The 56,070-nt window shown below is 69.4% G+C and carries 57 protein-coding genes (2 of these 57 running past the window's edge); 31 read left to right on the top strand and 26 right to left on the bottom strand.

Features of this window, described 5'->3' with window-relative positions; all coding sequences use genetic code 11:
- Window positions 1-291, bottom strand: the 5' end (the start) of a protein-coding gene (locus tag IGS69_RS23725; RefSeq protein WP_190902541.1) for a DUF4097 family beta strand repeat-containing protein. The gene continues 678 nt to the left of window position 1, outside the view; only the first 291 of its 969 coding nucleotides appear in the window; the start codon lies at window positions 289-291; the stop codon falls past the left edge of the window.
- Between the two features lie 148 nt (window positions 292-439).
- On the opposite strand from IGS69_RS23725, the gene IGS69_RS23730 reads away from it, so the two are divergent.
- Window positions 440-1,270, top strand: coding sequence for a hypothetical protein (locus tag IGS69_RS23730; RefSeq protein ID WP_190902542.1), 831 nt, complete (start codon window positions 440-442; stop codon window positions 1,268-1,270).
- A 449-nt stretch (window positions 1,271-1,719) separates the two neighbouring features.
- Here IGS69_RS23730 and IGS69_RS23735 read toward each other — a convergent pair whose 3' ends face one another.
- The 5 genes from IGS69_RS23735 to IGS69_RS23755 form a co-directional block, all read right to left on the bottom strand.
- A complete protein-coding gene (locus tag IGS69_RS23735) occupies window positions 1,720-1,899 on the bottom strand; it encodes a DUF6104 family protein (protein WP_003992906.1) in 180 nt (59 codons plus the stop codon).
- A gap of 86 nt (window positions 1,900-1,985) precedes the next feature.
- Window positions 1,986-5,801 carry a multifunctional oxoglutarate decarboxylase/oxoglutarate dehydrogenase thiamine pyrophosphate-binding subunit/dihydrolipoyllysine-residue succinyltransferase subunit gene (locus IGS69_RS23740; protein ID WP_190902543.1) on the bottom strand — a complete coding sequence of 1,272 codons (3,816 nt, stop codon included), beginning with the start codon at window positions 5,799-5,801 and terminating at the stop codon, window positions 1,986-1,988.
- Between the two features lie 281 nt (window positions 5,802-6,082).
- Complete coding sequence (locus IGS69_RS23745; protein ID WP_190902544.1) at window positions 6,083-7,195, bottom strand: sensor histidine kinase; 1,113 nt, start codon at window positions 7,193-7,195, stop codon at window positions 6,083-6,085.
- Window positions 7,192-7,932, bottom strand: a complete 741-nt coding sequence (locus tag IGS69_RS23750; protein WP_030851757.1) for a response regulator transcription factor — start codon at window positions 7,930-7,932, stop codon at window positions 7,192-7,194. Before IGS69_RS23750 ends, IGS69_RS23745 begins: the two co-directional genes overlap by 4 nt.
- A gap of 135 nt (window positions 7,933-8,067) precedes the next feature.
- Window positions 8,068-8,745, bottom strand: a complete 678-nt coding sequence (locus tag IGS69_RS23755) for a spermidine synthase family protein (protein WP_190902545.1) — start codon at window positions 8,743-8,745, stop codon at window positions 8,068-8,070.
- A 172-nt stretch (window positions 8,746-8,917) separates the two neighbouring features.
- Here IGS69_RS23755 and IGS69_RS23760 point away from each other — a divergent pair, with 172 nt between their 5' ends.
- The gene (locus IGS69_RS23760) at window positions 8,918-9,718 is read left to right on the top strand and encodes a rhomboid-like protein (RefSeq protein ID WP_190904617.1); all 801 of its coding nucleotides are present in this window, start codon (window positions 8,918-8,920) and stop codon (window positions 9,716-9,718) included.
- A gap of 8 nt (window positions 9,719-9,726) precedes the next feature.
- On the opposite strand, the gene IGS69_RS35080 is transcribed toward IGS69_RS23760, so the two are convergent.
- Window positions 9,727-10,011: a GNAT family N-acetyltransferase gene (locus IGS69_RS35080; protein WP_332836579.1), complete on the bottom strand. Its 285-nt coding sequence runs from the start codon at window positions 10,009-10,011 to the stop codon at window positions 9,727-9,729.
- Between the two features lie 8 nt (window positions 10,012-10,019).
- Window positions 10,020-10,409 (bottom strand): hypothetical protein, encoded by a 390-nt coding sequence (locus IGS69_RS35085; RefSeq protein WP_332836565.1) that lies wholly within the window; start codon window positions 10,407-10,409, stop codon window positions 10,020-10,022.
- Between IGS69_RS35085 and lon the strand changes: the two genes are divergently transcribed.
- Both lon and IGS69_RS23775 read left to right on the top strand, forming a co-directional pair.
- Entirely contained in the window at window positions 10,393-12,807 is a 2,415-nt protein-coding gene (gene lon / locus IGS69_RS23770; RefSeq protein ID WP_190902546.1) for an endopeptidase La, read from the top strand. The two genes, IGS69_RS35085 and lon, sit on opposite strands and share 17 nt — an antisense overlap.
- A gap of 191 nt (window positions 12,808-12,998) precedes the next feature.
- On the top strand, window positions 12,999-13,490 hold the full coding sequence (locus IGS69_RS23775; RefSeq protein WP_190902547.1) for a MarR family winged helix-turn-helix transcriptional regulator: 492 nt from the start codon (window positions 12,999-13,001) through the stop codon (window positions 13,488-13,490).
- 66 nt (window positions 13,491-13,556) lie between these two features.
- On the opposite strand, the gene IGS69_RS23780 is transcribed toward IGS69_RS23775, so the two are convergent.
- Window positions 13,557-14,342, bottom strand: coding sequence for a protein phosphatase 2C domain-containing protein (locus IGS69_RS23780; protein ID WP_190902548.1), 786 nt, complete (start codon window positions 14,340-14,342; stop codon window positions 13,557-13,559).
- A gap of 368 nt (window positions 14,343-14,710) precedes the next feature.
- Between IGS69_RS23780 and IGS69_RS23785 the strand changes: the two genes are divergently transcribed.
- The 5 genes from IGS69_RS23785 to IGS69_RS23805 are packed head-to-tail and all read left to right on the top strand — an operon-like array spanning window position 14,711 to window position 20,763.
- Entirely contained in the window at window positions 14,711-17,920 is a 3,210-nt protein-coding gene (locus IGS69_RS23785) for a nitrate- and nitrite sensing domain-containing protein (RefSeq protein WP_190902549.1), read from the top strand.
- Window positions 17,917-18,441 (top strand): roadblock/LC7 domain-containing protein, encoded by a 525-nt coding sequence (locus IGS69_RS23790; RefSeq protein ID WP_190902550.1) that lies wholly within the window; start codon window positions 17,917-17,919, stop codon window positions 18,439-18,441. Before IGS69_RS23785 ends, IGS69_RS23790 begins: the two co-directional genes overlap by 4 nt.
- Window positions 18,438-18,860 carry a DUF742 domain-containing protein gene (locus IGS69_RS23795; RefSeq protein ID WP_190902551.1) on the top strand — a complete coding sequence of 141 codons (423 nt, stop codon included), beginning with the start codon at window positions 18,438-18,440 and terminating at the stop codon, window positions 18,858-18,860. Before IGS69_RS23790 ends, IGS69_RS23795 begins: the two co-directional genes overlap by 4 nt.
- Window positions 18,841-19,488, top strand: coding sequence for a GTP-binding protein (locus tag IGS69_RS23800; RefSeq protein ID WP_190902552.1), 648 nt, complete (start codon window positions 18,841-18,843; stop codon window positions 19,486-19,488). The genes IGS69_RS23795 and IGS69_RS23800 overlap by 20 nt, the downstream gene beginning before the upstream one ends.
- 12 nt (window positions 19,489-19,500) lie before the next feature.
- Window positions 19,501-20,763 (top strand): styrene monooxygenase/indole monooxygenase family protein, encoded by a 1,263-nt coding sequence (locus IGS69_RS23805; protein WP_190902553.1) that lies wholly within the window; start codon window positions 19,501-19,503, stop codon window positions 20,761-20,763.
- 22 nt (window positions 20,764-20,785) lie between these two features.
- Here the strand turns inward: IGS69_RS23805 and IGS69_RS23810 are convergent, their stop codons facing one another.
- From IGS69_RS23810 to IGS69_RS23865, 12 genes are all read right to left on the bottom strand, one after another.
- Window positions 20,786-22,078, bottom strand: a complete 1,293-nt coding sequence (locus tag IGS69_RS23810) for a C40 family peptidase (protein ID WP_190902554.1) — start codon at window positions 22,076-22,078, stop codon at window positions 20,786-20,788.
- Between the two features lie 106 nt (window positions 22,079-22,184).
- Window positions 22,185-22,484: a hypothetical protein gene (locus tag IGS69_RS23815; RefSeq protein WP_190902555.1), complete on the bottom strand. Its 300-nt coding sequence runs from the start codon at window positions 22,482-22,484 to the stop codon at window positions 22,185-22,187.
- Between the two features lie 10 nt (window positions 22,485-22,494).
- Complete coding sequence (locus IGS69_RS23820) at window positions 22,495-23,148, bottom strand: TetR/AcrR family transcriptional regulator (RefSeq protein ID WP_190902556.1); 654 nt, start codon at window positions 23,146-23,148, stop codon at window positions 22,495-22,497.
- Between the two features lie 109 nt (window positions 23,149-23,257).
- On the bottom strand, window positions 23,258-24,253 hold the full coding sequence (locus tag IGS69_RS23825; protein WP_190902557.1) for a hypothetical protein: 996 nt from the start codon (window positions 24,251-24,253) through the stop codon (window positions 23,258-23,260).
- Window positions 24,254-24,342: 89 nt separating this feature from the next.
- Window positions 24,343-25,281, bottom strand: a complete 939-nt coding sequence (locus tag IGS69_RS23830; protein WP_190902558.1) for an AurF N-oxygenase family protein — start codon at window positions 25,279-25,281, stop codon at window positions 24,343-24,345.
- Window positions 25,282-25,444: 163 nt separating this feature from the next.
- Window positions 25,445-25,948, bottom strand: coding sequence for a DUF3291 domain-containing protein (locus tag IGS69_RS23835; RefSeq protein ID WP_190902559.1), 504 nt, complete (start codon window positions 25,946-25,948; stop codon window positions 25,445-25,447).
- A 72-nt stretch (window positions 25,949-26,020) separates the two neighbouring features.
- Window positions 26,021-27,496 carry a penicillin-binding transpeptidase domain-containing protein gene (locus IGS69_RS23840; protein WP_190902560.1) on the bottom strand — a complete coding sequence of 492 codons (1,476 nt, stop codon included), beginning with the start codon at window positions 27,494-27,496 and terminating at the stop codon, window positions 26,021-26,023.
- Window positions 27,493-28,857, bottom strand: a complete 1,365-nt coding sequence (locus IGS69_RS23845) for an FtsW/RodA/SpoVE family cell cycle protein (RefSeq protein WP_190902561.1) — start codon at window positions 28,855-28,857, stop codon at window positions 27,493-27,495. The genes IGS69_RS23840 and IGS69_RS23845 overlap by 4 nt, the downstream gene beginning before the upstream one ends.
- A gap of 52 nt (window positions 28,858-28,909) precedes the next feature.
- Window positions 28,910-29,512 (bottom strand): SH3 domain-containing protein, encoded by a 603-nt coding sequence (locus IGS69_RS23850; protein ID WP_190902562.1) that lies wholly within the window; start codon window positions 29,510-29,512, stop codon window positions 28,910-28,912.
- A gap of 113 nt (window positions 29,513-29,625) precedes the next feature.
- Window positions 29,626-30,873: a sensor histidine kinase gene (locus tag IGS69_RS23855; RefSeq protein WP_190902563.1), complete on the bottom strand. Its 1,248-nt coding sequence runs from the start codon at window positions 30,871-30,873 to the stop codon at window positions 29,626-29,628.
- Window positions 30,870-31,652 carry a hypothetical protein gene (locus tag IGS69_RS23860; RefSeq protein WP_190902564.1) on the bottom strand — a complete coding sequence of 261 codons (783 nt, stop codon included), beginning with the start codon at window positions 31,650-31,652 and terminating at the stop codon, window positions 30,870-30,872. Before IGS69_RS23860 ends, IGS69_RS23855 begins: the two co-directional genes overlap by 4 nt.
- 154 nt (window positions 31,653-31,806) lie before the next feature.
- Entirely contained in the window at window positions 31,807-32,310 is a 504-nt protein-coding gene (locus IGS69_RS23865; RefSeq protein ID WP_190902565.1) for a protein-tyrosine phosphatase family protein, read from the bottom strand.
- Between the two features lie 118 nt (window positions 32,311-32,428).
- On the opposite strand from IGS69_RS23865, the gene IGS69_RS23870 reads away from it, so the two are divergent.
- Complete coding sequence (locus tag IGS69_RS23870) at window positions 32,429-33,232, top strand: nuclease-related domain-containing protein (protein WP_190902566.1); 804 nt, start codon at window positions 32,429-32,431, stop codon at window positions 33,230-33,232.
- Between the two features lie 98 nt (window positions 33,233-33,330).
- On the opposite strand, the gene ligD is transcribed toward IGS69_RS23870, so the two are convergent.
- Complete coding sequence (ligD, locus tag IGS69_RS23875; RefSeq protein WP_190902567.1) at window positions 33,331-34,212, bottom strand: non-homologous end-joining DNA ligase; 882 nt, start codon at window positions 34,210-34,212, stop codon at window positions 33,331-33,333.
- Between the two features lie 63 nt (window positions 34,213-34,275).
- Here ligD and ku point away from each other — a divergent pair, with 63 nt between their 5' ends.
- Together ku and IGS69_RS23885 are read left to right on the top strand one after the other, a co-directional pair.
- Window positions 34,276-35,301, top strand: coding sequence for a non-homologous end joining protein Ku (ku, locus tag IGS69_RS23880; protein ID WP_446696990.1), 1,026 nt, complete (start codon window positions 34,276-34,278; stop codon window positions 35,299-35,301).
- Between the two features lie 131 nt (window positions 35,302-35,432).
- Window positions 35,433-36,290 (top strand): MBL fold metallo-hydrolase, encoded by an 858-nt coding sequence (locus tag IGS69_RS23885; RefSeq protein ID WP_190902568.1) that lies wholly within the window; start codon window positions 35,433-35,435, stop codon window positions 36,288-36,290.
- 177 nt (window positions 36,291-36,467) lie between these two features.
- Here the strand turns inward: IGS69_RS23885 and IGS69_RS23890 are convergent, their stop codons facing one another.
- Window positions 36,468-36,941, bottom strand: a complete 474-nt coding sequence (locus tag IGS69_RS23890; protein WP_190902569.1) for an Asp23/Gls24 family envelope stress response protein — start codon at window positions 36,939-36,941, stop codon at window positions 36,468-36,470.
- A 278-nt stretch (window positions 36,942-37,219) separates the two neighbouring features.
- On the opposite strand from IGS69_RS23890, the gene IGS69_RS23895 reads away from it, so the two are divergent.
- From IGS69_RS23895 to IGS69_RS34735, 9 genes are all read left to right on the top strand, one after another.
- Window positions 37,220-37,663 carry a DUF7144 family membrane protein gene (locus IGS69_RS23895; RefSeq protein WP_190902570.1) on the top strand — a complete coding sequence of 148 codons (444 nt, stop codon included), beginning with the start codon at window positions 37,220-37,222 and terminating at the stop codon, window positions 37,661-37,663.
- Between the two features lie 64 nt (window positions 37,664-37,727).
- Window positions 37,728-38,252: a hypothetical protein gene (locus tag IGS69_RS23900; RefSeq protein ID WP_190902571.1), complete on the top strand. Its 525-nt coding sequence runs from the start codon at window positions 37,728-37,730 to the stop codon at window positions 38,250-38,252.
- Entirely contained in the window at window positions 38,249-39,895 is a 1,647-nt protein-coding gene (locus IGS69_RS23905) for a carbamoyltransferase N-terminal domain-containing protein (protein ID WP_190902572.1), read from the top strand. Before IGS69_RS23900 ends, IGS69_RS23905 begins: the two co-directional genes overlap by 4 nt.
- A 234-nt stretch (window positions 39,896-40,129) precedes the next feature.
- Window positions 40,130-41,110 carry a hypothetical protein gene (locus tag IGS69_RS23910; protein WP_190902573.1) on the top strand — a complete coding sequence of 327 codons (981 nt, stop codon included), beginning with the start codon at window positions 40,130-40,132 and terminating at the stop codon, window positions 41,108-41,110.
- A gap of 432 nt (window positions 41,111-41,542) precedes the next feature.
- The gene (locus IGS69_RS23915; RefSeq protein ID WP_385863413.1) at window positions 41,543-41,890 is read left to right on the top strand and encodes a site-specific integrase; all 348 of its coding nucleotides are present in this window, start codon (window positions 41,543-41,545) and stop codon (window positions 41,888-41,890) included.
- A gap of 161 nt (window positions 41,891-42,051) precedes the next feature.
- On the top strand, window positions 42,052-42,906 hold the full coding sequence (locus IGS69_RS23920) for a nuclease-related domain-containing protein (protein ID WP_232543625.1): 855 nt from the start codon (window positions 42,052-42,054) through the stop codon (window positions 42,904-42,906).
- Between the two features lie 269 nt (window positions 42,907-43,175).
- Complete coding sequence (locus tag IGS69_RS23925) at window positions 43,176-43,478, top strand: hypothetical protein (RefSeq protein WP_232543626.1); 303 nt, start codon at window positions 43,176-43,178, stop codon at window positions 43,476-43,478.
- A 256-nt stretch (window positions 43,479-43,734) separates the two neighbouring features.
- On the top strand, window positions 43,735-43,887 hold the full coding sequence (locus IGS69_RS34730) for a DUF6083 domain-containing protein (protein ID WP_269783205.1): 153 nt from the start codon (window positions 43,735-43,737) through the stop codon (window positions 43,885-43,887).
- A gap of 1,208 nt (window positions 43,888-45,095) precedes the next feature.
- Window positions 45,096-45,590, top strand: a complete 495-nt coding sequence (locus tag IGS69_RS34735) for a DUF4231 domain-containing protein (protein WP_232543628.1) — start codon at window positions 45,096-45,098, stop codon at window positions 45,588-45,590.
- A gap of 47 nt (window positions 45,591-45,637) precedes the next feature.
- Here the strand turns inward: IGS69_RS34735 and IGS69_RS23935 are convergent, their stop codons facing one another.
- Window positions 45,638-47,623 (bottom strand): AAA family ATPase, encoded by a 1,986-nt coding sequence (locus tag IGS69_RS23935; RefSeq protein WP_190902575.1) that lies wholly within the window; start codon window positions 47,621-47,623, stop codon window positions 45,638-45,640.
- Window positions 47,624-47,779: 156 nt separating this feature from the next.
- Between IGS69_RS23935 and IGS69_RS23940 the strand changes: the two genes are divergently transcribed.
- Window positions 47,780-48,241: a GntR family transcriptional regulator gene (locus IGS69_RS23940; RefSeq protein WP_190902576.1), complete on the top strand. Its 462-nt coding sequence runs from the start codon at window positions 47,780-47,782 to the stop codon at window positions 48,239-48,241.
- Between the two features lies 1 nt (window position 48,242).
- Window positions 48,243-48,809 (top strand): HD domain-containing protein, encoded by a 567-nt coding sequence (locus IGS69_RS23945; protein ID WP_190902577.1) that lies wholly within the window; start codon window positions 48,243-48,245, stop codon window positions 48,807-48,809.
- On the opposite strand, the gene IGS69_RS23950 is transcribed toward IGS69_RS23945, so the two are convergent.
- Complete coding sequence (locus IGS69_RS23950; protein ID WP_190902578.1) at window positions 48,797-49,270, bottom strand: NUDIX domain-containing protein; 474 nt, start codon at window positions 49,268-49,270, stop codon at window positions 48,797-48,799. The genes IGS69_RS23945 and IGS69_RS23950 overlap by 13 nt on opposite strands.
- Before the next feature lie 4 nt (window positions 49,271-49,274).
- Complete coding sequence (locus IGS69_RS23955) at window positions 49,275-50,033, bottom strand: XRE family transcriptional regulator (protein WP_190902579.1); 759 nt, start codon at window positions 50,031-50,033, stop codon at window positions 49,275-49,277.
- Between the two features lie 678 nt (window positions 50,034-50,711).
- Between IGS69_RS23955 and IGS69_RS23960 the strand changes: the two genes are divergently transcribed.
- The 8 genes from IGS69_RS23960 to IGS69_RS23995 form a co-directional block, all read left to right on the top strand.
- Window positions 50,712-51,008 carry a hypothetical protein gene (locus tag IGS69_RS23960; protein WP_332836566.1) on the top strand — a complete coding sequence of 99 codons (297 nt, stop codon included), beginning with the start codon at window positions 50,712-50,714 and terminating at the stop codon, window positions 51,006-51,008.
- Complete coding sequence (locus tag IGS69_RS23965; protein ID WP_190902580.1) at window positions 51,005-51,337, top strand: hypothetical protein; 333 nt, start codon at window positions 51,005-51,007, stop codon at window positions 51,335-51,337. The genes IGS69_RS23960 and IGS69_RS23965 overlap by 4 nt, the downstream gene beginning before the upstream one ends.
- The gene (locus IGS69_RS23970) at window positions 51,334-52,224 is read left to right on the top strand and encodes a DUF2637 domain-containing protein (RefSeq protein ID WP_190902581.1); all 891 of its coding nucleotides are present in this window, start codon (window positions 51,334-51,336) and stop codon (window positions 52,222-52,224) included. Before IGS69_RS23965 ends, IGS69_RS23970 begins: the two co-directional genes overlap by 4 nt.
- A gap of 16 nt (window positions 52,225-52,240) precedes the next feature.
- Window positions 52,241-52,624, top strand: coding sequence for an RRQRL motif-containing zinc-binding protein (locus IGS69_RS23975; RefSeq protein WP_190902582.1), 384 nt, complete (start codon window positions 52,241-52,243; stop codon window positions 52,622-52,624).
- A 27-nt stretch (window positions 52,625-52,651) separates the two neighbouring features.
- On the top strand, window positions 52,652-53,149 hold the full coding sequence (locus IGS69_RS23980; protein WP_190902583.1) for a hypothetical protein: 498 nt from the start codon (window positions 52,652-52,654) through the stop codon (window positions 53,147-53,149).
- Window positions 53,150-53,168: 19 nt separating this feature from the next.
- Window positions 53,169-53,732: a plasmid transfer protein TraA gene (traA, locus tag IGS69_RS23985; protein WP_190902584.1), complete on the top strand. Its 564-nt coding sequence runs from the start codon at window positions 53,169-53,171 to the stop codon at window positions 53,730-53,732.
- A 57-nt stretch (window positions 53,733-53,789) separates the two neighbouring features.
- Complete coding sequence (gene traB / locus IGS69_RS23990) at window positions 53,790-55,805, top strand: plasmid transfer protein TraB (protein ID WP_190904621.1); 2,016 nt, start codon at window positions 53,790-53,792, stop codon at window positions 55,803-55,805.
- 168 nt (window positions 55,806-55,973) lie between these two features.
- Window positions 55,974-56,070, top strand: partial view of a hypothetical protein gene (locus IGS69_RS23995; RefSeq protein ID WP_190902585.1) — the 5' end (the start) only. It continues 212 nt past the right edge of the window; 97 of the gene's 309 nt are visible here — the first part of the coding sequence; it begins with the start codon at window positions 55,974-55,976; its stop codon lies beyond the right edge, outside the window.

Below are 56,070 nucleotides of genomic sequence, written 5' to 3' on the forward strand. Positions count from 1 at the left end.
GCGGGTGCCGGCCGGGACGGCCAGGGAGACCACGGCGCTGCGGCGCCAGCCCTTGCGGTCCAGCCACTTGAGGAAGCCCTTCCAGGGCAGGTCCTCGTAGGCCACCGTCAGGACGCCGTCCTGCTGCGTCACCACCAGGGGTGGTCCCTCGATCTCGGAGATCTCCAGGCGGGCGGAACCTTCGTCGGTCCCCACCACGTTCACCGTTCCGTTGACGAGGCGTACGTGCAGATCGCTGACGGGCTCGTCGAAGGTGAGCTTGCTCGGTTCCGTGACGGACCACTCGGACATGGTGCAGACCTCCCCGCTCCGACGCGCCATATCGCGTCCTCTCGTATTCACGATATATCGCGGTCCGGGAAAGTCAAGACACTCGTTCTGGGGATGAGTGGGCGAACAAAAGTGCCCAAGAGTGGGTGAATCGCCCTAGCGTGTGGGCATGCCGACGGAAGCTGCCCGCACCGGTCCCGCGTCTGGGGCGCTGCTGCTGTGCCGGGCGGCGCCCGCGTCTGTCGCCCCCGTCGCACACCTGTTGCGTGAGCCGATGCGTCTCACGGGCGCGGGCGACGAGTGGAGTGTTCTCGTCCCGGAGGGCAGGCCTTGGCGGGACGATGCCGAGCCCGTCGACCGGGTGGTCACCGGCTGGGCCACCGCCCTCGCCGTCGGCGCGCCCTGGCCCGTCCTGGCCCTCTGGTGGGATCCGGACCACGCCGGATTCGTCTTCGCGTCCGGTTTCCGCCGCCCGGTCGGCTTCGTGTGGCTCGCGAGCGGCGTCCCGGCCGGGGAGGACGAGGCGATGCACGCGTTCGCCGCCCGTCTGGGCCTCGACCCTGTCCTGGAGGTGCAGGCCCTCGACCGTCTGACCACGCCCGACTCGGCGGTCGACGCCCGCGCCCGGCTGCGCGGTCTGCTCGCGGTGCTCGCGGGCGTGGGTGTCGCCCTGCCCGCCGGACTCGCCCCGGGCGAACCCGCCGACCGCCTCCTGGAGGCCGCCGCAGCACGGCCGGACAGTCTGCCCGTCGAGTGGCCGGGCTGGCGTGAGGCGGTCGCGGAACGCGACACCGTGGATCACAGCCGGCTGGGCCCCTGGATGCCCTGGACGGGCGGCCCCCGGGCCCGGGCCCTGGCCCTGGCACAGGTGGCGGCGGGCCTGCCGCTCCTGGTTCGGGGCCTGCGGCGGCGGGGTGGCGGCTGGGCCACGGCCGGAGCCCTGCTCCTCGCACACGGCGCACTGGGCCTGACCTACGCCCTCACGCACCCGCGCGACTGACGGGCCCGGCGGCGGCCCGGCGATTGAGGCGCTCCCGCGGCTGGTGAGTCCCGGCGATTGAGGCGCTCCTGCGAGTGTTGCGCTTCGGCGATGGGAGACGCTCCCGCGACGGCAGGTCCCGGCGAGGAGACGTTCCCGTGACTGGTGCGTGCCGGCGTTGGGGACGCCCGCGTGACTGGTGCGTGCCGGCGTTGGGGACGCCCGCGTGACTGGTGCGTGCCGGCGTTGGGGACGCCCGCGTGACTGGTGCGTCCCGGGATGGAGGCGCCCGCCCGACTGACGCGCCCCGGGGACTGACACACCTCGGCGATTGGACGCCCCCGCAACTGACAGCCCCCGCGGTCGGCAGCCCCCGCTAGTAATCCGCCCCGCGACTGACAGCCCCCGCTAGTGACCCGCCCCCGCCAATGACACCCCCGGCGCGTCGGACCGCTGACGCCGGCGCGCCCCTACTCGTCGTCCTCGTCGTCCAGTCGTGCCAGCCACGTGGCCAGGCGCTCCACCGGTACCTCGAAGTCGGGATTGAGATCGACGAACGTCCGCAGTTGCTCGGCGAGCCACTCGAAGGTGACTTCCTCCTCGCCGCGTCGCTTCTCCAGTTCCTCGATGCCACGGTCCGTGAAGTACATGCCCCCAAGGATAAGTGCGCGCAAACGGCCGGGCCGCACCCCCGAAGCGGGGATGCGGCCCGGCACCGCAGGACGCGCGAGGGCGACTACGCCTCGAACACCTCACGCACCAGCTGTTCCTGCTCCGCCTGGTGCCGCTTCGCGGAACCCACCGCCGGGGACGAGCCGTGCGGGCGGGAGATGCGCCGCAGCCGCTCGCCGTGCGGGACGTCCGCGCCGACCGCGAGGTCCAGGTGATCGATCAGGTTGAGCGCGATGAACGGCCAGGCACCCTGGTTCGCCGGCTCCTCCTGGGCCCACAGGTACTTCTCGGCGTTCGGGTACTTCTTGATCTCCGCCTGGAGCTCGGTACCCGGCAGCGGGTACAGGCGCTCGATGCGGATGATCGCCGTGTCCGTCACGCCGCGCTTCTGACGCTCGGCCTCGAGGTCGTAGTAGACCTTGCCGGCGCAGAAGACGACCTTCTTGACCGCGGCCGGGTCGACCGAGGAGTCGCCGATGACCGGCTGGAACTGCCCGGTCGTGAACTCCTCCGCCTTCGCCGCCGCCGCCTTCAGGCGCAGCATCGACTTCGGCGTGAAGACCACCAGCGGCTTGTGGTGCGGGTTGTGCACCTGCCACCGCAGGAGGTGGAAGTAGTTCGACGGCGACGTCGGCATGGCGACCGTCATGTTGTTCTGGGCGCACATCTGGAGGAAGCGCTCCGGGCGGGCCGAGGAGTGGTCCGGGCCCTGGCCCTCGTAGCCGTGCGGCAGGAGCAGGACGACACCGGAGGTCTGCGCCCACTTCTGCTCGGCCGACGAGATGAACTCGTCCACGACCGTCTGCGCACCGTTGACGAAGTCGCCGAACTGCGCCTCCCACATCACGAGCGCCTCGGGGCGGGCCAGCGAGTAGCCGTACTCGAAGCCCATCGCCGCGTACTCGGAGAGGAGGGAGTTGTAGACGTTGAGCCGCGCCTGGTCCTCGGAGAGGTACTGCAGCGGCGTGTACTCGTCGCCCGTGGTGCGGTCGATGATGACCGCGTGGCGCTGGCCGAACGTACCGCGCTGCGAGTCCTGGCCGGCCAGGCGGACCGGGACGCCCTCCAGCAGGAGGGAGCCGATCGCGAGGGTCTCGCCCATGCCCCAGTCGATCGTGCCGTCCTCGACCATCGACGCCCGGCGCTGCAGCTGCGGCAGCAGACGCGGGTGGACGGTGATGTGGTCGGGGATGTTGACCTGGGACTCGGCGATCCGCTTGACGACCTCCGTGGTCACCGCGGTGTTCACGGCGACCGGGAACTCGGCCTGCGGGTCCGTGGACTCGACCGTGGCCGGCTGGGACGTGGCCTCACGGACCTCCGTGAAGACCTTCTCCAGCTGGCCCTGGTAGTCCTGGAGCGCCTGCTCGGCCTCTTCCAGGGTGATGTCGCCGCGACCGATGAGGGACTCGGTGTAGAGCTTGCGCACCGAGCGCTTCTTGTCGATCAGGTCGTACATCAGCGGCTGGGTGAAGGCCGGGTTGTCCGACTCGTTGTGACCGCGGCGGCGGTAGCAGATGAGGTCGATCACCACGTCCTTGTTGAACGCCTGGCGGAACTCGAAGGCCAGACGGGCCACACGGACCACGGCCTCCGGGTCGTCGCCGTTCACGTGGAAGATCGGTGCCTCGATCATGCGGGCCACGTCCGTCGCGTACATGGAGGAACGCGAGGACTCGGGGGCCGCGGTGAAGCCGACCTGGTTGTTGATGACGATGTGGACCGTGCCGCCGGTGCGGTAGCCGCGCAGCTGCGACATGTTCAGGGTCTCGGCCACCACGCCCTGGCCCGCGAAGGCCGCGTCGCCGTGGATCGCCACCGGCAGGACGGTGAAGTCCGTGCCGCCCTTGTTGATGATGTCCTGCTTGGCGCGCGCGACGCCCTCCAGGACCGGGTCCACCGCCTCCAGGTGCGAGGGGTTCGCGACCAGGGAGACCGCGATCTGCTCGCCGTCGAGGCCGGTGAAGGTGCCCTCGGCGCCCAGGTGGTACTTCACGTCGCCGGAGCCGTGCATCGACTTCGGGTCGAGGTTGCCCTCGAACTCGCGGAAGATCTGCGCGTACGACTTGCCGACGATGTTGGCGAGGACGTTCAGGCGGCCGCGGTGGGCCATGCCGATGACGACCTCGTCCAGGCGGGACTCGGCGGCCGAGTCCAGCACCGCGTCCAGCAGCGGGATGACGGACTCGCCGCCCTCCAGCGAGAAGCGCTTCTGGCCGACGTACTTCGTCTGCAGGAAGGTCTCGAAGGCCTCCGCCGCGTTCAGCCGGCGCAGGATGCGCAGCTGCTCCTCGCGCTCCGGCTTGGTGTGCGGGCGCTCCACGCGGTCCTGGATCCACTTGCGCTGCTTCGGGTCCTGGATGTGCATGAACTCAATGCCGGTGGTGCGGCAGTACGAGTCGCGCAGGACGCCGAGGATGTCGCGCAGCTTCATCATCGACTTGCCGGCGAAGCCGCCGACGGCGAACTCGCGCTCCAGGTCCCAGAGCGTGAGGCCGTGCTCGGTGATGTCCAGGTCGGGGTGCTTGCGCTGCTGGTACTCCAGCGGGTCGGTGTCGGCCATGACGTGGCCGCGGACCCGGTAGGAGTGGATCAGCTCGAAGACGCGGGCGGCCTTCGTGACGTCGTCGTCGTGGCTGGCGTCGATGTCCTTGAGCCAGCGGACCGGCTCGTAGGGGATGCGCAGCGCCTCGAAGATGTCGTCGTAGAAGCCGTTCTCACCGAGGAGGAGGTTCGCGACGATCCGCAGGAACTCGCCGGAGGCGGCGCCCTGGATGACCCGGTGGTCGTAGGTCGACGTGAGCGTCATGACCTTCGAGATGCCGAGCTTGTTCAGCGTGTCCTGGGACGTGCCCTGGAACTCGGCCGGGTAGTCCATGGAGCCGACGCCCATGATCACCGACTGGCCGGGCATCAGACGCGGCACGGAGTGGACGGTGCCGAGGCCGCCGGGGTTGGTCAGGGAGACCGTCACGCCGGTGAAGTCGTCCATGCCCAGCTTGCCGTCGCGGGCGCGGCGGACGATGTCCTCGTAGGCCTGCCAGAACTCGAAGAAGTTCAGCGTCTCGGCCTTCTTGATGCCCGCGACCACGAGCTGGCGGTCGCCGTTGGGCTTGACCAGGTCGATCGCGAGGCCGAAGTTGACGTGCTCCGGCTTGACCAGGGTCGGCTTGCCGTCCTTCTCCGCGAAGGAGTAGTTCATCGACGGCATGGCCTTGATGGCCTGCACCATCGCGTAGCCGATCAGGTGCGTGAAGGAGATCTTCCCGCCCCGGGCGCGCTTCAGGTGGTTGTTGATGACGATGCGGTTGTCGAACAGCAGCTTCACCGGGACGGCGCGCACGGACGTGGCCGTGGGCACCTCCAGGGAGGCGTTCATGTTCTTCGCGACGGCGGCGGCGGGGCCGCGCAGCACGACCTGCTCGGGGCCCGAGGGGGCCTCACCGGCGGGCTCGGCCTTCTTCGCGGCGGCCGGCTTGGCGGCCGGGGCGGCCTGCGCCGGAGCGGGTGCCTGGGCCGGGGCCTGCGCGGCGGGCTTCGCCTGGGCCGGAGCCGGGGCGGGAGCCGGCGCGGCGGCGGGCTTCTCGGCCGCGGGGGCGGGGGCCTGGGCGGGAGCGGCCGGAGCGGCCGCCTGAGCGGTGGTGGTCCCCGCGGCCCCCGCGGCCGCGGTACCCGCCGGAGTCGAGGCGGCGGCCGCCCCTGGCTTGTAGTCGGCGAAGAAGTCCCACCAGGCTCGGTCTACCGAATTCGGGTCCTGGAGGTACTGCTGATAGATCTCGTCGACGAGCCACTCGTTGGCACCGAACGACGCGGCAGGGTTCTTCCCCGCTTGGTCGGTGTCGGTCGAGATGCTCGAGTTACTGGGGGACTGTGGCGACACGGCGGCAACCGCCCTCTTCCGCTTCACAAGATGATGGACAGCGGGAATCAAGGCTACGCCCCCTGGACGGGGAAGGTCAGGTCGGGCCGGTGCAACGTCGTGCAAGTCACATCTTGAACTGTGTTTCGGGGCTTGAAATGGCGGGAAACAAGCGTGGTTCCGCTTCAGGAGGGAAGAGCGGGGCAGGGCCCCGGGCGCCGATGGCGCGGGCCTGTGCCTGATCACACGTGTCCGTCAGTGCGGATGCCCGTGGATCTTGTGGCTCCGCTTCGAACTTTACGTCAACTTGGCAGAGATGACAGTCCCGGAAGAGTGACAAGAATCCGGCAACCGCGCTCGGATTCGGCCACTCCGATCCGGCCGCCGTGCAGGTCCACCGCCCAGCGGGCGATCGCCAGACCGAGTCCCGTGCCCCCGTCGCTGCCCGGCCCCTGCGGCCGCTTGGCGCTGCCGCGGTTGAACCGCTCGAAGACGCGGTGCCACTCGGACTTCGGAATGCCGGGTCCCTCGTCCAGGACCTCCAGCTCCAGCGACTCCGGCAGGGCGCCGCGCCGCGCCTTGACCGTCACCCGGCCGTGCGGGGGGCTGTGCTTGACCGCGTTGTCGATGAGATTGGCGACGACCTGGTGGATGCGCTCCGGGTCGGCGTGCGCCGTCAGCTCCGGCGGGTGGACGTCGAGGTGCAGATGGACGTCGGTACGGGTGTGACTGCCCGAGCCGGTCGCGATGCCCGCGCGCACGGAGGCCACCATGTTGGCCTCCTTCAGTACGCCGGACAGATACGGCCACACCTCGAAGCGCCGCTGTTTCAGCGGTACGACACCGTTGTCCAGGCGGGAGAGGTCCAGCAGCGTCTCCACCAGCCGCCCGAGGCGCTCGGTCTGCTTCAGCGCCGTGCGCATGGTCTCCGGGTCGGCCTGCGTGACCCCGTCGACGATGTTCTCCAGCACCGCGCGCAGACCCGCGATGGGCGTGCGCAACTCGTGCGAGACATTCGCCACGAGTTCCTTGCGCTGGCTGTCCTGGGCCTCCAGCTCGTCGGCCATGGCGTTGATCGTCACGGCCAGCTCGCCCAGCTCGTCCCGGCGGTTCTCCCGCGTGCGGCGGGTGTAGTCGCCCTGCGAGATGGAACGGGCCACCGCGGTCATCTCGTCCAGCGGTGCGGTGAGTGAATGGGCCACGAACTGCGTGATGAGAAGTGTGGCGATCATCGAGAAGACCGTGATGAAGCGCAGTTCCGTCTTGGTGTGCACCGCGATCACCGACAGACCCGTGGTGATCAGCACCGAGATGACGACGAGCGCGCCCAGCTTGGTCTTGATCGAGAACGGGCTCACCCCGCCCCAGGGATCCGGCTCCCCGGGGGTTCTCCGTCCGGCCGGCCCACCGCTCATGGCGTCGGCGTCTCCAGGGCGTAACCGACGCCGTGCACCGTGCGGATCCGCTCGGCGCCGATCTTCCGGCGGAGCGCCTTGATGTGGCTGTCGACCGTGCGGGTGCCGGAGGCGTCCGCCCAGTCCCAGACCTCGGCGAGAAGCTGCTCCCGGGAGAGCACCGCACGCGGGGTGTTCGCCAGGCACACCAGCAGGTCGAACTCGGTGGGCGTCAGGTGAACGTCCTCGCTGCGCACCCGGACCCGGCGCTGCGCGTGGTCGATCTCCAGCTCGCCGAGGCGCAGGATGCCGGAGCGGGGGGTGGCCGCCGCGATGGCGGCCCGCTCCACCCGGCGCAGCAGGACGTGCACGCGCGCCGCCAGCTCCCGCATGGAGAAGGGCTTGGTCATGTAGTCGTCGGCACCGACGCCGAGCCCGACCAGCATGTCGGTCTCGTCGTCGCGCGCGGTGAGCATCATCACCGGCACCGGGCGGGCGGCCTGCACGCGCCGGCAGACCTCCAGGCCGTCGAAGCCGGGCAGCATGATGTCGAGGATCAGCAGGTCGGGCTGCCACGCCTCGGCCGTGTCGACCGCGGCCGGACCGTCACCCGCCGTTTGCACGAGGAATCCCTCGGCCCGCAGGCGGGTCGCGATGGCGTCCACGATCGTCGCGTCGTCCTCGACCACCAGGACCCGGCGCTGTGCGCCAGGAGTAGCCGTCGCCGAACCGTTGTGGGAGGTCTGTGTCTGCTCCATCGCCCGCCCCTGGGGTGTGCTTTCCGGAATCAGTGGGGTGATTCCTTCTGACTGGCTATGCCTGCGCATGGTTGCGATTGACGCTTGAATGATCGGCGTCCGAGGAGCAGCGTACGGGGAGTCAGCACGCCTTTGCTATCCAGGGCGGATGCCGAGATGCACGACGTCCGGAACGCCCCGGGCAACCGGGATCTCTTCGGTACGCACCCGTTGGAACCCGGCATTCCGCAAGGTTTCTTCGAATTCCGGGGACGGCCGGGCGGACCAGACCGCGAGAACCCCGCCGGGCCTCAACACCCGTGCGCAACTTGCCAGTCCGGCTTCCCCGTAGAGATGCCCGTTGCCCTCCGTGACGGTCCAGTCGGGTCCGTTGTCGATGTCGAGGCACAGGGCGTCGTACGTGTCGGATGTCTCATTGACGTGGGCGACGAGATCGGCCTCGACGATGTTCGCACGGGGGTCCGCCAGCGCCGGGGCGGAGAGCGCGGAGAGCGGGCCGTCGAGATGCCATTCGACGATCGCGTGCTCGCGTTCCACCACCGTGATCCGTCCCCAGCGGGGGTCCGCGGTGGCGTGCGCGAGGGAGAAGCCGACGCCGAGTCCGCCGATCAGGACGTGGGGGAGGTCCCGGCCGTCCAGGGCGTCCCGCGCGGCGTCGACCAGCAGCCGCTCCGAGCGGCCGTCGGAGGTGTCCATCAGGAAACAGCCGTTGGCGATGATCTCCAGCCGGTCGCCGTGCCGCCGCAGCACCACCTCACCATGCGGGCCCTCGCGACGGTCCAGGACCTCGGGAATGTCGTACGAGCTAGGCATGAGGGCATCCTGGCAGGAGTGGACCACGTGGCGCCCGTCGATTCGGCGGGGCCCGGGGGAGGACGCGGGACGGGACTTCCGGGTTGCTGTGCATCGGCTGCCGCGTGGCGCACGTCACAGACAGCGCGATGTCGGGCGCGAAGGCTGGGGCGTGACGGAAGGAGTGCCCGTTCTGGAACCCACCGCGCCGCCCAGCGAGCCGGCCACACCCGCGCCGGCGGACGTGCCCTTCTCCGACGTGCCAGGGCTGCTCGACGGGATGCCGCGGCAGCGGGGCCCCCGGGAGGCGGTGGTCGCGGAAGGAGGGGAGCCCGCCCTCGCGGCAGCGCCCCGTTTCCCCACACTCCGCCCCTGGCTGCTGCTGCCCACCCCCACGGGCACGCCGTTCACCTTCGGCTACGCGACGCTCCTCTGCCTCACCTCGCTGATCGCCGCGAACGCGGACCCGGCCCTGGTGCACGCCCTGCTCCAGGGCTCCAGTACGGACATGGCGCACCTAGTGCGCACGCCGGACCTGGTGCTGATCGGCAGCGCGCTGTGGGTCGCGGGCGGGGTGACCTCGCCGTTCGCCCTCGCCTTCGTGCTGGTGCTGACCGCGCTGGAACGGCGGATCGGGGGCCTGCGCACCGCGGGGGTCTTCCTGCTCGGGCATGTCCTCGCCACCCTCGCGACCGAGGTGCCCGTGGGGCTCGCGGTGCTGGCCGGGCACCTCCCCGACAGTTCCCTGCACCGCCTCGACTACGGCGTCAGCTTCGGTGTCGCCGCCGGCATCGGCGCCCTGGCCGGTCTGCTGCCGCTGTGGCTGCGCCTGCCGCTGCTGGCCGGGTTCGGGTGGATGCTGCTCCAGGACCTGCTCGCCTTCGCCGACCCGATGACGAACTGGGGGCACCTCATCGCCCTGGGCGTCGGGCTCGCGACCTGGCCGGTGGTCCGGCGCTCGTACGCGGCCCGCCCTCACCCGGCCGGAGTCTGACCAGCCCCTCACGCCCGGGCGGAGACCGGCGGGCCGTACTTCGCGCTGCTCGGCAGGGCCACCACCTCCCAGCCCAGCGCCTCGTAGAGCCCTCGCCCGGCGGGGGTGCCGGCCAGGACGCCGGTCCCCGCCCCCTGGCGGACGGCGGCGTTCTGAAGGGTCCGCACGACGACGCCGCCCAGACCCTTGCGGCGATGGCCGGGAGCCGTCTCGACCCGGTCGACGACGGCGGTCTCGCCCGTCGGGGCGATCTGGCCGCGGGCCGCCAGGGACCCGTCCGGCGCGGTCACCATCACGCGGGTCACCCCTCCGCGCGACCACTCGCGCAGCCGGTAGCCCTCGGGGACGCCGCAGCGCCGTCCGGCGCCGGCGGGACCCTCATCAGGAAGCCGGGCTCGGGATCGATCCACCAGCCGTCGTCCAGCCAGCCGGCCACCACCGACGGATCCCGGAACGCCTTCAGCCACACGCCCTCCCTGGTCACCGCCCCGGCCACCTTCCGCACGGTCGCCTCGTCGAGACCCTCGCCGGTCGCGCCGCACACATGCCGCGTGACGTGCCCGTACAGCCCCATGGCATGAGTGATCGCTGACAGCGAACAGCTGGTGGGGAACATCCGGCGATGCCCAAGCATTGAGTCGACATAGCTCAACTTGACTGCCGAAGGGGAGATCATGGCTTCGACGTCCACACCGCTCACCTTGCCCGTGCTGCCGCTCGACGGCGAGGTCGTGCTGCCCGGCATGGTGGTCCCGCTGGACCTGAGCGATTCCGAGGTCCGTGCCGCGGTGGAGGCCGCTCAGGCCGCTGCCCGCACAACACCCGGAAAGCCCCGGGTACTCCTGGTGCCGCGCATCGACGGGACCTACGCCAACACCGGTGTCCTCGGCACCGTCGAACAGGTCGGCCGGCTGGCCGACGGCGACCCGGGTGCCCTGATCCGCGGCCGGAGCCGGGTGCGCATCGGCGCGGGGACCACCGGTCCCGGCGCGGCCCTCTGGGTCGAGGGCACCAGCGTCGACGAGACCGTGCCGGAGCCGCTGCCCAGTCATCTCACCGAACTGGTCAAGGAGTACAAGGCCCTCGCCACCGCCTGGCTGCGCAAGCGCGGCGCCTGGCAGGTCGTCGACCGGGTGCAGGCCATCGACGACGTCTCGGCGCTGGCCGACAACTCCGGCTACTCGCCGTTCCTCACCACCGATCAGAAGGTCGAGCTGCTGGAGACCGCCGACCCGGTGGCCCGGCTGAAGCTCGCCACCCAGCAGCTGCGCGATCACCTCGCCGAGCAGGACGTGGCCGAGTCGATCGCCAAGGACGTCCAGGAGGGCGTCGACAAGCAGCAGCGCGAGTTCCTGCTGCGGCGTCAGCTGGAAGCCGTCCGCAAGGAGCTGCGCGAGATCAACGGCGAGCAGGAGGGCGAGGAGTCCGACGACTACCGCACCCGCGTGGAGGCCGCCGACCTGCCCGAGAAGGTCCGCGAGGCCGCGCTCAAGGAGGTCGACAAGCTGGAGCGGTCCTCCGACCAGTCGCCGGAGGGCTCCTGGATCCGCACCTGGCTCGACACGGTCCTGGAGATGCCGTGGAACGAGCGCACCGAGGACGCGTACGACATCCGGGGCGCCAAGGCGGTCCTGGACGCCGAGCACTCCGGTCTCGAGGACGTCAAGGAGCGGATCACCGAGTACCTGGCGGTGCGCAAGCGGCGTGACGACCGGGGCCTCGGCGTGGTCGGCGGGCGGCGCGGCGGTGCCGTGCTCGCGCTCGTCGGGCCGCCCGGCGTCGGCAAGACCAGCCTCGGCGAGTCCGTCGCCCACGCCATGGGCCGCACGTTCGTGCGCGTCGCCCTCGGCGGCGTCCGCGACGAGGCCGAGATCCGCGGCCACCGGCGTACCTACGTCGGCGCCCTGCCGGGCCGGGTCGTGCGGGCCATCAAGGAGGCCGGGTCGATGAACCCGGTGGTGCTGCTCGACGAGATCGACAAGGTGGGCTCGGACTTCCGGGGCGACCCGGCCGCCGCCCTCCTCGAAGTGCTCGACCCGGCGCAGAACCACACCTTCCGGGACCACTACCTGGAGGTCGAGCTGGACCTGTCGGACGTCGTCTTCCTCGCGACCGCCAACGTGCTGGAGGCGATCCCGGAGGCGCTCGCCGACCGGATGGAGATCGTCCGCCTGGACGGCTACACCGAGGACGAGAAGGTCGTCATCGCCCGAGACCACCTGCTCCCGCGCCAGCTGGAGCGGGCCGGACTCGACAAGGACGAGGTGACCATCGACGAGGGCGCGCTGCGCAAGCTCGCCGGTGAGTACACGCGCGAGGCGGGCGTGCGCACCCTGGAGCGGTCCGTCGCACGACTGCTGCGCAAGGTCGCAGCCCAGCACGAACTGGGCGAGCGGAAGCTGCCGTTCACCGTCCGGGACGAGGACCTGCGCGACCTGATCGGCCGACCGCACCACGTGCCCGAGTCCGCCCAGGACCCGGCCGAGCGGCGGACGTCCGTGCCGGGCGTGGCGACCGGGCTCGCGGTGACCGGGGCGGGCGGTGACGTGCTCTACGTCGAGGCGTCCCTGGCCGACCCGGAGACGGGTGCGGCCGGGCTGACCCTGACCGGTCAGCTGGGCGACGTGATGAAGGAGTCCGCGCAGATCGCGCTCAGCTTCCTGCGCTCCCGCGGCGCCGAGCTGGAGCTGCCGGTGGCCGACCTGAAGGACCGGGGCGTGCACATCCACTTCCCGGCGGGCGCGGTGCCCAAGGACGGCCCGAGCGCCGGCATCACGATGACCACGGCCCTCGCGTCCCTGCTCTCCGGCCGGCTGGTCCGCACCGACGTGGCGATGACCGGCGAGGTCTCGCTCACCGGACGGGTCCTGCCGATCGGCGGGGTGAAGCAGAAGCTGCTCGCCGCGCACCGGGCCGGTGTCACCACGGTGATCATCCCCAAGCGCAACGAGCCCGACCTGGACGACGTCCCGGCGGAGGTGCTGGACAAGCTCGACGTCCACGCCGTCACCGACGTCCGACAGGTCCTGGAGCTGGCGCTCGCGCCCGCGACCAACGGGGCGGCGCCGGAGGTTCCGGTCGCGGCGTGACGGACGTGACCGGATAGGGAAGGCCCGGGTTCCTCGTGAGGGAGGCCCGGGCCTTCACCGTGTGGTGGCCCTGTGGACACGAATGCCCTGACCTGCGGAATACTTGCCGAACTGCGGTGATCACGGCAGGTGGCGGAAAATCCAGGTACCGGAACTCTCACGACCGGGCGACGACCGAGGCAGGGGCTGACGTGCACGAGGGCGGCAACGACGACGGACACCGGGACGCCGGTCTGGCCGGAAGCGGTGTGGACCAGCCTGCCTTCCTGGCGCTGGAGCGCGAGCTGACCGTGCTGCTGCGGCGCGCCCGGGCCAGCCAGGGCGAGATGGCCCGCGAGGTGCACCCCGACCTGGAGTCGTCCGCGTACGGCCTGCTCGTGCGGCTGGACGAGTGCGGGAAGCAGCGGGCCACCGAGCTCGCCGCCTACATCGGGGTCGGCAAGGCGACGATGTCCCGCCAGCTGCGCGCCCTGGAGGAACTCGGGCTGGTCGCGCGCGAGCCCGACCCCGCCGACGGACGCGCCTGGCTCGTCGCCCTCACCCAGGAGGGGCAGGACCGCGTCCGCCGGGTCCGGGAGGCCCGTCGCGCCCGCTACGCCGGCCGCCTGGCCGACTGGGACTCCCGCGAGGTCACGGAACTGGCCCGGCTGCTGAACCAGCTCAACCGCGGCATGGAGAAGTAGGCCGGGCGGGCGTCCGGCGCCCAGGGCCCGTCGTATGGATCAGGCCCTGGGCCCGGCGTACAGCCGTCAGAACTCGACGTACACGGCCGTCGCGTCGTCATGACGCTTGCTCCGGCCCAGGAACGTCACCGCGGCGTCCGACCTCTCCAGCGCCCGGACCCGGTCCACCAGGGACTGGGGGCCCTCCTTGCGGATCAGCTGGAAGCAGTCCGTCCAGTCGCCCTCCTCGAACCGCTCGACCCAGCGGGTCGCGCCGTCCGTCAGCGCCGCCAGGGCACGGACCCGGCCGCGGGGCACCGTTCCGGTCACCGCCCGGGCGGCCACCGAGGGGTCGGCCGCCGCCGTGAAGAAGCCGCCCTCCAGGTTCCGGAGCGTGGCGTCCACCTGCGCGTCCGTCGCCAGCGCCGAGCGGGGGAGCAGGGCCAGCCGGTCGTCGAGGACGGGGGTCACCACGCCGTCCGGGGACTCCAGCAGAAGGGCCGAGTCCGACAGGACCAGGTACTCCACCATGTCCGGATTCCAGCGGGCCGTGACCACCGTGGCCTGAGGGGTGCGAGGGTGAGAAAGGTCACAGGTTGCGGAGTGTGCCTCGGAGGTACGCGCGATGGCACGGGACAACACGTCGACCAGGGGAACATCCGGGAGTGAAACGGTCAGTTCGGTCAGGGCCCCACCGAGGCGCGCCGTGAACCAGGGGACGGAATGCAGACACCCCGTCCCGGTCTTCGGAGGTGTGACCCCGTCCAGGACGACGACCGAACCACCCTGTCCCGAGGCCGGTAGTCCGACGGCGGCGAAGTCCTCGTTGGGGCGGTCGGCGTCTCCCGGCTCCGAGGCGAGTTCAGTACGCATCCAGCCAGTCTGCACGAGCCCTTCACAACGTCCGCAAAAGTCCGGCAATGGTTGCCAGACCGGTGCAGCCACGCAGGTCAGACGCCAGGTTTGGGATGGAATGATTTGTTCCGGGAAGGCGTGGTGGCGAATACTGCCATCGGCCGTCTCCCTCGTCCAACCGGCGTGCCGCGCAAGGCCGCTGCACAGGCCCGCGGAACTTGCCCCTCAACTCCCGTCCGGGGTTCACTCCTTCGAGTGGCGGGTCAGGTGATGCGCGTGCGCTGCCCACCGGCGCTGGGAGGGTCGGGAAGTGTACCGGGAGTACGCCACAGTTGACGGAGCGTCACCCGGGCCCATGGGTTCACGAGTCAGGAATGCGAGCACCGGTGCAGAAGACGCGGCCTCGTCGCACAGGCAAGCAGAAGGCCCCCGTTCAGGGCGCCGAGCCGACGCCGTCCACCGGCACGGGCCGACCCACGCACGTACGGAATCGGCTGATCGTGGCCGTGGCCGTCGTCGCCGCGGCCATCGCCGGTGCGGGCACACCGTCCGTCCTCGCGGCCTCCGGACAACTCCACGACTCCCAGGAACTGGTGACGCTCGCGGAGCAGACGCAGGACGCCCTCGCCCTCGCGCACTCCCTCGCCGACGAGCGTGACGACGTCACCTCCTACATCGCGGCCGGGCGCCCCAAGTCCAAGGCGCCCTCCGAGCAGCGCAGCGCCCGCGTGGACCGGCAGGTCGAGGAGCTCAGGGCCGACACCGACACGCCCGCCTCGCTCCGCTCGGACCTCGACGGCATAGCGGCCGTGCGCCGGGCGGCGCTCACCGGCAAGAGCAGCGCCCTCGAAGCGCACCAGGCGTACTCCACCGCCATCACCGAACTCCACGGGCTGGCCGAGCAGTTGGCGCAGCAGACGCCGCCGCGCGCGGGCGAGGGCGGATACGCCCTGGCCGAACTGGACTCGGCCGTCCAGCAGGCCGCCGCGGCCCGCGGGCTGCTGCTCGCCGCGCTCAGCGTGCCGCGCAGCACCGGGACGGTCCTCGACCCCGTCACCGGCCTGCCGACCGAGACCTCCACCTCCTCGGACTCCGACACCCGGCAGCGCGACGCCCTCAGCGCCGCCGCCCAGCAGGCCCGGCTGCGCTCCGACGCGGCGCTCGCCGACTTCCGCGGCACCGCGCCCAAGCCGGCCCGCGCCTCCTTCGACTCCACGGTCACCGGCACGGAGGTCAACTCCGCCGACAAGTACCTCGCCACCCTGACCGACCAGCCGACGCTCTCCCGCAGCGATCTCGCCGCCAGCCCCAAGAAGCTGGACGCGGCCCTGTCCGCCCGCGTCGACCTGATGCGCGGCGTGGAGTCGGCCCTCTACGACCGGCGCACCAAGGACCTCGAGGCGCTGCGCGACGACGACGTCACCGCGCTGGAGATCCGCATCGCCGTCCTCGGCGCCCTCATGCTGCTCGCCGTCGGCGTCGCCACGGGCATGGCCCGCAGCCTCACCCGCCCGCTCGCGGTGCTGCGCCTGGGATCCAAGCGGCTCGCCGAGGCCGACGACCCGGCGGCCGAGGAGCCGGTGAAGTTCACCGGCCGCAACGACGAGTTCGCCCAGGCCGTCCGCTCCGTCAACGCCCTGCACGCGCACGCCGCCGCCCTCACCGAGCGGATCACCACGCTGGAGTCCGACCGCAAGCACCTGGTCGGCCAGCGCCAGAAGATGGCCGACGCGCGCCAGGAACTGCGCGGTGAACTCGCCGAGTCCGCCGCCCAGCTGGAGCGGCTGCGCAAGGCCATCGGCGGGACGTTCGTCAACCTCGCCCTGCGCACCCTCGGTCTCGTCGAGCGGCAGCTGGCCGTCATCGAGAGCCTGGAGGAGCGCGAGCAGGACCCGGACCGGCTCGCCACGCTGTTCAAGCTCGACCACTTCGCGACGGTCATGCGCCGGCACAGCGAGAACCTGCTGGTCCTCGCAGGTACCGAGCACGTCCAGCACGCCGCCGGGCCGGTGCCGCTGGTGGACGTCGTCCGTGCCGCGGTCAGCGAGATCGAGCGGTACGAGAGGGTCCGGATCGCCGCGCTGCCGCCGCACGCGCACATCGCCGGGTTCGCCGCGGACGACCTCTCCCACCTGCTGGCCGAACTGATGGAGAACGCCACCTCGTTCTCCCCGCCCGACCTGCCCGTCGAGATCTCCGGCTGGCTGCTGGAGAACGGCGAGGTCATGCTCTCCGTCCAGGACGAGGGCATCGGCATGACCGAGGACCGGCTGGGGCGCCTCAACTCCCGCCTCACGGACTTCGACCCGGAGGCGCCCTACGACCAGGAGGGCGAGGACGGTCTCGGCCTCGGCCTGTACGTCGTCGCCCGGCTCGCCCACCGCCACGGTGTGCGCGTCCAGCTGCGCGAGCAGAAGCAGGGCGGTGTCGCGGCGGTCGTCGTCCTGCCGCGGACGCTGTTCGCCGCCGCCCCGCCCGCCGCCGTCCCGGCCTCCGGCCCCCTCGCCGGCGCGGGCCACTCCTACTCCTTCCCGGGCGCCGACGCCGAGGCCAACTCCAACGTCCTGCCCGGCCGCTCGACCGGCGACGACCCGCTGGTGGCCCTGGCGGAGAAGGCGGTGGCGGCACGGGAGGACGAGGCGGCGGCCACCACCGACGCCGATCCGGGAGCGCCTGCCGGCCCCGGAGCGCCTGCCGCCCCGGGGGCGACGCCCGCCGAACGGCCTGCGTCGGCCGAACGGCCTGCGCCCGCCGACTCGGCGATGTCTGCCGACCCGGTCGGAGACGCCGTCTCGGCGACGCCCGCCGACGGGTCCGCACAGGTTGCTCCGGCGCTGCCCGCGGACCGGGATGCCCTGGCCGCCCGGCCGGAGCCCGCCGACATCGATGCCTCCGCTACTCCGGCGGCGCACGCCGGCTCGGTCGGGCCCGCTGACACCGACCCGGCGACGCCTGCTGGTCCGGCGGCGCACGCCGATCCGGCCGCGCCTACGAGGCCGGCCGCGCACCCCGACCCGGACGCCTCCGCCGACCCGGCGACGCACGCCGCCCCGGCGGTGCCCGCCGCACCCGCCGCGCCCGTCGGCCCCGATGCCTCCGCCGGCCACGCGGCGCACGCAGCCTCCGTGGAGTCCCCCGCGGAGACCACCATGGAGCTGTGGATTCCGGCGCAGCCGGGGGGCCCGGATGCGGCTGCGGTCGACGCCGCGCGCTCCGAGGCCGGGCCGCACGGGGTGTCCGGTGACGGAGACCTGACCCGTACGGGGGGCCCGGACGCGGGCGAGGGCGAGAACCGCGAGCACGAGCGGGCGCCCGACGAGGAGGAGGACCGAGTCACCGACAAGGGCCTCCCCAAGCGCACTCCGAAGATCACCGCACCGAGCACCGCCCCGCGCCAGCGCAGCGGCTCGGTCGACGCCGACGCCCTGCGCCGCCGACTCGGCGGGTTCCGCCAGGGCGCACAGGCCGGCTACCGCGAGGTGGAGGCGGAGATCGCCGAGAGGACGGCCTCGCACCAGCGGCCGGCCACCGGCGCAGCAGGACCAGCTGAACCCGAAGAAGCCACGGGGGGCACAGTCGAGGAGGCAAGCAGTTGACCGCTCCCAGTACCTTCGGACTGATCGGACTGAGCAGTGAGGCCCGCAACCTGCACTGGCTGTTGACCAACCTCGTCGAGGAGGTCCCCGGCATCCTTTCGGTCGCGGTCGTCTCGTCCGACGGACTGCTCCTGCTCTCCTCCGACGACCAGCGCAACAAGCAGGCGAGGGAGGCCCTTCAGGCCAGCGGGACCCGGCGCGCCGGCCCGCGCGGCTCCGCAGCCGACCTGGCCACCATCGTCTCCGGCATCGGCAGCCTCACCGTCGGCGCCGCCAAGCTGATGGACTTCGGCGGGGTCCGGCACACGATGATCGCCATGGACGAGGGCAGCCTGTTCGTGATGTCGATCAGCGACGGCTCGCTGCTCGGCGTCCACGGCTCCGCGGACTGCGACATGAGCGTGGTGGCGTACCACATGGCCCTGTTCGTCGGCCGCGCCGGTCACGTCCTGACGCCGGAACTCCGCAGCGAGCTCCGAAAATCCCTGGAGGATTCCCAGACGACGGGGAGTGCCCGATGAGCAGCACGCCGAAGCATCACCTCCCGGTCCGCGGCGGGGACCGCAAACCCGCCCGGGTCCGCCCCTACTCGCTCACCGGCGGCCGTACCCGCTTCGGCCACGTCCTCCTCGTGGAGACGTTCGTGGCGAGTACGGCCGCGCTCGAAGCCCCGGAGGAGCGCAAGGAACTGACGAACGGCCACCTCTCCACCCGCGTCATGCCGGAGCTGAGGGCCATCGTCGAACTGTGCCGCCGGATGCGTACGGTGGCCGAGATCGCCGCGCTGCTGAAGATGCCGCTCGGTGTGGTCCGCGTGCTCCTGAGCGACCTCGCGGACCAAGGAAAAATCCGTGTGTACGGAACGGGCACCGGCCATGGCACGGGCCGCCCGGACCGGGCTCTGCTGGAAAGGGTGCTGAGTGGACTCCGTCGTCTCTGACGCCGCTCACGGCGTCTCTGGTTCCTCCCCGCTCGTCCGGCCGGACGACGGCATGCACGCCTGGGAGACGGACCGCACCCGGGCCCCCATAGCCACGAAGATCGTGGTGGCGGGCGGCTTCGGCGTGGGCAAGACCACGCTGGTCACCTCCGTCTCGGAGATCACGCCCCTGCAGACCGAGGCGCTGATGACCGAGGCGAGTGAGGCGACCGACGACCTCACCTCCACGCCGGGCAAGACCACCACCACCGTGGCCATGGACTTCGGGCGCCTCACGCTCGACGACGACCTGGTGCTCTACCTGTTCGGCACTCCGGGCCAGCAGCGGTTCTGGTTCATGTGGGACGACATCGTGCGCGGCGCGATCGGCGCCGTCGTCCTCGCCGACACCCGCCGCCTGAAGGACTGCTTCCCGGTCCTGGACTACTTCGAGAGTTCCGGACTGCCGTACGTGGTCGCCGTCAACCACTTCGACGGCAGCGAGCTGTTCGAGCCGGAGGATGTGCGGGAGGCCTTGACCATCCCGCAACACATACCTGTCATGATCATGGACGCGCGTCGCCGGATCTCCGTGATCGAGACCCTCCTGGCCCTCGTGGGCCACGCGCTCGACGAAACCCCCGAGTAGAGGACAGCCCGCATGCGGAAGATACTCGTCGTCGGAGCCGGTCAGTCCGGGCTCCAGATCGCCCTCGGCCTCCAGTCACAGGGGTACGAGGTCACCTTGATGTCCAACCGGACGGCGGACGAGATCCGCACCGGCCGGGTCATGTCGACGCAGTGCATGTTCCACACGGCCCTGCAGCACGAGCGCGATCTCCAGCTGAACTTCTGGGAGTCCCAGGCCCCGAAGATCGAAGGACTCGGCATCTCGGTCGCCGCCCCCGGCTCCTGGGCCGAAGGCCCCTCCGCCCGCGCCATCGACTGGCTGGGCAGGCTCGACGGCTTCGCGCAGTCCGTCGACCAGCGCGTGAAGATGGCCGGCTGGATGGAGACGTTCGCCCAGCGCGGCGGGCAGCTCGTCATCCACGGCGCGGCCGTCGGCGACCTCGACTACTTCTCCCGCACCTACGACCTGGTGCTCGTCGCGGCCGGCAAGGGCGAACTGGTCCAGATGTTCGGCCGCGACGCGGAGCGCTCCCCGTACAGCGAGCCGCAGCGCGCGCTGGCCGTTGCGTACGTCCACGGCATGGGCCCGCGTCCGGAACACCCCGGCACCGAAGCGGTCCGCTGCAACCTCGTGCCCGGTGTCGGCGAGCTGTTCGTCATGCCGACCCTGACCACCTCCGGCCGCGCCGACATCCTGTTCTGGGAGGGCATACCCGGCGGCCCGCTCGACGCCTTCAGCGGCGTCAAGGACCCCGCGGAGCACCTCTCCCTGACCCTGGAACTCCTGGAGCGGTACGTCCCCTGGGAGTACGCGCGGGCCACCAAGGTCGAACTGACCGACGCCGGCGGTACGCTGGCCGGCCGCTACGCCCCCACCGTCCGCAACCCGGTCGGCCGCCTCCCCGGCGGCGGACTCGTGCTCGGCGTCGCGGACGTCGTCGTCGCGAACGACCCGATCACCGGGCAGGGCTCCAACTCGGCGTCCAAGTGCGCCGCCGCCTACCTCGCCTCGATCACCGAGCACGGCGACAAGCCGTTCGACGAGGAGTGGATGCGGGCCACCTTCGACCGCTACTGGAACACCGCCCAGCACGTCACCAAGTGGACCAACGCGATGCTCGCGCCGCCGCCGGAGCACATCCTGAACCTCATCGGCGCCGCCGGTGAGCTCCAGCCGGTCGCCGACCGCTTCGCCAACGGCTTCAACGACCCGTCCGACTTCGAGAACTTCTTCTACGACCCGGAAAAGACGGGGGCCTACCTGGCCGAGGTGTCCGGCGCGGACGCCGCCTAGGGCCTGATCCAAACGACAGGCCCTAGTCCTCTCGTCCCTCGTAGCCCTCGTCCGACCCGTCCTTGGCGCCCTCGGGGAGCTTCGGCGGCTTGTAACGCCGCAGGGGCTCCCCGCCCGGGTCCGGTCGTACGGCGCCCAGGACCGGGTTGGCCGCGATCGGTGACACCTTCACCTTCGCGCCCGGCCGGGGGGCCTGGACGACCATGCCGTCCCCGAGGTACAGCGCCACGTGCGTGGCCTTCGGGAAGTACACGACCAGGTCGCCCGGGCGCAGCTCGTCCAGCGGGATCCGCTTCAGCCGCTTCCACTGCTCCTGGCTGGTCCGGGGGATGGGAGTGCCGGCCTCGGCCCAGGCCTGCGAGGTCAGGCCCGAGCAGTCGTACGTCTTCGGGCCCTCCGCGCCCCACTCGTACGGCTTGCCGAGTTGCCGCACGGCGTAGCGCACGGCGCGGCGGCCTTCGGCGGAGGGGGTGGTGGTGCGGGCGGTGGTGGTGCGGGTGGTGGTGCTTCCGTGGCCGCCCCTGTTCTTGCCGTTGTCCTCGGTGGCTTCGTCTGTTGTGTCTTCGTCGGCCTCGTCTGTCGTGGCTTCGTCGGATTCGGCGGCTTCGTCTTCGATGGCCAGGGCGCCCGACGCCATGAACTCCTTCTGCGCCTTCGCGATGCCCTTCCGCTCGAACTCGGCCAGGTCGGTGAGCTGCTCGCTGCTCAGGGAGGCGAGCAGTTCCTCTACCTCGTGGAGGCGGGCGCGAACCTCGTCCCGCTCCTTCTTGCGCCGCTCGGTGAGCGCGAGCTGCCGGTCGAGGGCCGCGCGGGCCTTGCGGGCCAGTTCCTGGGCCTTGCGTTCGTTGCCGGTCAGCCGGCCGACGGCGTCGGCCCGCTCCCGGGCGAGCCGGCCGATCACATGGCCCTGCTCGATCGCGTGCTGCGGGTCGCGGGCCAGGAGCAGACGTACGTACGGGGAGATGTCGGTGCTGCTCTGGTACTGCTGCCGGGCCAGCCGGCCGGCCGCGCCCCGGCTGTCGTGCAGGGAAAGCCGGGCGCGGGCCTGGGCGCGGTCCAGGCGCTCGGTCTCGGCGCGCTGCTTCTCGAGCTTCTCCTCGGTGCCGTTGTAGGCCTCGGTGGCCTCCTCGGCCTTTCTGTACAGCTTCTGAAGATCCGTCAGGAGGTCGGCGATGTCGCGCTCTTCGCTGTCGCCCTCTTCCCTCTCGTGCTGTTCCGTGTCCGGCTCGGGGACTGCCCCGGCCGGGACCGGTGCCAGGACGGTTCCGGCCGCCGTCGCCGCGATGCAGACCAGACGCAGAAGCTTTCCTGACATGCCATCACCTCCGTTGCGGGGGCGGCGTGGTGCCGCCGGACAACGTGAGGATCAGGCGGGTGCGGGCAGTGCGCGCGGCGGGTGTGCGCGGTTCGGCGCAACGGGGTCACCCGTCGGCGTCGTCCGGCTTGCCCGGCGGCGTGGCGTCTGGCTTTGACCACGGCCAGTTGAGCCGGCGGGGCGGGACGCCCTCCGGTGCGTACGTGTACTTCCAGCGGTTGGACAGGCCGACCTTGCCCGGGCCCCGCGGGACGCGGAGGTAGACGAGCACGGTGTCCGGTCCGCCGTCGGGGTCCGGGACGGGGATGCGGTACGTCCTGGGCGGGTGGCCGGTGATGCCGAGGAGGACGGGCAGGACCCTGCCGTCCATGGGGCCGCCCTCGAAGGGGGTGTCTTCGCTTCTCACGGGATCAGTGTCAGACATCCTCGGCGAGCGCCAGGACCAGGGCGTCGGTCTGCGGGTCGCGGCGGGCGGTCACCGTCAGCATCGCCACGAACTGCTCGACGAGCCAGTCGCGGAGCTCCTCGGCGGGCGGCTGCTTGTCCTCGTCGAGCCAGATGAGCGACGACGCCTCGACGGCGGTGATCCACATGCGGATGGTCATGCGCAGGCGCGGGCCGGGGCCGGTGACGCCCAGGTGGCTGAGGATGTGCTCGGCGGCGACGCGGCGGACTCCGTCGACGATGGCGGTGGTGCGTGACGTCTCCACGACGCTGCCGCCCTGGAGGAGGGCGCTGAAGCCGGTGTCGTGCTCGTCGACGAAGGCGAGGTAGCGGTCGAGGGCGCGGGACAGACGGGGGAGGAGGGGGCCCTCGCGGGGTTCGTCGAAGCAGTGCTGGAGCTCGTCGGCGGCGGAGCGCAGGGCGGCCTCGTAGAGCTGTTGCTTGCCGCCGGGGAAATACCGGTACACCAGGGGACGCGAGACCCCGGCCGCCTCCGCCACGTCGTCGAGGGACACCTCCTCGGGGGCGCGGTGGGCGAAGAGGTTCAGCGCGGAGGTGAGCAGCTGACTGCGGCGTTCCTCGACGCTGAGTCGCCGGTAGGCGGGGGTGGGGGCGGCTGGTGTCATGACTCGCAGCGTAATCGGGGGGCCGGGGGCTGCGTAGCGGTGGCCGGGGTGCGCGCCCTTCGCCTGACCGGCGGGTGGTGGGTCGGGGCCGCGCCGTACGCGGGTGCGCCTAGCGCGCGTCCACGTGCTGGAAGTCGACGGCCGTGATCCGGGTGGCCTTCGGGGTCAGTTCGGCCAGGCCCTGGCCCTCGAACCTGTCGGTGATCAGGGGGCCCCTGGTGGCGCCGAACGCGGACTGCTCCTTGCTGGGCACGAGGGCCGCGCTGGAGCGGTAGGGCTCCTTGAGCAGGGATTCCTGCTTGTGCGCGGCCGGGAACAGGGCGAGGACGCCGCCGTCGGCCGTCCGCAGGGCGTAGACGCTCGGGTCGGCCGGGGTGTTGGCGAAGAACATCTTCGTGGCCATGCCGTCGGCCGCGCCCTCCTTGCTGCTCCGCTGGTAGGTCTTCTTCGCGTTCTCCACCGGCTTGGTGGAGGTCAGGGCGGCGCCCTTCTTCTTGCCGCCGGTCTGGAGGAGGTCCTCGTAGGCGGCGCCGATGTCGGCGGGGGCGAACTTGCCGACCTTGGTGCCGGGGTTCGCGGCTTCGGCGAGGCCGTGCTTGTCGATGGCCGGCTCGGGGAGGGGTTCGCCGCTGTCGGCCCACAGGGAGAGCACCATCTTGTGGGTGCCGCCCACCTTGTCGAAGACCAGCAGCACGCTGTTCTCACTGTCGTCGCTGGACGTCGCCCGGACGGCGAACCAGGTGGCGGTGCCCTTCTCGGGGATCAGGTACTGGCGGTCCCGGTAGGAGAAGGGCTTGGCGTAGGCCTTCTGCTCCTTGGACGGCCAGGTCTCGACGAGGGTGTAGGTGGCCTTGTCCATGGCGTAGACCTGGCCGGCCTCGACCGTGGCCAAGAGCTTCTCGTCCTGGGTCGCGTTGGCCTTGTTGTTGACCTGCTCGTAGTGGTCGGCGATCTTCTTGGCCTCCGCCTGGCTGACCACGCCCTGCGGTTTGCCGTCGGCTGCCTTGCCGTCGTCCGGTCCGGTGCCGCCGCCGCACGCGGTCAGCGCGAGGGCGGTCGTGGCACCGATGGCGGCGGTCTTGAGACGGGTGGTGTGGGGGGACATGCGGTGCTGATCTCCTTCAGGGCCACGGAGGGTGACTGCGTCCTGAAGGACAGTAGTCACCCTGCATGGACATGACGGAGTCGGGGTCTCTACGCCAGCAGCCCGGACGACTTCCACAGGCGGCGTCCGACGCCCCGGAGCACGCCGATGTCGTCGAGGAAGTCGGTCAGCCGCTTGGAGCCGTTCTGCATGACCTCCCGGCGGTGGCCGCTCGCGCGGACCTGGGCGAGGGCCTCCCGCTTGTCCAGGCCCACGTTGGTGTAGACGTCCGGGTTCACGAAGGCCACCGAGAAGACGCGGGCGAACTCGCCGGAGGTGATGCGGGTGAACTCCTGGGACCACTTGGGGGCCGTCACCATCTGGCGGCGGAGTTCCTCACGGGCGTAGCGGACGTGGCGGGCCTCCTCCACGACGTGGATGCGGGTGACGCCGCGGATCAGCGTCTGGACACGCTCGTCGGGGAACGTCAGGCGCTGCATCCAGTCGAGGACCTCCTCGCCGAGGAGGGTGGCGGTGAAGGAGCCGGGGGTGGTGGAGATGGTCTTGAACAGGCGGCCCAAGTGCTGGTGGGCGCGGCTGACCGGGTACCAGGGAGTGCCGCCGTGGGAGATCAGGCGGGCGAACATCTTGGAGTGGCGGCACTCGTCCTCGATCTCCGTGAGGGCGTAGCGCACATGCGCGCTCGTCGCCGCCTTGTCGTAGATGTGCCGGACCAGCAGCTGCATAAGGATGATCTCGAACCAGATGCCCAGGGAGGCCAGGGCCGCCGCCTCGTGCTGGGAGAGCAGGATGCGCTGCTCCTCGCCCATGCGCTTCCAGAGCGGGGTGTCGTAGAGCGAGACCAGCTCCGGGGGCCAGAACCACTTGCCCTCCTCGAAGGGCGCGTCCCAGTCCAGCTCCTTGTCCGGATCGAAGGAGTGCTTGGCGGAGGAGTCCAGCAGCCGCTGGGCCACCTGCTCCCGGTCCTTGAGCAGGCCGAGGGCATCGCGCAGGCCGTCGAGCGCGTCGGCTTCCGTCAGGGTCGTCATGGCTGCCCACCTCGTTGTGCACACGTCACTGTCCCCCTTATGAGACTGCCTGTCAGCAAGCTCGTCAATCCCCCGCGCACCACTTGTTGACCCGGTGTCTATCTCGTAGGAGCCTGCGAGTCCGCCGACCTTCGACCCGTACGCCATGGAACCGAAGTGGTCGTCAGGGGGCGCAGCCCAGGCCCTCCGGGACCTCGCCGAGCAGCGGTGTCGCCCCCTGGGGCGGGAACGAGGTCCGCAGGGTGAAGGCGTACGGTGTCGGGCCGTGCGTGCGCACGTGCAGCACGCGGGACTCCGCCTCGGCGACCGAGGGGCGGTGGCCCGCCGGGACCCACCAGAGGGCGACCATGGCCTCCTGGACGCGTTCGAACCAGTTGCGCCGGCGGGCGAGCATCTCCCGGTGCCGGCCCTGGTACATGTACGCGGTCAGGGCGTCCTTGTCGCGCCACACCGACATGTTGATGATCAGCCAGGAGTCGCCGAAGACGGGCACGTCCGTGGCGTCGCCGCTCTCGCTCTGGAGGCGCCAGACGAAACCGTCGGCCCCGTCCGCGTCCGCGTTCACCGGGTCGAGGCTGTCGACGAAGTCCTTCAACTGCGGGGAGTCCAAAGGGGCCTTGAGGCGGCCGAGATTGACCTGGGCGAGTTCGTACGCTGGCTCAGTCATGAACCGGACGGTAGGTCGGGCGCCGTGAATGCCGGTAGCCCCGTCTCAGTAATCGGGCGGTCGTGGCGGGCCTCAACCGGACGGCTGCGCAGGGGACTTCAGCACCGCCTCCATCACCGCCCGGGCGATCGGCGCCGCGTCACCGCCCCCGCTGATGTGCCCGCGGTCCGTCTCCGCGTCCTCCACGACGACCGCGACCGCCACCCGCGGCGCCAGATCGCGATCGCCCTGCGCCCAGGAGACGAACCAGGCGTACGGCGTACCGGAGTTGCCGAGGCCGTGCTGGGCGGTGCCGGTCTTGCCGCCGACCTTGGCGCCGCGGATTGCGGCGTGGCGGCCGGTGCCGTTCTCGACCACGTCCCGCATCATCGCCCGCAGCCGGACGGCCGTGGACGGGTACATCGCCTGCCGGATCGCCCGTGAGCCGGCCGTCGCCAGGGTGCTGCCGCCCGGCCGGGTCGTGCGCTCCACCAGGTAGGGGTCCCGCACCTGACCGCCGTTGGCCACCGCCGCCGCGACCATCGCCATCTGCAGCGGTGTGGCGCGGGTGTTGTACTGGCCGATCGACGACAGGGCCAGCTGCGCCTGGTCGAGGCTGGTGTCGAAGGTGGACCGGGCCACCGGGAAGGGGACTCTCAGCTCCCCGTTGCCGAAGCCGAAGGCGTGCGCCGTGGCCGTCATGTCCGCGAGCCCCACCTCCACGCCGAGCTTGGCGAACACCGTGTTGCAGGAGAACGTGAAGGCCTCCCGGACGGAGGCGTTCGCGCAGCCCTTCGACGCGTTCGTCAGGCGGGTGCGCGTCCCGGGCAGCGGGTAGGGGTCGGGGGTGTCGGTCGGCGCTTCGATGTCGGTGACCACACCGGCGTCCAGGGCGGCGGCCGCGGTGACGACCTTGAAGGTCGAGCCCGGCGGATACGTCTGCCGCACCGCCCGGTTGAGCATCGGGCGGTCCTTGTCGGCGGTGAGCCGCGACCAGGCCCGGGCCGCCGCCGAACCGTTGCCGGACAGCGGCTGGGGGTCGTAGGACGGGGCGGACACCAGGGCCAGGATCCGGCCGGTCGACGGCTCCAGCGCCGCCACCGCGCCCTTGTGGCCCGCGAGCCCCCGGTACGCGGCCTCCTGGGCGGCGGGGTGGAGTGTCGTGACGACGTCTCCGCCGGCGTTGCGCGCCCGCGTGAAGTCGTTCCACAGCGGGAACGGCGCGAGCATCGGATCCGCGCCGGACAGCACGCCGTCCTCGGTGTTCTCCAGGAGCGTCGTCCCGTACAGCTGGGAGGCGAAGCCGGTGACCGGGGCGTACATCGGGCCGTCCGTGTAGGTCCGTTCGTAGCGGAGGTGCTCGCGGGTGTCACGGGAGCCGGTGACGGGCCGCCCGCCGACCAGGATGTCCCCGCGGGGCTGCTCGTAGCGGGTGATGTCGGGGCGCCGGTTGCCCGGGTTCCGGTCGTACGACGGCGCCTGGACGACCTGGACGCGGGCGGCGTTCAGCAGCAGGGCCACCAGCAGCAGGGCGCAGAAGTACCCGGCGTGCCGGATGTGCCGGGTCACCGGGCGTCCTGCCCGTCGTAGCTGCGCCGGGCCGAGTCGCTCACCCGCACCAGCAGCGCCACGATCGCCCAGTTGGTGACCACCGACGAGCCGCCCTGCGCGAGGAACGGCATCGCCATGCCGGTCAGCGGGATCAGCCCGGTCACACCGCCCGCGATCACGAACACCTGGAGCGCCACCAGCGTGGCCAGGCCGACCGCGAGCAGCCGGCCGAACGGCTCGCGCTGCGCGAGGCCCGCGCGGAAGCCGCGCTCCACCAGCAGGCCGTAGAGGAGGAAGACGGCGCCGATGCCGGCCAGGCCGAGTTCCTCGCCCGCGGTGGCCAGGATGAAGTCCGACTTCACGGCGAAGCCGATGAGGACGGAGTGGCCGAGCCCCAGGCCCGTGCCGAGCATGCCGCCCTCCGCGAAGGCGAACAGCGACTGGGCGAGCTGGTTCGCGCCCTCGCCCGCCTCGATGGAGGCGAAGGGGTCCAGCCAGGTCTCGATCCTGCTGTGCACGTGCGGCTCCAGCCGGCCGACCGCGACCGCGCCCAGCACGGCCAGCAGCAGGCCGACCGCGATCCAGCCGGTGCGGCCGGTGGCGACGTAGAGGAGGACCACGAACAGGCCGAAGAACAGCAGCGACGTGCCGAGGTCGCGCTCCAGGACCAGCACGCCGACGCTCACCAACCAGACGGCGACGATCGGGCCGAGGACCCGCCCGGTGGGGAGCTGGAGCTTCCAGATGCGGCGGCCCGTGTAGGCGAGGGCGTTGCGGTTCGCCGCCAGGTACGCGGCGAAGAACACCGCCAGCAGCACCTTCGCGAACTCGCCCGGCTGGATGGAGAACCCGGCGATCCGGATCCAGAGGCGGGCCCCGTTCACCGCTGGGAACAGGATCGGCAGCGTGAGCAGGATCAGCGCCGCGACCACGCACACGTACGTGTAGCGCTGGAGCACCCGGTGGTCGCGCAGCAGCAGGACGACCAGGATGAACAGCGCCACGCCCAGCGTCGACCACACCAGCTGGGCCGGTGCCGCCCGGTCGCCCGGGGTCTCCAGATCCAGCCGGTAGATCAGCACCAGCCCCAGCCCGTTCAGCAGCACCCCGATCGGCAGGAGCAGGGGGTCGGCGTACGGGGCCCGCAGGCGTACCGCCAGATGGGCCAGCAGCGCCAGGACGCCGAGGCCGGCGCCGTAGCCGGCGGCGCCGGGCGGCAGCGCCCCGTGCCGGGCGAGGCCCACGGCGCAGTAGCCGTACACCGACAGCAGGACGGCCAGCACGATGAGGGCGAGTTCGATGCCCCGGCGCCGGGGGAGGCGGCGGACGGCGGGCGCGGGCGGGTCTGCCGTCGCCACGGTGATTCCGGCCTTGCTCATGTCCGGAACCTACCCAAACCGTCCGTCTTGTGTGCCTCTGGGTGACGGAGTGTCAGCACCAGCGTGGGGCGGGGCCGATGTTGTCGATGTACCGGGCCGCGCCCCAGGCCCAGGTGCCGTCCGTCAGCAGGTACCAGAGCGGATTGCCCTGTACGGTCTCGCCGCCCGTCTTGCAGAAGATGTTGACGATGTCGCCCCGGTGGGCGTACCGGATGATCTGCGAACCGCGGTTCGGGGCGCTGCGCAGCGCCAGGGTGTTCGCGGTGACGACGCCGCGGTAGGGGCCCTGGTTGTCGTGGCTGTGGTTGCCGCTGTTCCAGCTGTTCGAGTTCTGGTTGCCGTTGCCGCCGTTGCCGCCGTTGCCTCCGCCGTTGCCTCCGCCGTTGCCGTTTCCGTTGCCTCCGCCGTTGCCGTTTCCGTTGCCTCCGCCGTTGCCTCCGGAGCCGCCGTTCCAGCCGCTCTGGCCTTGGTTGCCGTTGCCGTTGCCGCCGCTCGGGTCCTGCCAGTTGTTGCCGTTGCTGTTGCCGTTGCTGTTTCCGTTGCCCCCGCTCGGGTCCCAGTCGTCGTACGTGGTGGCGGCGGCGGGCGTGATGGCGGCCGCTGCGGCGAGGAGCCCGGCGACGGTGGCTATGGAGAGACGGGTGCGCAGGGACATGGGGGTTACCTCCATGTGGGGCGAAGGTGCCGAAGCTGACTAATCGCCACATTAGGAGCGCCCGGAGGGTGCCGCCCTTCACGCTGGGCCATAGGAGGACGCTCCCCGGACGCTCACTCCGCCGCGAGTTCGAGCCTGGCCACCGCCCCGCCGTCCGGCGCGTTCGCGAACTCCAGCCGTGCCCCCAGCACCTCGGCCTGCCCCCGCGCGATGGTCAGCCCGAGCCCGTGCCCCCGCGCACCGCCCTCCGTCCGGAACCGCTGCGGCCCGTGCGCGACGAGGTACTCCGGGAAGCCGTCCCCGTGGTCGCGAACGGTCACCACCGGACCGTCCACGGTCAGCACCACGGGCCCACGCCCGTGCTTGTGCGCGTTCGCCACGAGATTGCCCAGCACCCGCTCCAGCCGCCGCCGGTCCGTCTCCACGGCCACGTCCCGTACGACCCTGACCTCCGTGTCGCTCCCCGCCGCCCGCACCGCCCGCTCGGCCAGCGGCCCCAGTTGCTCGGTGTCCAGCTCCACCCGCTCCCGGCCGGTGTCCAGCCGGGAGATCTCCAGCAGGTCCTCGGTGAGGGTGCGCAGCGCCGCCACCCGGTCCCGGACCAGTTCCGTCGGACGGCCCGGGGGGAGCAGTTCGGCCGCCGCGTGCAGCCCGGTCAGCGGCGTGCGCAGCTCATGCGCGACATCCGCCGTGAACCGCTGCTCGGCGAGCAGCTTGCCCTGGAGCGAGGCCGCCATGGAGTCCAGGGCGGCGGCGACCGCGGCCACCTCGTCCGGCGGACCGGCCTTGGTACGCGGGCCCGTGCGGGGGTCGTTGACGCGCGCGTCCAGATCTCCCGCGCTGATCCGCCGGGCCACCAGCGCCGTGGTGTGCAGCCGCCGCGTCACCCGCGTCACCGCGAACGCGCCGACCAGCAGCGTCGCCCCGATCGCCAGGCCCGACGACCACAGGATCGCCCGGTCGAGGCCCTCGATCGTCCGGGCCTGCTGGGAGTAGTCGACCGCGACGGCCAGCGCCCGCTCGCCGTCGACCGGACCCGCCGCCCACATGGTGGGGCGTCCCGCGCGGTCGGCGACCATCGTGCCGTGGTCCCCGGCCACCGCCAGGTCCCGCAGCTCCCGCGGCAGCTCCGGCGGGTCCACGCCGGCTCCCCGGGACAGGGTGTCCCCGGCCTCGTACCGTTCCGTCGCCTCCGTCAGCCGCTGCAACGCCTGGTCACGGGCCTTGCCGACGGTCTGGTTCGTCACCTGCACATGCACCAGGACGCCGAGCAGGGCCGCCAGCGCGCAGCACATCACCGCGATGAAGACGGCGGCCTTCACCGCCAGCGTCCCGGACCACTGGGGGAGCACCGGTCTCATCCGCCACTCGCCGAGGGGGAGAGGGACGGGGAGGCGGACGGGGGAAGGCTGGGGGAACCGGAACCGGTGGGCGAGGATGCCGACGGGTGCCGGGAGTGCTTGCGGGAGCCGGTGCGCAGCATCTCGTCATGGGTGAGGAGCATGGCCCGCTGGTCCCGGTCCCAGGTCCACTGCAGGCGGTACTCGTAGCCCGCGACCTCCGACGGCGAGCGGATCACCAGGGAACGCCCGGCCAGCTCGACCCCGCTCAGCGCGTCCTCCCACCCCATCACCTGCACCAGCCGGTGCTTCTCGACGGTGTAGACGCGCACCGCGGTCGTCTTGCCCGGCAGCAGCGGGAAGCCCAGCGTCAGGTCGTCGTGCCCGTCGCCGGTCAGATCCCGGTAGTACGGCGTGAGCACCGGGCACTTCCCGTGCCCCGGGCCCTTGGCACAGTCGGCCATCTGGCGCTCGGTGTCCCGGTAGGGGGCCTTGGGGCCGTCGTAGTCGCCCGGGTTCCGGTCGATCTCGGCGCGGACGATGGAGACCGGGTTCACCCTGCGGATGTCGTCGCCGGGGACCTTCACCCCCTTGACCACCTCGGTGTTCACCTCGCCGATCTCGAAGGCCGGGCTGGACGCCGGCGTCAGCTCCGGCCAGAGCCGGGCCGGAGCCTGTGCCGTCGGGGTGGACCCCGCGCCCTCCAGCCCGCCGGCGTCCCCGCAGCCCACGGCGGCGGCCGTCAGGAGGGCGACGACGGCGAGGCGACGGGCGGCCCGTCCGGGGCGGCTGAGGGGCACTGCACTCCTGGCGTTTCATGGTGATCACACGGCGGGGACACGGCGGACGCGACCGTCGGCGGCGTGCACCTGTCGGCCGCGTACACCTTATTCGTAGGGAAGTCCCATTTGCGCGAGAGGGTGGCCGTACGCGCACAGCCGTCCCCGTGCCGTGCTACTCGATGAGTTCCTCCAGCAGCCGTGCCGTGGCCAGCCCGGCCCGCAGGTACTCGACGAACAGATCGTTGTGCAGCGCCCAGGGCGAGCGCCGGGCCCGGATCAGCCGGATCGCCTCCTCGGCGGAGCGGCCCTGGCGCATCAGCGCGTGCGCGACGACGAGACCGGAGCGGTTGTACCCGTGGTAACAGCGAACCAGGACCCTGCGGCCCTCGCCCAACGCCTCGCACGCGGCCTCGGCCAGCCGGATCACACCGGCGAGCTGCGTCCCGTCCAGCGGCCCGTCGGGGATCGGCCACACATGGTGCCGTACGCCGGGATCGGGCCCGTGCCCCGGCAGCCGCAACAACGTCTGCACGAGATCGAACTCGTTCCGTACGACGGCGAACTCCAGGTGGCCCAAGGCCCCCGTGTACTCGTGACCGCCCATCCAGAGCCCGGGGACGACCTCGCTCCACGGCGTCTCCGGAGCGGGTACGTCGGGTTTACTGCGGGTACGCACCGGCGCCTCCCCACCACTACCGCCCGAGGGTCCGCGGGCAGGCCCAACTCCTCTCAAAGGTAGCCGGGTTCTTGCCCCCGCAGCACCCCGCCTGTTCCCATGGAAGGGGTGATGGTGCATGAACGGACTGCGCGTCATACCGACCTGGTGGCACGGCCGGGAGCGGCTCTACGTCTGCCTCCCGGACGGCAGGAACATCGCCTGGTACGACCGTGAGGCCGCCCGGGTGAACCTGCTCGGCCAGGACCGCGAGGACGACGTCCTGCGGGCGCTCGGGCCCTTCGTCACCGGCCCCGTGACAGTGGGACCGCCTCCGGTGCCGACCCCCGCCGAACTGTCCCGCCTCGCCCTCCACCCCGACGACGACCTGGCCCCCAACCGCCCCGGCGAGGCCCTCCTCGTCGCCCTCGACCGCGACCCCGGCCCCCCACACCGGCTGCGCCCCGACCCGCGCCGCAGGGCCCTGGCGGCCGAGGAGACGGTCGGCGACGCCCTGGACCGCCTCGACGGCGCGGGCTGGCACGCCCTGCACTCCGTGCCGCTCCCCGGCGGCGACCGCATCCACCACCTGCTGATCGGCCCCGGCGGCCTCTACGCCGTGCACGCCCTCCACGCCCGCAGGCAGCGCGTCCGGATCGCCGACCCCGCGATCACCCTCGGCCGCCGCGACCCCGACCCCCTCCTGCGCCGCGTCCGCTCCGACGCCGACCGCGCCTCCTACGCCCTGACCGCGGAGGTCCGCCCGGTCCTCGCCCTGGTGGAGCCGGGGGCGGTGTCGATCTCCACCGCCCCCCGGGAGGTCCACGTCCTGACGGCCCCGGAGGTGGAGAGCCTGTCCCAGCGGGGCGGCGTCCTGAAACCGGCGGACGTGGAGGCGCTGCACGCGATGGCCCGCGACCGGAACACGTGGGCGCGGGTGTGAGGGACGGGCGTCGCGGTCCGTCCGGCCAGCCCCGGCCGTCAGCTGCCGTATCCCGCCCCACCGACCCCCACCGCGTCGGTAATCCGCCGCCTGCCCGGCTACGGCAGCGATACGGCCGCCGCTGTGTCCAGCAGCGGAGCGAGCAGATCGCCGTAGTCCTGGATCCTCGGGGCGATGTCGCCGGCGCGGAACTCCAGGCGGCCGGGTGCGCGGCACTCCTCGATCTCGTCCCAGGTCACCGGGGCCGAGACGGTCGGTTCCGGGCGGGCCCGCAGGGTGTACGGCGCCGCCGTCGTCTTGCGGGCGGCGTTCTGGCTCCAGTCGACGAAGACCTTCCCCGGGCGCAGGCTCCTGGTCATCCGGTGGAGCGCGAGCCCGGGCATGGCCTTCTCTGCCTCGACGGCGAGTGCCTTGGCGTACTCGGACACCCGCTCGGAGGACGCCCCGCGCACGGCGGCGAGCAGATGCAGCCCCTTCGAGCCGGAGGTCTTGGCGTAGGCCTCGAGGCCGTCGCGTGCGAGCCGTTCCCGCAGCCACAGCGCCACCTCGCAGCACTGCACGATGCTCGCCGGCGCCCCGGGATCGAGGTCGAACACGATCCGGTCGGCCTCGTCCGGAGTGCCGACGCGCCACTGGTGGGTGTGGAACTCGGTCACGAGGTTCGCCGCCCACATCAGGCTCGGCAGATCCTGCACCAGGACCATCCGTGAGGGTCCCTCGACCCGTGGCACCTCGGCGGTGGTGACCCAGTCGGGCGTACCCGGCGGCACGTTCTTCGTGAAGAACACCTGCCCGTCCGGCCCGTCCGGATACCGCAGGAAGGACACCGCCCGATCACGCAGATGGGGCAACAGGACCTCGGCGACAGTCGCGTAGTAGTGCAGCACCTCGCCCTTGGTGAAGCCGGTGGCGGGATACAGCACCTTCTCCAGATTACTGAGAGCGAGCCGTCGCCCCTCCACCACTGTGATAGGCGCCATACGATAAGAATCCCACGCAAACCGTGACGAACACTCCCGAGCGTGACCGGAAGGGTGCTGCACGTGAGATCCATATGGAACGGCGCCATCTCGTTCGGCCTGGTCAGCATTCCGATCAAGCTGGTGAATGCCACCGAGAGCCACTCGATCTCCTTCCGCCAGATCCACACCGAGGACGGCGGCCGCATCCGTTACCGCAAGGTCTGCGAACTGGAGGACCGGGAGGTCCCCCCATCGGAGATCGGCAAGGGCTACGAGGACGCGGACGGCACGATCATCCCGATCACCGAGGAGGACCTGGCGAGCCTGCCGCTCCCGACCGCCAAGACGATCGAGATCGTCGCCTTCGTCCCGGCCGACCGGATCGACCCGCTCCAGATGGACGCCTCGTACTACCTCCAGGCCAGCGGCGCCCCCGCGGCGAAGCCGTACATCCTGCTGCGCGAGGCGCTGAAGCGCAGCAACAAGGTGGCGATCGCCAAGTTCGCCCTGCGCGGCAGGGAGCGGCTCGGCATGCTCAGGGTCGTCGGCGAGGCCATCGCCATGCACGGCCTGCTGTGGCCGGACGAGGTCCGCGCTCCCGAGGGCCTGGCCCCCGACACCGACGTGACCGTCCGTGACAAGGAACTGGACCTGGCGGACGCGCTGATGGACACCCTGGGCGAGGTCGACCTGGAGGACCTGCACGACGAGTACCGCGAGGCCGTGGAGGAGGTCATCGCCGCGAAGGCCGCCGGCGAGGCCCCGCCGAAATCCCCGGAACCGGCCACGGGCGGCAAGGTCCTGGACCTGATGGCGGCCCTGGAGAACAGCGTCCGCGCGGCCCGCGAATCCCGGGGCGAGGACGCCGAGCACGCCGAGGTCAAGTCACTCCCGCAGCGCAAGACGGCCCGGGCGGCCCCCAAGGAGACCGGCGGAAAGAAGTCGACGTCCACGGCGAAGAAGACGGCGGCCAAGAAGACCACCGCGGCGAAGAAGTCGACGTCCAAGGCGAGCCAGGGCCAGGGGACGGCCAAGAAGACGGCGTCGAAGAGCACGGCGAAGAAGACACCGGCGAAGAAGTCGACGCCGCGGAAGCGCTCGGCCTGACCTCTGTGCATCGGGGCAGGGCGCGCGTGCATCGGGGCAGGGTGCGCGTACTCGACCTCGTCGACACGGGTACTCCCCCGGGGACGGACACGGGCATTTCCATCCCCCAAGGGGGAGAGCGGAGGGCGACCATGCCCCAGCCCACGGACCACCACACCGGCGACGCGCTCGACATCCACTTCATCGGCAACGCGACGGTGCTCCTGACATACGGCCCGCTCACCCTGCTCACCGACCCGAACTTCCTGCACCGGGGGCAGCACGCCTACCTCGGCTACGGCCTGCTGAGCCGCCGTCTGACCGAGCCGGCCCTCGACGTGCACGAGCTGCCCCGTCTCGACGGGATCGTGCTGTCGCACCTGCACGGCGACCACTGGGACCGCCGCGCCCGCCGGCACCTGGACCACACCGTGCCGATCCTGACCACACCGCACGCGGCCCGCCGCCTCAGGACCGTGCACGGGTTCCACCGGACGGCGGGGCTGCGCACCTGGAAGGCGCTCACCCTCCAGCACGAGGGCGCGCAGGTGACGGTCACCGCCCTGCCGGCCCGGCACGCCGGCGACCCGGTGCTGCGCAGACTGCTGCCCCCGGTGATGGGCAGCATGCTGGAGTTCGGCCCCGTCGGGCGAGAGCCCCACATGCGGCTCTACGTCTCCGGCGACACGCTCCTGTACGACGGTCTCGACGAGATCGCGAGGCGCTTCCCGGCCGCCGATCTGGCCGTCCTCCACCTGGGCGGCACGACCCTGCCCGGCGGCTTCGTGGTCACGATGGACGGTGCCCAGGGCGCGGAACTGGCCCGCCGTCTCGATCCCCCGCTCGTCCTGCCCGTGCACTACGGGGACTACACGGTGATGCGCTCCCCCCTGTCCGCGTTCCTCGCCGAGGCCGATGGAATCGGCCTCGGCGAGCGCATCATCCACTGCCGCCACGGCGAGCACGTGCGCGTGCCGTGCGGTCCGAGGGCGGTCCCGGAGGTCTACTGAGCCGGGCCCTGGGTGGCGGGTCCTGGGGGCGGGCCTGGGGCGCGCCTTGGTCAGGCCTCGGGTAGGCGTGGGTCAGGCCTCGGGTAGGCGTGGGTCAGGCCTCGGGCGGGCCCGGAACAGGCCCGCGAACAGGCCCGCGAACAGGCCCGGGAACAGGCCCGGGAACAGGGCCTGGGGTCAGGCCACCCGCCTGCTCTCCTGCTGCTCGGACTCGTCCTCCTCCTCGTCCGGGAGATGGACGTCGTCGACGGCGATGTTGACCTCCACGACCTCCAGGCCGGTCATCCGCTCCACGGCGTTGACGACATTGGTCCGGATGTCCGCGGCGGTGTCCGCGATGGCGGCGCCGTACTCGACGACCACGTCGAGATCGACGGCGGCCTGGCGCTCCCCGACCTCCACCTTCACCCCCTGGGTGACCCCACTGCCCCCGCCCGGCACCCGCTGACGAACAGCCCCGAAGGCCCTGGTCATTCCTCCGCCGAGGTTGTGCACCTCGGGAATCTCCCGGGCCGCCATGCCCGCGATCTTCGCGACGACCGTGTCCGCGATGGCGGTGTTCCCACGGGTGCCGGGAGCGCCCTTGCCGCCCTGCGATGTCGCCCCGTCCTGCCTGCCCGCTGTGTTCCTGCGCTGAGTGGTCTCCGTCATGACCGTCACCTCGATGATCGGTGAGGGGGTGAGCAGCGTCGTTCCTCTCCACGGTAGAACAATGGTGCGTACGGGGCGAAAGTGGTGATTCCCTGCCAGTCGCGCTTCACCCGTCCCGGGTGAGGCCCACCGCGTCTTGCCGTGGGCACGCTGAGAACGGTCCGGCACGGTCCGGCACGGCACGGTCCGGCACGGCACGGCACGGTCCGGCACGGCGCGGTCCGGCACGGCACGGGAGGGCGACCACCCCAGGACGAGACGGAAACGAGGAGGCCGGCATGACCACCACGCATCCGGGAAACACCCGTACGTCCCTGCGGGAATGGGCCACCGGCGTGACCGTCTTCGCGGCCATCATGCTCATGATCGGCGGCATTCTCGACATCATGCGCGGCATCGCGGAGATCGCGGACGACGACATCTTCGTCTCGACGCGGAACTACGTCTTCGAGCTCAACCTCACCGCCTGGGGCTGGATCCACCTCGCCCTGGGCGTACTCGCCTTCGTCGTCAGCCTCGGCCTGTTCACGGCATCGACCTGGGCCCGCGTCCTGGGCGTGGCCATCGCGGGCCTCGTCATCATCTCCAACTTCCTTTCCCTGCCCTACTATCCGGTCTGGTCGATCGTGATGATCGCGATCTCGGGCTTCATCATCTGGGCCCTGTGCGTGATGCGGAAGGACGACGCCTTCGTCCCGTTCGAGACGCCGACGAGCAGATGAGGGGCGGGAGTTGCCGGTACCGTGAACAGTCGCCCGTCCTCTGGCCGGTGCCGGCGGTCGGTGCGTGGACTTCGACGCCCTCACCTCGCTGTGCCGTCACGACCTGCGGCAGGTACTGGCCGAGAAGCACCCAGATTCGGCCTTGGCACATCCGGGCGGCTCCCGGGGTCAGCAGGGCTGCTGTACCTTCTGCTCCATCCACCAGATCTACGGTGACCACGACATGGTGCGGCGTTCGCGGGCGGCCGTCGCGAGCGAGATGGAGTACATCAAGGAGACCCTCGTGGATGCACGCGTCATTGCGCCCCCCGCCCGGGGCATCGAGTGGGTGAACGACTTCTGCGACTTGATCGACCTCGGTCGCACCATGTGCCACCCAGAGATGACTCTCGCGGAGCTCAAGGAGCAGCAGCGGTGGATCCACGTGGAATGCCGCGGCGATGAACGCCACGACAACGTGTGCGAGGTTCTCAACCCCCTGGCAGACACCCCAGCGGAGGAGACCACCGTCCTTTCGGCACCGACGGTCGCGGAACTGCCGCGCGACAACCGGTTCTTGGTCGCTGCGAGTGCCGGAGATGAATCATGATCATCTGCGGTGTCAAGTTAACCCATGACGGCGGTGTCGCCCTCATCGACGACGGGCGCCTGATCTTCTCCATCGAGATGGAGAAGCTGGCCAACAACCCCCGGCACCAGTCCATCGACGACATGCAGATCGTCGTGGACCTGCTCGCCGAGTACGGGTACCGCCTGGAGGACGTCGACCGACTCGTCCTCGACGGCTGGGGCAGGACTCATATGGTCAAGCCCTGGGGGGCGCAGGAGGTGCTGGTCGAGCTCGCTCCCTACCGGCGCGGCTTGTTGGACAACAATCTCCTTCGCCCTTACCCGTCGAGGTTCCTGGATCTCGAGTACACCAGCTACCCCCACTACGCCGGGCACGTGGCGAGTGCGTACTGTTCCAGCCCCTTCGCCCAGAGGCAGGAGCCGTCGTACATCCTGTGCTGGGACGGAGCGATGTTCCCGGTCCTGTATCACTACGACGCAGCGACGAACGTCATCGACAACGTGGGTGCGGTGCACTACATGTTGGGCGACACCTACCACATACTGGCCCAGCACTTCCCACCGTTCGACGCCCCGATCGAGTGGCCGCACACCTTGGACTTGCCCGGCAAGATCATGGCGTATGTCGCCTACGGTAACCGGGACGAGAAGGCCGTCGACGCCCTGCGCACCCTCTACAGCGAGGTCGCGCGGAAGGTATTCCCCGACGGACGGCCGACCGACAATCATCTGACCGAGGCCGCCGGGCGGCACATCATGAGCTTGATGGACGAGGGGCTCAACGCCCCTGGGATTTCGCCCGAAGACATGATCGCCTCAGTGCACGCCTTCCTGGGGGAGACCTTGGTGGACGGGCTGCGGGCCGCGATAGAAACGGACGGGCGGGGCACGCGCAATCTCTGCCTGGTCGGCGGTTGCGCCCTGAACATCAAGTGGAACCGGGACATTCGCGCGGCCGGCATCGTGGACCGCGTCTGGATCCCCCCATTCCCGAACGACGCGGGCAGCGCTCTGGGTACGGCCTGTTGTGAGCTGCTGAACTGGACCGGCCCGAAGCACCTGGAGTGGGACACCTATGCGGGGCCCGCTCTGGTCGAGAGTGAGGCGCTACCTGGCTGGCATGGCCATCCCTGCACGCCTGCCCAACTGGCCGCCTGGATGCATGAGATGGGTGACCCGGTCGTGGTGTTGTACGGGCGGGCCGAGCTCGGTCCGCGGGCGCTCGGGCACCGCAGCATTCTGGCGCCCGCCGTGGCTTCGGACATGAAGCACCGGCTCAACGAGATCAAGGGACGGGAGGCATACCGTCCCGTCGCCCCCATGTGCCGTGAGGACCGGGTCTCTGAGCTGTTCGCGCCGGGCACCCCCGATCCGTACATGCTCTTCGACCAGGAGGTGCGCCCCGAGTGGCAGGAGAAGGTGCCGGCCATCTGCCATTTGGACGGCACCGCGCGTGTTCAGACGGTCGGACCTGAAGACGACTCCTTCGTCTATGAGGTCCTGGACGCATACGAGCGCCTCAGCGGCATCCCGCTGCTCTGCAACACCAGTGCCAACCACAAGGGCAGCGGCTTCTTCCCCGATGTACGCAGTGCCATGGAATGGGGCAGGGTACCCGCGATCTGGTCCGACGGCGTGCTGTACGAGAGGGCCGGAGACTGAGCGAGTAGGACGCGACAGCGCGGCGCCGACGAGCCTACGAGCCGTTCGAGGCGTGGGCGTGGGCCTGACACGGCAGTCATGGTTCTGGCCGCTCGAACATACCCAGGCGTCGGCGCTGCCCGTCCCTTCCCTACATGCCGACTGCGAACCGCCCTCTTGACCTGCTCATACACAGGATGACGGGGCGCGCTGAAGACGATGTCCGGCGCCCCTGGATCGACTCATGCCGCTTCCGTGATCTTGCAGGTCCAAAGACTACTGATGTTGCTGGAAGGGTATGAACGGTTGCAATCGGGCGAGCGCCTGTTTCTGGCGAGGGGGGACATGCCGGGTACTGCGGTGCGATTCCAAGGAGCCATCCGGTATCTTCGACACACCGTCGAACCGATAGCCACTCGTTGTATCCTGCTTGGAATATTCATTCTTGGCCTGGTGGCCCAGATTTTCAAACCCGTCGGAGATGCCCTGCAAGGAAGGGCATTCACAGCCGGTGCGCTACTGAGTCTTGTGGCATACGTTCTGTATGACGCGATTAAAGACTTGGCGGACGGGTCGCGAAGTGAGCATACGACATCTCGATTCGCCAATCCCACGTCCCGTGGAGACTTGATCAAGGAAGCCGAGACCGGTCGCGCCATTGATGTGCGGTTCATCGGGTACACAGGCGAGTCAATCTTCGATCACATGCGCGGCACGCTGATGCGGCTGCATGACTCTCCGGCGCGAATCCAATCTGTCACTTTCAGGGTCTTGACGCCCAATCTGTCCGAACCGATGCAAATCCCGTGCAGGGTGAATGGCGACGGGACAATGTCAGATGACCCAGAATTCCGCAGGTACGTCGAGGGTCGGACGAGAGACTACGCGAGTCACCTCCTCTTCTTTGCGCGACGTCTGCGGGAGCGCACGAACATAGAGGTCTCGATCCAATTCCGAACCTACCCGGGCCTGCCGACATTCCAGGCATGCCTTGTCGGTGACAACGTCGCCTTCTTCGCCTTTTACGATGTCGCCCGCGAAACGGAATTCCCCTACGGCCAGCCCGACCGGGTCTTGCTGGACCCGGTGATATCCCGATCTGGAAGGGTGGGGTGGGATGTCCGGGACGGTATGCGACGGTCGGAGCACATGGTAAAAGAGTGCTCCGATCTATTCGAAAGCATGTGGAAAATATCCAGCGAAGCCCCTTGGGGAGGGACCAATCATGCGGATTAACGGTTGCCTCCCGTGGTAGCTCCCCGAGCTTCGTGCAGCAGCTACGGGCGGTGTCCAGCCCGAGGAATGCAAGAAAGTCCAAGCCCTCTCGCAGTTTTCGGACGGTGAGACGGCGGCAGCCGAAGAACCAGGCGATCGACCGCTCGATCTTCCAACGGTGCCGACGAGGCGTCCGCCGGCTTCGACGCCGGGCCGGCCTCATGCTGCGCACGACGCAGAACACGCTGCCGGACACCGGGCCGAGTTCGCTGATCCTGGAGAAGCCGCGACCGGCCGTTGGGAAGCACTGGACCGACGCCGGGGGGCCACGACAACCGCGGCCGCATGAATCGCCCTCGAAGGAATCAGGAATCGCCCCTCGAAGGAAACCCGCATTGCCCCGATCCCGCCGCGCCTAGGGCCTATTGCGGAAGTCCGTACGGATGTGTAGCCGTGCTCCGCGAGCACCTGGCCACCTTTGGCACGGCGGACGACGGGCGGCTGTTCTTCAGCGAGAAGGGCTCGGTCGTCCCGTCCTCGACCTACTACCGCGTGTGGCAGGAAGCTCGGCTCCTCGCGCTTCCGCCGGCCGTCGCGGCCTCGCCGCTCGCGAGTCGACCGTACGACCTCCGGCACTCGGCGCTGTCGACGTGGCTCAACGCCGGTGTCGACCCCACCGAGGTGGCCGAGCGCGCCGGCAACAGCGTGAAGGCCCTGCTGACCCGCTATGCCAAGTGCGTCGACGGACGGCAGGATGTCGCCAACCGGCGAATCGAGGACCTGCTCCGCGAGTACAAGTGAGACAACCTCCACACACACTGAGGCCTCAGGCATGCCGCCCGGGGCCTCCCTGGTTTCCCGCCCCACCCTGTGTGGATGCTGCCTTCGGAAGCAGCGAGCTGGAGTCCCCCTGCTTGCTGCTGGCAAGTCGGCAACGTCAATGCGGAGCACAGGGGGGCCTTGTGGAGCTGCACGTCACGCGGTGGAAGCGGTACGGGCACGATCGTCTCTACGCCAACCTGCCTGATGGCACGGCGGTTGGTTGGGCGGACGTCACGACGGGGGACATCACGGTTTTGCGGGCCGAGTGTCGTGACGACGTAATAGCCGTGCTCACGAAGCACTTACAGAACCTCACCGAGCCTGTCCCGCCAGACAGGGCGCCGGAGGTTCAGGCGCGTCCGATGCTGCCGCCTCTGACGCCGGCCGACGACCTGGCTGTCAACCCTCCCGGGCAGGCGTTGCGTGATCTGCTCGCCGAATCCGGCCCGGGGCTGATGGAGCGAGTCATTTCACGGCTTCTTCGGCGGCCCACGGAGTGGGACTCCTGGCGAAAGGGATTGGCGGGGGAGCGGCGAGTGGGAGCCGAGTTGAACCGCTTGGGCCGCCACGGCTGGCGCGTCCTGCACTCCGTTTCCTTGGCCAACAAAGTGGATATCGATCACTTACTGATCGGGCCTGGTGGAGTGTTCAGCATCAATACGAAGCACCACCACAAGCGGGCCGTATGGGTCGGGGACGATTCCGTGAAAGTCGATCACGGGAAACCGGCACCCTATGCACGCAAGAGCCGGGCGGAGGCCAAGCGGGTCGCCCGAGTGCTTGAGCGCTATTGCGACTTCTCGGTGCCGGTGGAGCCGGTGCTCGTCTTCGTGGGTGTCACCGAGCTGAAGGTGGTCGCTACGCAGCTCGATGTCCGGGTGTACCAGGAGCGCCAGGTATCGGCACTCGCTCCCCTCTCAGGCGTTCTCACGGCCGACCAGGTGGAGCAGGTGTACGGCATCGCTCGCCATCGCCAGGCTTGGAGTCTGGCTTGAGTAGGTGCTTCTCAGCGAGCTACCGGCCTTCCCTGCGGGGCCTGTGGGTGGTTTCCAGGGTGCGACCGTCGTCGGGGCGGGGTGCCCTGTCAGTGCCGTCTCTTACGCTCCGCTCTTGAACAAGCAGTTCGAGGGGAGAGGGGACGCGGATGGGTGGCAACGCATGGACGCACACGGGCCCGTATCGGCGTGATCTGGCGGCCGCGTTCCGGCAGGAGTAGGAAGACGAGCTGGCGCGGGACAACCACGGCTTCGAGGGGCGGTCTGTCGTGGAACTGTGGCGCGACCCGGAGTGGCATGAGTACATCTTCACCGGCGGCACAAGCTCCGTGTTGGACTTCCCTCTCATGATCGAGGCCGCGGACACCGATGACGGTCCGTTCATGCGGCCGCTGACCGATGACGAAGTGCGAGCGTGGGCTCCTCACGGCCGGCCCACCTACGAGGAGTGGGACGCCGCGCTCGACTCTGAGCAGTTGGACTTCCCACGCCGCGCCCGGGGGAACTGCACAGTGCTCTACCGCGACGGTAGGCCCGCGCAGGTGGCCTACTGGGGGGTCACCGCCGACTAGGGGAGTCGGTATCGCCTTGCGCTGTGGCCCCACACCTGTCCCGGATCCGGGGACACATCGTTTTGCGGGGCTCACCTGGGAGAACGCTCCAAGATCCCGTCCACGCCTCGTCCACAGACCCGGCATACGGCCGCTCCGTGCGGCACACGCCTGCACACACGCGAAGACCCCGGCCTCACGTTTCCGCTGGTGACGGGGTCTTTGGGCACCTCATGCTGGGTGCCCCCCGCAGGATTCGAACCTGCACACGGCTGCACTGGCCCATACGGTGCGGGCGGGGCATCGGTGGATCGAGCTCTCCGACGGTCGCGTCACCGTCTACGGCGTGTGTCCGCCAGATCCCTTTCAACGGTGCCGTATCGAGCACCGGCTGGCCTGCTTGGCACAACGGCTACCGGATATGGGCTGACCTGGGTAATCGCTCGGCCGCGACCGGCTCCCCGTCGACCTGCGGACGAGCCGGATGCCGCAGTCGCAGGTGATCGCGAGAGGTTTCCTTCGAAACTTACCGAAAGGCTATTGACTTATGGCGCCTGGTGTACATCGTGGTTAGTAGGCCATAACACCGAAAGAGTTGCAAAGTCGATGAGGACGTCTAGCCGGCTCGTGACTTGGACAGGATGTGGTTCAGGCCCCCAGCAAGCCGGCGCGATACCGAGGCAACAGTGACGACTGAAGCTTCAGGACACGAGCAGTACTACTGGGGACTGTTTTTTGCCCTCAAGGCGCGGCCACTGCACTGTGCTCTACCGCGACGGTTAGCCGATCGAGATCGGCTACTGCGGTGCACCGCCGATGAACCGACCCTCAGGCTCCTGGACTTGACCGGGGGCCTCGCCGTCTGCCGGAGCTGACCTGGGCAGACGTCTCAAGATCCCGTCCACGCCTCGTCCACAGACCCCGGCATACGACCGCTCCGGGCCGCACACGCCTGCACATACGCGAAGACCCCGCACTCAGCGTTTCCGCTGATGACGGGGTCTTTGGGCACCTCATACAGGGTGCCCCCGGCAGGATTCGAACCTGCGCACACGGCTCCGGAGAGCATGCCTATGCTGCACTAGAAATGCGGCCTGACCTGGGTGTTTCCGCTGCTAGGTACAGCGCGGGGCTGATCTCTATCGCATACCGTGCGCCGCGTGCCAGCAACAGGCAACAGCCAGTCCGACGCGGTCGCCGTGCCTGTCGTCCGCACCGAGGGTGGGGGACTTAGGGGGCCCCTCGCGCCGGTTGATCTAGGCCCACTAACATCGACGGCCACATCTCAACGGTGGGGGAGCGTACGTCTTGGCGTCAGCGAGCAATCCGACTGAAGGTCCTGTCGAGCGACTCCTTGAGCACGAAAGGACCATTCAGAGGCTGCGTCGTGAGCTTCGCTCAGCTCGCGTGTGGAGATTATTTATCATTTCGACGTTTTCGGCTACCCCGGTTCTGTTGCTCGTTGTGGGGCTGGCGAACGTATTCACTTGGGGGCGCGTCGATATCACACGAGTGAATATTGCATGCGTTCCGGTAGTTTTCGCGCTCTTGATCGCTAGTTGGATACTCGGTACGAGCACCATTGATCACGTTAACTGGGAGACTGAATATATAACCGGCCGACGCATCGATCTAGAGTTGGCCATCGAACGCAAGAGGCTTCACGCGGTCAACCTTGATCTCCCGACGGAAACTCGGCGGCACATTTATCGGGAGACGGTTCCCGCAGTCATTGAGAAGTACCGCAATGAACAAATGCACTATCGACGGATACATAATATATTCCAGAGCTTAATTATCGTTGGGTCTCTTGGGGCTTCGACCATTGCGGGATTGGCGGATACGCCTCCCCCCTATAAGTGGATCCTTGTTGGTGTAAATTTTGCGGTTGGTGCCGCTGCCGGATTCACTGGCTACTTCAAGTTCCGAGAGCGGAGCTTCTACTTGCAGCAAACTGCGGATTCCATTGAGGAGGAGCTCGACAATTTCAGTCTGAGGGTTGGTCGCTACAAGAACCAGGGAGACGATGCGGCCGCACTTGCAGATTTCACCGATCGCGTGGAAACCCTGAAGAGTGATCAGCGGAAAAGGCAGCAACAGTTAGACCAGCCCACTGAGACACCCGAGGGGTAGAGGTCAACTGTTGGCACGGCCGGCTAAGGGCGACCTGCTAGAGATTTTTATGGCGTGCCAATTTCATTGGCCACTTGGAAGATCTCACCTGCGACGACTGCCTCCTGTTGGCGCGCATAATGGGCCAGTGATTCACGCAGTTTTTCACGGTCGGTCGAAATGGGCGTTCCGCTCTGCCATGCTGACCTATGTGATGCCAACTCGGCAATCAACTGGGCCCTTTCTGGAGTCTCGACACCGCGCCCAATTACTTCCACACAATTCGGTGGAACGTAGAGTCGCACCCTATTTACGGCGGGTTCAGTAAGTCGCCGAATTCGGGCTCCCTTGGCTGCTGATTGTGCTGCCGAAATTTTGAACCCAACCGTCGAGTAGACCTTGGAGAGGGAATTGCGCTTGTAGAACTCGCTCAGAATGCTCTTGCCGTGAAAACGTTCCAATGCTTCGCCGGAATCAAGGATTGCTTGCACTCGTGCTCGATACTCTTGAGCTCTAGCTGGAAGATCAATCTGCCCGATTTCCGCTTTAAGTTCTGCAACTTTTCTATCGATGTCATCAGTTGCCTGCTGCGAATCTGCCTTGTCTGTTGTAATGAAACTTCCTGGCATGGTTGCACGGATACGGAGTCTTACCTCTTCGCCTACGCGATCGGAAATGATCGCATCAAGGGATCGCTTGACGTCGTTTAGGGACGTCATACCAATCGTTTGCCCGTGGTCCTTAAGAAGTTCCCAAAGCTGATCAGGGTCCAATAGTAGGTTCTCAATCATGGCTACAGGCCATGGAACTACAAAGTCTGGAAGCCCAGAAGCCGAGGTATCGGAATCGACTAGACCGAAAACCGGCATACCAGGGAGATGGAGAGATGCGCCTCTCAGGGATTTGGCTGCACTGACAACTTCATTCCTGCTTCTGGCTGGCGCGATTGCCCAATGTTCCACTTCGGGGATAAGAATTTTCATCAGGCGCTCGTCTGTAACGGCCGACCGATTGCCGGTTACAGTTGATTCACCTTCAACGAAGACAATCGGCTTGCCGCGCGTGAGCATGTGAGTGCTCCCGGTCAAGCTACGTGCAATTTCAAGGCGCTCTGCCGATGCGCTCAATCTGGACAACTGATTTTCAGTTGCGTACCCGGGCGGAGACAAGATATAAAGTTCATCATCCTGTAGAGAGTCAAGGAAAACTGGTGACTGCGTAGCGAAGATGAATTGAGCCCGCTCCTGACGTGCAATGGTTCGCATATACTCCAGGACATTCAACTGCAGAAGTGGGTGCAGGTGAATCTCAGGCTCATCGAGAAGTACCGTAATTGGAACGACGGTAGGAACGGGCGTGTGGTCGCCATCCACCATGGCTCTCGCTTCACGCTCGACGAACGGCAGGAAGAGAGAAATGGCCGCCTTCTCACCTGACGACAAATCGTCAATATCGAAGGTGGGCCCCTCAACCAGGCCAGCCCTCCGGAAGAGAACCCGGATGTTCTGATTCGCGGCTGAGTCAATTCCGGCGAACTCCAGATGTGGAAGCAGGATGGAAACTAGCTGTTTCAAAGGGGAGAGGAGGTCAGGGACTGTTCCGGCCACAATCTGCCCACCTTGAGCCTCGAACTGGGCGTTGACTAGGTCGCGCTTTTGGTTGCTGAGGCGGACAAGTGATGTTTTCGCGAGAGCGTTTGATTCATCAGCAGAGCTGGCGTTTCGGATCATTCCAGATAGGAAGTGCAGACCGGATGGAGGGCCGTACTGATACTGCGGGATGGAATCAGCCTTGAGGATATCTTCGAACGAATAAGGAAATCCGCTCACGTGCATATCGGATAGTTGAGTGCTTCGCCAGGTGCGATGCGGCCCTACGTATAGCAACTCGGAGCCGGGTTCCAAGAATTGCTGTCTCCTTGCTTTGATTCCCTCCAGGAGGGTGGACTTTCCGGCCCCGTTTGGCCCCGCAATCGCAACAATGTTCGGCAGCTCGGCCGCCTGTGCTCGGACCAAGCCGCGAGTTGCCGGAATGTCAAAGGATCGAACGGCCATGTTGGTGTTCCTGGGTAGCAGTGGCAGATGCGGGCGATGCTAGCGCCCGTGTGACATCAGAGGTGGGGGAATCGAGAGTGGGGTGGACCTCTACCAAGACCGCCTCGTCGTGGGAAGCTTGAGCCAGACGACTATCGGACGGAGGAGGCAGAGCCCGTGTCGCAGCAGGCCAGCCCTCGGGGGACCTTCTTGCAGATCGCGGAGGTGGTGAAGGCCCGGATTCAGGCGGACCCGCAGATGGCACAGCTTCCGGCCGCCGGAGACCTCATGCGGGATCACGGTGTCTCGCGTGGAGTCGTGCTCCGCGCCTTCAAGGAGCTACAGGCAGACGGGGTCGCCGAGCCTGTGCGCGGTGGCCGATGGAGGGTCGTACGCCAAGGCGAGCAGGTCGACCGGCGACCGCTGGAAGAGCGCATCGCCGACATCATCGCGACCGAAAGGTTCGCGGTGGGGGCCAAGTTCCTCAGTGCGTCGGATCTGATGGGCAGGTTCGGTGTCTCCCGACCGACCGTGACCAAGGCTCTCGACAAGCTCGAAGCCGCCGGCGTGCTGGCGAGTGAAGGTCAGGGCAAGGTGCGGACGGTCCGCACTGTGCCGAACCGAGAGGGGCGTTCGTAGCTTGTCGACGTTGACGGAGTGGGCCTACCCGCTCGCGGAATCCCTGCTCGCTGAGCCGCTGCCGCGACGGTGGCGGCATTGCTTGGGCGTCGCCGAGAGGGCGCGGACCATCGCGCTCATCCTCGGAGACGACGCCGAGCTGCTGGAAGCCGCGGCAGTCCTGCACGACATTGGCTATGCACCCGACCTCGCCAAGACCGGCTTTCACCCCCTTGATGGTGCTCGCTACCTCCGGGACGTCGCGAACGCCGACGAGCGGGTCGTGCACCTGGTGGCCCACCACTCCTGTGCGTGGATGGAGGCCGATGCGCGCGGCCTGCGCGAAGAGCTGGAGGGGGAGTTCCCCCGCGAGAGCGCGCACCTGAACGACGCTCTCTGCTTCTGCGACATGAACACGACGCCCGACGGCACGCCCACGAATCCTGTAGACCGGATCAACGAGATTGCCGGCCGCTACGGGCCAGACAGCTTGATCGGCACGTTCATTCGTCGCGCCGAACCCGAGATCCTAGCGAGCACCGCACGCGTACTTGAGAGGGTCGCCGACGCCAAGCGTCAGCCGATGTAGGGCGCTGTCCGGGCCCGGTCCATCGCGTGCTCGATGCGGAGTCGCATGGTGGGGTGGACGTCCAACTCCCGCAGGTCCGTTGGGGCAACCCAACGGACCTGCGTCGTTTCGTTGCTCGTACGCAGCTCGCCGCCGATCGGGCGCGCGCGGAAGCAGATGCTGAACTGCTGCCGGATCTCGCCGTCGTCGTACTGCATGACGTGGCCAGGGTCCGTGTAGATCCCGGACATGTCGACGACCTCGGCTTTGATGCCCGTCTCTTCCCAGACCTCACGGACCACCGTGTCGCTGATGGACTCGCCCACGTCGTGGCCGCCGCCGGGCAGCGCCCAACGTCCGTTGTCGGACCGCTGGATCATGAGCACTTGGCCCGCGTCGTTCTGCACGAACGCTACGACCGATGGCACGACCGAGTTGGCCGGCGGAGCGTCCGGGTCGTGCAAGTAGTCGATGCGTCCCATGCTCTCAAGCTCCCGCGATGTCGCGTTCAGTGACTGGCCTGGCGCCTTCCCAGGTCTGCTGAACGCTATTGGCAAAGGTGTCGAACAGGCCACTTCCCGGAAGACGGCGCAGGTGGAACACGGGCGCCATGTAGGCGCCGATGCCGTACACGTGCGTGTTGGCCAACATCTCGTCATCGGCGCGATAGATCGAGTTGTAGAGCACCGTGTCGTGCAGGCGGAACGTGATCTCGGGATGGCTGGTGAACAGCGGGCGGTAGTTGACCAGCGCGTTGCGGATCTTGCCGTCCATGATGCGGTGACCTTCGTCGATGCCGCGCCGGATGACTGCCTCGCACTCAGGATCGCCCATGAGCACTCGGATGCGTACGCCGCTCTCGGCTTTCTCCTTCAACGTTGAGAAGAAGAGCGGATCCTCTGCGAGGTAGATGCCGGCGTACACGAGGATGTCGATGCGTTCCGTGGCGCGCTCGCACATCTCGCGCCAGAGGGTCGACGGCACCGTGTGGCGATGCTGGTAGACGGTCACGATCTCGGCTTTCGCCAAGTCAGACGCGCTCTCGACATTGCGGTCGTCGTCCCAGAGCGTCAGTACGTCGACCTGGAGAGCCGCTGCCGTTGCGTACTGGTGTCGCCGGTACGGCACCTTGCCCTGAGTGATCCACCGCTCAACGGTCTTCGGGTTGACTTCGATCTCTTCAGCGAGGCTCTGAATGGTCATGCCTCGCGCCAACAGGGCTGTCCGCAGACGCTCGTTGGACATCTGAGCCCTCCGTGGGACATCTAGGGAGCTCTTGACGGTAGCGAGATCAACCAGAGCTGTCCACGGGTGGGGTGACCAACTCCCCTGACCTGGGGCAATTCTGATGGTGCGCCAAGAAGTCCCGGCGCGAAAACCAGGAGGTTCCGCCGCTCCACTTGACGGATCCCTATGCAGTACCTGTAAAACAGGTACTGCAACATCGAACCTCCGGAGAGCCCCGTGAAACGGGTTCGAAGGAAACGTCTGTGCCTTGAGAACTCAACAGCGTGACAAGTCGACGGGGTGAGATTCCCCGTCCCCGCGGCGGCCCGGGTGACGGCCGCCGGCGGCCACTTCCCCGCGCACCGGCTCTGGAGAACAGCCCTCGGGATCATCCCTCCCTCACGGGAGGTCAACCCGTCGGATGCCACCCGGTGTGCGCCGCCCTGCTGGCGTCAGAGCAGTGACGATGACGCACCCGACCTTCCCGGCTCGGGGCCGGTCCGCCGCCGCAAGCGGCGGGCCGGTGAAGCCGGTTCTCACACCTTGCCCCGCTGGTCGCACGTTCGGGTGCGACTCCCGACCGGGGCACTCCGGCCCACCGCCTTCGCGGCCGTGGCCGCTTCTCGGGCTGGCCGCCCTCTCGCCAACGTTTCGCGGCCCCCGGCTCTCTCCGTCCCTTCGACTCAGGAGCAAGCCATGCGTATCCGCAATTACGTCTCCGGCCACCAGGCCGACACGACGGAAGACTTCCTCGAACTCGCCCTCGGTACCCCGGTTGATCTGTGGCTGGGAGTCGAGGGGGAGACCGAGGAGGAACGCGCCGCCCGGCTGGACGCGGCGCGCGACATCATCGCTGACTACCCCGAGCTTCCCGACCGTGCGGTGCAGGTGGCCGCGCGGACGCTGGACGAGGCGGGCCTGCTGAGGCTCGCGCCGCTGCCCACGCCCAACGCCGCCCGGCGTCGCAGCCTGCGGACGGGGATGGCCGCATGAACCAGAACCTGACGCTGGACGACTTGGCCGCGCCGATGCGCGCACTGCGTCTGCTGGCCGTGGACTTCGGACATCTGCCCGCGCCGACTGTCGGCCTCTCGCCCATCTACCCGAACCGGTTGGAGCTGGCGCTCCACTCCGGACTGCCCGACTTCGAAGCGTGGCGCGAGGCGCTCGACGCCGTCCCCGGCGACGTCGAGTACCGCGTCCAGGGCGACGGCCGGACGGGAGTCCTGCGCACAACGGTCGCCTATGAGGGTGCCGAGATGGAGTTGGTTGGCTACGGCGACGTCGCCGTTCCGGTGCTCGCGGAAGCAGGTGCGGCATGAACGCCCCTGTGCGCGTCGACGTGCCGTTGACGCCCGTCAAGACGCCGTCGACGTCCGCCACCGTGGACCATGCCATCACCGCACTTGCCGCGGTGCTCACGGTCGTGCTGACCGCGGTGGCGTTCTGGCTCTCGTACGAGCACTTGCAGGAGGTGGCCGCCCGACACGGTATGGCGGAGGCGGTGGCCCGGTCGTGGGCCTGGCCCGCCACGGTGGATCTCTTCATCGTGATCGGGGAACTGCTGATTCTGCGTGCCTCGCTCGCCCATCGGATCGACTGGTGGGCAATCGCCCTGGTCACAGCAGGGGATGGCGCTTCCATCGCGTTGAACGTGGCCGGGGTCGGGCAGGATGCCAACGCCCTCAACTACGTGGTCGCCGCGGTCCCACCCGTCGCTGCGCTGCTCGCGTTCGGTGCGCTGATGCGGCAGGTGCACACCTACCTCGCCCGACGGGCGATGACGGGCGTCACCACCCCGCAGACGGGCGTCGAAGTACCGTCGACGCCCGTCACGGTGGCCGTCGACGGTCCGCCGCCAGTGTCGACCGTATCCGCGAACCTCACGCTGAGTCCGGCGCCCGCGGCTCCGGCGGGGCCGGTGGTGATCGAGACCGTGTCGACGCCCGTCACCCCGGATCCGGCACCCGTCGCCAAGTCGTCGACGGTCGTCGACCTGTGCGCGCCGGTGATCTACTCGAACCGGGTCGATCAGTTGGTGCGGGCGCTGTACGGCACCGACTTCACGCAGCCGAGCACGGCCCGCATGACCATGGCGATGGCCGGCGCGGGGCTCGGGGCGTCGGAGTCGACGGCCCGCACAGCGCGCGGTCGGGTCAAGGCGCGTGAGCAGTACCTGGCCAATTTCCCTGCCGCGATCGCCGGTTGAGCGGGAGGCCCGCGTCATGTCTCACGCGTATGGCCGCTGCTTTGATCCGACCGGCGCCCGCTACGGCATCCCGACCTACCCGTTCCGCCTGGCCCCGGACGGTCTGGCCACCCGGCGACAGCTCCGCGCGAAGGGGCTGCGCCCGGGTGGTCAGCCGATCGCCGCTCAGGTGATGCGGGCCAACCGGCGGGCCGGGGGAGTGCAGGTGGCCTACCTGTACTGGATCGACCTGGCCAAGCCAGTCCGTCCGATGACGTCCCGCAAGTGGGGCGCGCTGGCGCTGGCCATGTTGGCCCGCCGCACCTGCCCCCGCTGCCTGCTCGATGTCGGCTACTGCATCCCGCGCTCGTACGGCATCTGCGGGATGTGCCTGGTCGCCGAGGAACAGCGCGCTGCCTGAGTCCTTCAACTCCCAAGGAGCTTCGTCATGTCCAGTCGTACTCGTACCCGCAAGGTGAAGACCGCCGCGGGCGTCCACACCGTCCGACTCCCGCGTCAGCGTGGGCGCCGCTCGCAGCCGTTCGTGGTCGTCGTCCCCGAGCACCCGTCGCTGACCCGCGAGGCGCTCGGGTTCGTGGGCCGCGGGCTGTGGATGGCCCGCCACGCGCTCGCCCCGACCGCTCTCGCCCTGCTCGCCCTGGTCGTGACCGGTCTGCTGCACGTCATCGCCTGGTGGTCCGCTCTCGTGCTCGCCCCCGCCGCGCTCGCGCCGGCGGTGTGCTTCGCCGTCGTGCAGCGCTCGCGCCCGGCACAGAGTTCCACGCTGGCCTGGCGTATCGCACTGGCGGTGTTCGCCACGCTCGCGTTCGCGTGGGCGGCGCTGGCGGCAGGGTTCGGCCCGTGGGCCGGTGCCCTGCCCCTGGTCTGGCTGTTGACGCTGATCGTGGCGCAGACCGCGTGGCTCACCGTCCGCCGTACGCACTGATCAGAGGAGACCACGTCTGATGGCAACCCCTACGCGCAACGGCAACGGCCGCGCCAACGGCAGCAATGGTTCGAACAGCAACAACGGCAAGGGCAACAAGTTCGCCAACGTGGGTGCGGCCGCGGGCGGGTTCGTCGGTGCGATGGGCGGCTCGTTCGTCCCGCCGATCAACGTCACCGTCAACAACAACCGCAACCGGGACCAGGGGGGCGGCGGTCGGTCGGGCAACCAGTCCCTGTTGCCTGCTCCGGAGTTCACCTCTCCGGCGCAGGTGCGGAACTACTGCAACACCCTGCGGGCGGCTGGCGTGACGCTGTCCATCGAGGTGGCCATGGCCGCCGAGATCCTCGACAGCATCCTGGCGGCCGTGCCGGACCCGGAGGGCCGGGCGTTCGGCTCCCGCATCCGGGCGCGGAAGGTGACCCGCAAGATGCGCAAGTCCGCCGACAGTCTGCGCGATGCCGCGAAGAACGCCGCCGCCTGCTACTCCGCGTTCCAGCAGGAGTTCGAGGAAGAGATCAACCGGGTGCGTCACCGCGCCCGGCGCCCACAGCAGCCGGTCATGAACTGGGCTCAGCAGTAAGGAGATTGGGCTATGGCCCGCGATCGAAACAGCATGACGCCCTACTACCCCGACGGGATGCCCGGCTACGTCATGGACCCCCAGGGCGGGCCGGAGAACGGCACCGTCCGCGCGTACCTGCTCCACAAGGCCAAGCCGCACATCCCGCCGTGGCTCACGTGGGGCGCCACCGGTGTCGTCGGTGCGTTGGGGCACTGGCGGTGGCCGGACAACACGGCGGCCGGCGTGGGCCTGACGCTGGCGTCGGTGGCGCTGACCGGTGTCACTTGGGCCGCGGGCAAGTCGACCACCAAACAGCGCCGTCTGCACTCCGCGGTGACGGTGGCGGCCGGGTCGGCGTGGGTGACGGCCGCCTGTCTGGCCGGGCCCACCGCCGGGCCGGTGGACGACCTGTTCCTGATGGGTGGACCCGTCGTGGCGCTGTCCTGGAACGTGCGCATGGTCCTGCGCCACAACATCGACGGGACCGCGGGCAGTTCGGATGGCGGTCTGCTGGAGAAGGTGGGGTTGGCACGGGCGCAGATCGGCGCGGCGAAGGTGGAGCCCAACCGGGTCACCGCGCAGCTCGCGCTTCAGCCCGGGGAGCAGACCAACGATGACGTCGCCAAGGCACTGGCCCGGATCGCATCCGCGCTGGATCTGCCGAAATCCGCTGTTCGGTACAGCCCCGACCCGGATTCCGAGCGCCGGGGCGATCTGGTGATCGTGCCGGAAGACATGCTCGCTGAAGTCGTTGAGTGGGAGGGACCCTCGAACCAGGGGGGTTCGATCGCGGAGCCGCTGGTCATCGGCCGCTACGACGATGGGGCCCCGCTCCTGATCTGGCTTCCGGGTGATCCGGATGCGGGCCGCAACTCCACGCACGTGCTGGTCGCGGGCGGTACCGGCTCCGGCAAGGGCGACGCCGCCCTGAACCTGCTCACTGAGATCCAGTCCCGCACCGATGTCATCGTGTGGTTCTCCGACCCCAAGGCGTTCCAGGACTTCGCGCCGCTGCGGGCGGGGCTGGACTGGGCTGCGGAGGGTGGCTCGCAGACGGAGGCCATGGTGGCGGCCGTGGAGGCGGCCATCCCGGCACGTACGCGCTGGCTCGGCTCGCACGGCTACCGGCAGTGGGCCCCCGCCGCTGCCCAGGTGCAGAACGACCCGGAGCACTCCTGCCGTGCCGACGGCCGGGCGTGCGGCTGCGCGGGCATGCCGTTCTTGGTGGCCTGGTTCGAGGAGGCGGCCAACACACTCCGCGCGATGGGCGATGACGCGTTCACCGGCATCGCGCAGGAGGCCCGGTCCGCCGGGATCTCGCTGATCGTGTCGTTGCAGCGTCCGTCGTACGACCAGATGTCCACGTCCACCCGCGCCTCCCTGCCCTCCGTCGTCGCGCTCGGCTGCGACCCGCGCGACGAGGGGTTCTCGCTGCCGGAGACGGTCATCGACGCGGGCGCCCATCCCGGGGCGTGGGGCAACCGGCGACCGGGCTACTGCTACGTGGTCTCGCCCGGCATCGAGGAGTCCCGCTACCCCTCTCCGGGCCGTACCCGACGCTTCACCCTCCGCACGGTGCCGGTCATGGAACGGCTCGCTGCGTGGGCGCAGCACAACGGTGCTTCCGCCGACCCGGTTACCGCCGGCGCGGCCTCCGGCGTCGCCGGCCGCGCCTACACCGGCCGCCCGACCCCCGGCGAGGAGCGGACGGCGCTGGCCATCGTCGACGAGGAGGACGAGGACATGGAGTTCGGCGGTCTGCTGGTCGACCCCGAGGACGCGGACATCGACCCCGAGGCGGAGCTTCCGGAGCCGGAGGAAGGCGACGACGCCCCGATCTTCGGTGAGGAGGCGGGCCGTAAGCCGTCACCGGAGGAGGCGCGCCGGCTGTTCGCCGCCGCGCTGGAGGAGTTCGAGGGTGAGGGCCGCATGATCGTGGGCCCGAAAAACTTCACCGACTGGTGCGACCGGCACAACCTGTCCCGCTCGTGGGTGTCCTTGCGGCTGAAGGAAGCCGCTCAGGAAGGCCGGTTGGACGCCACCAACACCACCGGCCGGTGGCGCATAGTCCCCGCCCTCACGGCCGCCTGACACCCGTAACGCGTTACGGCGGTCTAACACCCAAACCCCTAGGCAGGCACGCGTGTTACCCGCCCTAACAGCGGGCGTTCACGCTGCCTAACACCTGCTCGTAACACCCACCCGCACGGGCCCGCCCGCGTCTGTGCGACGGGCCCCGGACCTTCTGAAGGGAGCCCGATGTCCCACCGTGACCCGCCGGGGATCATCGCCCCGCACATACCCGCCGACGCCTACCGCCGCGCCGAGGCGACCGGTGCTCCGGTCGTCATCGTCG

It is taken from the genome of Streptomyces tuirus (assembly GCF_014701095.1).
Lineage (GTDB): Bacteria > Actinomycetota > Actinomycetes > Streptomycetales > Streptomycetaceae > Streptomyces > Streptomyces tuirus.

Excerpts from the sequence above, each read along its gene's own strand:
- IGS69_RS23730 (WP_190902542.1), top strand. The coding sequence starts at position 440 with ATGCCGACGGAAGCTGCCCGCACCGGTCCCGCGTCTGGGGCGCTGCTG.
- IGS69_RS23735 (WP_003992906.1), bottom strand. The coding sequence starts at position 1,899 with ATGTACTTCACGGACCGTGGCATCGAGGAACTGGAGAAGCGACGCGGC.
- IGS69_RS23745 (WP_190902544.1), bottom strand. The coding sequence starts at position 7,195 with ATGAGCGGTGGGCCGGCCGGACGGAGAACCCCCGGGGAGCCGGATCCC.
- IGS69_RS23750 (WP_030851757.1), bottom strand. The coding sequence starts at position 7,932 with ATGGAGCAGACACAGACCTCCCACAACGGTTCGGCGACGGCTACTCCT.
- IGS69_RS23755 (WP_190902545.1), bottom strand. The coding sequence starts at position 8,745 with ATGCCTAGCTCGTACGACATTCCCGAGGTCCTGGACCGTCGCGAGGGC.
- IGS69_RS35080 (WP_332836579.1), bottom strand. The coding sequence starts at position 10,011 with ATGGTGACCGCGCCGGACGGGTCCCTGGCGGCCCGCGGCCAGATCGCC.
- lon (WP_190902546.1), top strand. The coding sequence starts at position 10,393 with ATGGCTTCGACGTCCACACCGCTCACCTTGCCCGTGCTGCCGCTCGAC.
- IGS69_RS23780 (WP_190902548.1), bottom strand. The coding sequence starts at position 14,342 with ATGCGTACTGAACTCGCCTCGGAGCCGGGAGACGCCGACCGCCCCAAC.
- IGS69_RS23795 (WP_190902551.1), top strand. The coding sequence starts at position 18,438 with ATGAGCAGCACGCCGAAGCATCACCTCCCGGTCCGCGGCGGGGACCGC.
- IGS69_RS23805 (WP_190902553.1), top strand. The coding sequence starts at position 19,501 with ATGCGGAAGATACTCGTCGTCGGAGCCGGTCAGTCCGGGCTCCAGATC.
- IGS69_RS23810 (WP_190902554.1), bottom strand. The coding sequence starts at position 22,078 with ATGTCAGGAAAGCTTCTGCGTCTGGTCTGCATCGCGGCGACGGCGGCC.
- IGS69_RS23820 (WP_190902556.1), bottom strand. The coding sequence starts at position 23,148 with ATGACACCAGCCGCCCCCACCCCCGCCTACCGGCGACTCAGCGTCGAG.
- IGS69_RS23825 (WP_190902557.1), bottom strand. The coding sequence starts at position 24,253 with ATGTCCCCCCACACCACCCGTCTCAAGACCGCCGCCATCGGTGCCACG.
- IGS69_RS23830 (WP_190902558.1), bottom strand. The coding sequence starts at position 25,281 with ATGACGACCCTGACGGAAGCCGACGCGCTCGACGGCCTGCGCGATGCC.
- IGS69_RS23835 (WP_190902559.1), bottom strand. The coding sequence starts at position 25,948 with ATGACTGAGCCAGCGTACGAACTCGCCCAGGTCAATCTCGGCCGCCTC.
- IGS69_RS23845 (WP_190902561.1), bottom strand. The coding sequence starts at position 28,857 with ATGAGCAAGGCCGGAATCACCGTGGCGACGGCAGACCCGCCCGCGCCC.
- IGS69_RS23850 (WP_190902562.1), bottom strand. The coding sequence starts at position 29,512 with ATGTCCCTGCGCACCCGTCTCTCCATAGCCACCGTCGCCGGGCTCCTC.
- IGS69_RS23855 (WP_190902563.1), bottom strand. The coding sequence starts at position 30,873 with ATGAGACCGGTGCTCCCCCAGTGGTCCGGGACGCTGGCGGTGAAGGCC.
- IGS69_RS23870 (WP_190902566.1), top strand. The coding sequence starts at position 32,429 with ATGAACGGACTGCGCGTCATACCGACCTGGTGGCACGGCCGGGAGCGG.
- ligD (WP_190902567.1), bottom strand. The coding sequence starts at position 34,212 with ATGGCGCCTATCACAGTGGTGGAGGGGCGACGGCTCGCTCTCAGTAAT.
- IGS69_RS23885 (WP_190902568.1), top strand. The coding sequence starts at position 35,433 with ATGCCCCAGCCCACGGACCACCACACCGGCGACGCGCTCGACATCCAC.
- IGS69_RS23890 (WP_190902569.1), bottom strand. The coding sequence starts at position 36,941 with ATGACGGAGACCACTCAGCGCAGGAACACAGCGGGCAGGCAGGACGGG.
- IGS69_RS23895 (WP_190902570.1), top strand. The coding sequence starts at position 37,220 with ATGACCACCACGCATCCGGGAAACACCCGTACGTCCCTGCGGGAATGG.
- IGS69_RS23905 (WP_190902572.1), top strand. The coding sequence starts at position 38,249 with ATGATCATCTGCGGTGTCAAGTTAACCCATGACGGCGGTGTCGCCCTC.
- IGS69_RS23935 (WP_190902575.1), bottom strand. The coding sequence starts at position 47,623 with ATGGCCGTTCGATCCTTTGACATTCCGGCAACTCGCGGCTTGGTCCGA.
- IGS69_RS23950 (WP_190902578.1), bottom strand. The coding sequence starts at position 49,270 with ATGGGACGCATCGACTACTTGCACGACCCGGACGCTCCGCCGGCCAAC.
- IGS69_RS23955 (WP_190902579.1), bottom strand. The coding sequence starts at position 50,033 with ATGTCCAACGAGCGTCTGCGGACAGCCCTGTTGGCGCGAGGCATGACC.
- IGS69_RS23960 (WP_332836566.1), top strand. The coding sequence starts at position 50,712 with ATGCGTATCCGCAATTACGTCTCCGGCCACCAGGCCGACACGACGGAA.
- IGS69_RS23965 (WP_190902580.1), top strand. The coding sequence starts at position 51,005 with ATGAACCAGAACCTGACGCTGGACGACTTGGCCGCGCCGATGCGCGCA.
- IGS69_RS23970 (WP_190902581.1), top strand. The coding sequence starts at position 51,334 with ATGAACGCCCCTGTGCGCGTCGACGTGCCGTTGACGCCCGTCAAGACG.
- IGS69_RS23975 (WP_190902582.1), top strand. The coding sequence starts at position 52,241 with ATGTCTCACGCGTATGGCCGCTGCTTTGATCCGACCGGCGCCCGCTAC.
- IGS69_RS23980 (WP_190902583.1), top strand. The coding sequence starts at position 52,652 with ATGTCCAGTCGTACTCGTACCCGCAAGGTGAAGACCGCCGCGGGCGTC.
- traA (WP_190902584.1), top strand. The coding sequence starts at position 53,169 with ATGGCAACCCCTACGCGCAACGGCAACGGCCGCGCCAACGGCAGCAAT.
- traB (WP_190904621.1), top strand. The coding sequence starts at position 53,790 with ATGCCCGGCTACGTCATGGACCCCCAGGGCGGGCCGGAGAACGGCACC.